The sequence below is a fragment of the Kribbella antibiotica genome (assembly GCF_004349055.1).
In the GTDB taxonomy this organism is placed as follows: domain Bacteria; phylum Actinomycetota; class Actinomycetes; order Propionibacteriales; family Kribbellaceae; genus Kribbella; species Kribbella antibiotica.
In genome coordinates this window covers 1-57,671 of record NZ_SMKX01000013.1, presented here as the reverse complement: position 1 = coordinate 57,671, position 57,671 = coordinate 1, and the positions used below count along the sequence as shown (strand labels likewise).

The following is a 57,671-nucleotide window of genomic DNA, read 5'->3' as shown; positions in this document are numbered from 1 at the left end:
ACGGCGGCAGGCGCGGATCGTGTTCCCGTGGCAGATGGGGATCTTTGCGAAGCTGGCGCCGCTGGTGCCGGATCGCTTGTGGGCAAGGCTGTTCAAGCCGAAGCCCTAACTCGATTGTGCAGTGGCATCCTGCGGTGCCGAGGGCTGCCCTCCCCGGCACCGCAGGAGATCAGGGGCGTCCGGGGAGCCGGTAGTTGTCGCCGAGTACCTGACCACGGTTGGGCTTGTAGAGGTCGAAGCCGCGCGAGTTGCACTGCAGGCCACCGTTGATGCAGTGGCTCACCAGGGCCGCCAGCGTCGGGACGTCCCACGCGTTGAAGAAGTCGTAGTGCCAGGAGTAACCGCGTCCGCTCGCCAGCCGGATGGCGGACTCGTCACCGTCGGCCGGGAACGCGATCTTGAACTCCAGCATCGGCACCGGGTTGGGGTGCGAGGCCGGGCAGGAACCGTTGACCGGGTAGGCCATGTGGCTCTTGTGGTCGGCGCTGTCCAGGTCGCGGCCGTTCCAGCAGCTCGGGGCCTGGTAGCGGATGTTGAGCTGGGTGCCCGCCGGGCAACTGGCCGGGAAGTCCCAGTTGTGCGCGGTGTCGCCGCACTCCCAGCCCTCGACGGTGCCCGGCGAGTCCCGGAACGAGGCCAGCGTGGCGGTCGGGCTGCCGACGACGTACCGGATGCCCGGCGGGAACGGCCGGACCTTGGTGTAGTCGAGGATGCCGGACTTGTAGTAGATGGTCTGGTGCCAGGTCTGGATGATCGGGTCGTTGCCGCGGAACATCGTCGGCCACCAGTACGCCGACAGGTCGTCGGGGTTCAGGCAGGTCGTCTGGTAGGCCCCGGCCGCGTTCAGGCTGTTAAGCGTGGTCGCGGCATTGGTGGTCTTGTTGCCCACGAAGCTGTGCTCGTGGGAAGCACCCGGCATGTTCGGGAATACGATCGGGTCGTCGGTGGCGCGGTGGTCGACGGTGCAGTTCACCTGGAACTCGTGGTGAGTCACCTCATCGGCTGCTTGCGCTGTCGAGCCGGCGAAAGCAGTCAGTACGGCGGCGATGACGCCGACGGCTGTGCCACCGGCGTACAACCCTCTCCTCTTCGAGTGACTGGCTCTTCGGTGTGTGAACACGGAACTCCTCCTGTGTGGGCCTGCTGTCAGAGGAAATGTCCGCGGGGCGGTGATCGGGGGCCCGCGGTCGGAAGGATCACGGGAGAGCGCTCTCTGGAACACCATGATCCGGGCCTTGGACGCTGTCAACCCTCCGTAGTTCCGGAACCACTTTGAGCGTAAAACCTGTGGTGCGAGGCATTGACAGGGCCTGGAGCCGCGGGCAACCATCGGTCCGCGAGAGAGCGCTCTCTCACCCTCTCCCGCACTAGGAGTCCGCCCGATGAACCCTTTGCCCGCTCTCCGAGCCCGCCGACGCCGACGTATTGCCGCTGCCCTGATCGCAGTGGCGGTGGTGGCGCTCGGCAACCTGGTGGTGTCGGCCGTTCCCGCGCAGGCCGCGACCCTGCTGTCCCAAGGCAAGACCGCAACTGCGTCGACCTCCGAAGGAGCCGGTACGGCGCCCGCCGCCGCCGTCGATGGTGATGCGAACACCCGATGGTCGAGCGAGTGGGCCGACAACCAGTGGCTGCAGGTCGATCTCGGCGCGACCGCCACGGTCGAGCAGGTCGTCCTCCAGTGGGAGGCGGCGTACGCGACCGGCTACCGCATCGAGGTCTCGGCCAACGGCCAGCAGTGGAACCCGATCTACAGCACGACCACCGGCCACGGCGGCACCGAGACGCTGAACGTCAGCGGCAGCGGCCGCTACGTGCGGGTGTTCGCCACGACCCGAGCCAACGGGTACGGCGTTTCCCTGTTCGAGTTCAAGGTCTTCGGTACGCCGGGCGACAGCGGACCGGTGCCGGGCACCGGAACGGTTCGGATCGCCGGCAGCCAAGGTAATTGGCAGCTACTGGTCAACAACACGCCCTGGACCGTGAAGGGCCTGACCTGGGGACCGCCGGTGGGCGAGGCCGCGCAGCGGCTGCCCGAGCTGAAGGCGATCGGCGTCAACACCGTGCGCACCTGGGGCACGGACGGGACCTCGAAGGCGCTGTTCGATGCGGCCGCGGCGAACGGGATGCGAGTCGTCGCCGGCTACTGGCTCCAGCCTGGTGGTGGACCTGGCAGCGGTGGTTGCGCGAACTACGTGACCGACACCAACTACAAGACCACGATGCTCGCCGAGATCCGTCGCTGGACGACCGAGTACAAGGACAATGCGGGCGTACTGATCTGGAGCGTCGGCAACGAATCCGTGCTGGGTCTGCAGAACTGCTACTCCGGCGCCGAGCTCGAGCAGCAGCGGATCGCCTACGCGACCTTCGTCAACGACGCGGCCAAGGCGATCCACGCGATCGACCCGAACCACCCGGTCACCTCGACCGATGCATGGACCGGCGCCTGGCCGTACTACAAGCAGTACTCGCCGGATCTCGACCTGCTCGCGGTGAACTCCTACGGCCACGTCTGCCAGGTCAAGCAGGACTGGATCAACGGTGGCTACAACAAGCCGTACATCCTCACCGAGGGTGGACCGGCCGGTGAATGGGAGGTTCCGAACGACGCGAACGGCGTACCGAACCAGCCGACCGACGTCCAGAAGCGGGACGGCTACACGCAGGCGTGGAACTGCATCCTCGGGCACGCCGGTGTCGCGCTGGGGGCGACGCTGTTCCACTACGGCAACGAGAACGACTTCGGTGCGGTCTGGTTCAACATCACGCCGGGCAACGAAAAGAGCCTGGCCTGGTACGCGATCCGGCAGGCGTTCGGCGGTCCCGCTGGTGGCAACACGCCGCCGGTGATCACCAACATGACGTTGAGCCGGACCACGGATGCCCCGGCCGGCGGGACGATCTCGGTCAACGTCGCGGTCACTGATCCGAACGGGGACGCGCTCTCTCACGAGTTCAAGGTCGGTGGGAAGTACATCGACGGCAGCGGCGCGCTCGTCACCACCCCGTCGAGCGGCAACGGTCCGTTCACGGTCACGGTGCCGCAGCGACTCGGGGTCTGGAAGCTGTACGACTACGTCCGCGACGGCAAGGGGAACGTCAGCATCGAGACCCGGTCGTTCCGGGTGGTTGCGCCGCCCACCGCGGGGACGAACATCGCGCGCGGCAAGACGGCGACAGCTTCGTCGTACCAGCAGGTTGGCAACGGAGCGCCGTACCCGCCGTCGAACGTGACGGACGGGAACAACGCGACCCGCTGGGCCAGCGACTGGGCGGATCCGCAGTGGGTGCAGGTCGATCTCGGTTCGGTGCAGTCGTTCGACCAGATCCAGCTGATCTGGGAGGGAGCGTTTGCTCGCGAGTACCGGATCGAGGTCTCCGACGACGGGAACGCTTGGAGAGCGCTCTACAACACCTCTGCCGGGAACGGTGACGTCGACGACATCACCACCGGCGGAACCGGGCGCTACGTCCGGCTGACCGGAACCGCGCGCGGGACCGGGTTCGGGTATTCGTTGTACGAGTTCGGGATCTACAAGCGCTGATCCTCCACCGACTGGTGCGGCGGCCCACCACCTGGGGCCGCCGCACCCTGTGGATAACTTTTGAGGAGAAATCGCGTGCCCCAGCTACCATCCGGTGCCATGAAGCAGGCAGCGACTCGACGTAGCGTGACCTTGCAGGATGTGGCCGACGTGGCTGGCGTCTCGCGCGCCACCGTCTCCCGTGTGGTGAACGAGAAGGACACCGTCCACGAGGACATCGTGCGGAGCGTCAAGGAGGCGATCGAGACCACGGGGTACGTCCCGAACGCGGCTGCCCGCACGCTCGTCAACCGTCGTACCGGCACGATCGCGCTGGTCATGTCCGGTTCCGACGGCTCAGCGGCCCAGGTGTTCGCGGATCCGTTCTTCGGCCGGATCACCGGCGGTGTCGTCACCTACCTGCGCGAGCGTGCGATGCACCCGACGCTGCTGCTGGCCGACTCCGACAGCGCGCGGCGGGACGCGCTCTCCTTCGTCCGGCGCAGCAACGCGGAGGGAGCGATCCTGGTCTCGACTCACGCCGGAGACCCACTACCGCGGCTGTTCGTCGATGCGGGTGTCCCGGCCGTGCTGTTCGCGCGTCCGTCGGATCCGGTCCCGATCAGTTTCGTCGATCTCGACCACGAGGCCGGCTCCGCGCTGGCGGCTAACCAGCTCGCCGAGCGGGGCTGCCGCCGGATCGCCACGATCGCCGGCCCGGCCGACCTCCCGGCGGCGAACAGCCGGCTCGCCGGATTCCAGCGCGCGATGGAACGCAAGGGCATCCCGTACGTCGAAGTTGCCCGCGGCAACTTCACCGCCGACAGCGGTGAGCAGGCGATGATCGACTTGCTGACGACGATGCCGGACATCGACGGGGTCTTCGCGGCCAACGATCTGATGGCGATCGGTGCTCTGCGCGCCTTGCGCGACGCGGGCCGATCGGTCCCCGACGACGTGGCGCTGATCGGCTTCGACGACAGCGAGCCGAGCCGGATGTCGCGCCCGCGGCTGACCACGATCTCGCAGCCGGTCGAGGAGATGGCCGCGAAGATGACCTCGATGCTGTTCGACCAGATCGCGACCCCCGACCTGTCACCGGCCTCGGTGATCTTCCAGCCCGAGCTGCTCCGCCGCGAGTCTGCCTGACCCGAGCCGGGTAGCCCGGGGTTGTACACCGGCCCGTTGCCGGACGTTGGGGCAGGCGTGCGGCAACGGTGGTGAACTCTGGGCTCCGTTAGGGCCGGGAGGAGTAGGTGTGGCGACTCGATGGATGCCTGATCTGAGCCGCAGTCTGTGGCGCGAACGAGGGTTCCGCGACCTCTGGCTGTCGCAGACGGCGACGTTGGTGGGAACCAATGTCACCTTGCTGGCGCTGCCGCTGGTCGGGCTCTTCTTCCTGGATGCCTCGGCGTTCGAGGTCGGCTTGCTGTGGGCGGTGGAGTACCTGCCGATCATGCTGGTCGGGCTACCGGTGGGCGTCTGGGTCGAGCGGCTGCCGCTGCGGACCGTGATGGTGCTGGCCGACCTCGGTCGGGCGGCCGCGTTGCTGGTGGTTCCGGTCGCACTGTGGCTCGACGTGCTGAGCATGCCGTTGCTGTACGGCGTCACGTTCGTGATCGGCCTCGGGACCCTCTTCTTCGATGTCGCGCAGCTGTCGTTGCTGCCGGCGCTGGTCGAGGAGAGCCGGCTCGTCGACGCGAACGGCAAACTCGAGCTCTCGAGGTCCGTCGCGCAGATCGGCGGTCCCGGGCTCGGCGGTGCGCTGATCCAGTGGCTGACCGCACCGCTGGCGCTCTTCGCCGACATGGTCACGTATCTGGCGTCGGCATACTTCGTGCTGCGCCTTCCGAAGACACCGCGCGCGATCCCGACCGAGGAGAAGCTCGACCTGCGGCGCGAGATCGTCGAAGGGATGCGGTTCGTCTTCGGGCATTCGCTGATCCGCCCGTTGCTGCTCTGCGCGACGCTGGCCGAGCTCGCGTTCGCCGCGGTCCTCGCGCTCCAGGTCGTGTTCGCCTCGGACGAGCTGCACCTGGCACCCGCGATGATCGGTATCGCGCTCGCGGTCGGGAACAGCGGCGGTGTCGTCGGCGCGCTCCTGGCCGAACCGCTGGCCCGCAAGCTCGGTACCGGTACGGCGTTCATGGCCGCGATCGTGCTGTTCGCCGGTGGCTCGGTGATTCTGCCGCTGTCACGTGGAGTGGCGACGTTCGCCCTGGGACTTTTCGTCATCTACCTGGGCGCGTACATCTTCAACGTCCTCCAGGTGAGCCTGTGCCAGGCCGTCACCCCGTCGAACCTGCTCGGCCGGATGAACTCGGTCTTCCGGTTCGCGACCTGGGGCGTGATCCCGATCGGCGCGGCCGTCGGCGGTCTGCTGGTCGACCCGATCGGCCTCCGGAACGTGTTCTGGATCGCGGCCGCGCTGAACGTGCTGTCGTTCCTGCCGCCGCTGTTCTCCGCCATCCCGAAGATGCGCGACTACCTCGAAGAGCCGGTTTAGTGGTGTGTCGCGTCTAAACCTTGGCACTGGCGACGCCCAGGCGGGCACCTCGCTGCGTTGGAGGAAAGGGCACGATGGAAAAACATCGAGCCCTTCCCTCCGCCTTGCGATGCACCCACCTGGACACCGCCAGCACTCAAGTTTTAAACGCGACACACCACTAGGCCTGCGCGACGATCACGTGGGCGTTGGTGCCGCCGATGCCGGTCGCGTTCACCCCGGCGATCCGGTGGCCCGGCCACGGCGTCGTCGTGGTGTTCACGACGAACGGCGACGCGGCGAAGTCGATCTCCGGGTTCGGTTCGGTGAAGTGCAGGCTGGCCGGGAGGACGCCGTGCTCCACCGACAGCACGGTCTTGATCAGGCCGGTGATCCCGGCGGCCGCGTCGGCGTGCCCGATATTCGACTTCACCGAGCCGACCCGGCAGAACCCGGTGCGATCCGTGGTCTCGCGGAACGCCTTGGTCAGTGCGGCCAGCTCGATCGGATCGCCGATCGGAGTCGCCGTACCGTGTGTCTCGACGTAGCCGATCTCAGCTGCGGTCACACCCGCCACGAGTTGCGCGGCCCGGGCCGCGGTCGCCTGGCCGACCACGCTCGGCGCCGTGAAGCCGATCTTGGCCCGCCCGTCGTTGTTCATCGCCGTCCCGCGAATCACCGCGTGCACGTGGTCCCCGTCGGCGATCGCGTCGGCCAGCGGGCGCAACGCGACCAGAGCGACCGCGCTCGCCGGCACTGTCCCGTCGCCGGTCGCATCGAAGGGTCGGCACCGGCCGGTGGGCGAGAAGATGCCTTCCGGGTCGTACGGCGTGCGGAACGGTCCGGCCTGCACACTCGCGCCACCGGCGAGGGCGAGATCGCAGTCTCCGGCGAGCAGCGACTGCACCGCGAGGTGGACGGCGACCAGCGACGACGAGCAGGCGGTCAGCACGGTGAGCGCCGGGCCGGAAAGCCCTAGTTTGTAAGCAATTCTGCTGCTCAGGTAGTCGAGATCGGTACCGAGCCGGATCAGCGACTCGGGCACGCCTCGGGTGCGGAGCCGGGCCGCGTGATCGGTCGTGGAGCCACCGGCGAACACCCCGGTCACGGGGCGGCCGGAGGCGCCGTACCCGGCGTTGCCGAGGGTCTCGCGCGCGCAGGTGAGCAGGAGCCGTTGCTGCGGATCGATGATCGCGGCTTCGTCGGCGGAGTACCCGAAGCGGTCCGCGTCGAACTCGTCGGCATCGGCCAGGACGCCGTACGCGGGAAGGAATCCGGAGTCCTCGTCCGTGGTCCGGGTGATGCCCTCGCGCCCGTCGAGCAGGTTCTGCCAGAACTCCGGGACACTCGACGCTCCGGGGAACCGCCCGCTCATCCCGATCACCGCAACGTACCCGCTGGTGTCCATCGCGCGACCATAGCCAGGCCAGACGGACGTTCGGTGAACAGCAGACGGATATCCTTGACAGGATTGACGATTGTCGGCTGAGCTGCCCGCTCATGGACAACTCCGCAGTTCTCCGGGGTGGCCCGGCGCCCGAACCCCGGACGCTTCTCGACATCTTCGCAGCCACCGTCGAGGCCCATCCCGCCGCGTCGGCGCTGGACGACGGCTCGGTCGTTCTTTCGTACGCCGGGGTGGCGGCGCGCGTCGCCAGCCTCAGCAATCAGCTCCGGTCGGCCGGGATCGGTCGTGGTGACCGGGTGGGGATCCGGATGCCTGCCGGGTCGGTCGATATCTACCTGGCGATCCTTGCTGTGTTGCACGCCGGCGCGGCGTACGTCCCGATCGACATCGACGACCCGCAGAGCCGTGCGGACGAGGTGTGGCAGCTGGCGGGAGTCCGTGGGGTGCTGGAGACCGGCCTCGTACTGCGCCTGCTCGACTCCGTTGGCGCGGCTGGGCCGCGCGACGACGCGTGGATCATCTTCACGTCGGGGACGACCGGGCGCCCGAAAGGGGTTGCTGTGTCGCAGCGGTCCGCGGCGGCGTTTGCCGATTCGGAGGCTCGGCTGTTCGCGCCGCTGGGGCCGGGGGATCGGGTGCTGGCTGGGTTCTCCGTTGCCTTTGACGCATCGTGTGAGGAGATGTGGCTGGCCTGGCGGAGTGGGGCTTGTCTGGTGCCGGCGCCGCGGCTGCTGGTGCGGTCGGGGGCCGAGTTGTGCCCATGGCTGGTGGAGCGCGGGATCACGGTGGTTTCGACGGTGCCGACGCTGGCCGGGCTCTGGCCGGCTGACGGGCTGAGCGGCGTCCGGCTGCTGATCTTCGGCGGTGAGGCCTGCCCACCTGAGCTTGCGGAGCGGTTCGTCCGGCCCGGCCGCGAGGTGTGGAACACCTATGGGCCCACGGAGACCACCGTCGTCGCCTGCGCCTGGCGGATGTCGGTCGGTACGACAGTGCGGATCGGTCACCCGTTGGACGGCTGGGAGTTGGCAGTCGTCGATCACGCCGGTACGCCGGTTGCGTGGGGCGAGGTCGGCGAGTTGACGATCGGTGGCGCGGGGGTCGCTCGCTACCTGGACCCTCTCGACGAGGCCGGTCGCTTCACCGGGGACCCGAGGGTCTACCGTACCGGCGATCTGGTGCGTGCCGAGCAGGCCGGGCTGGTATTTGCCGGGCGCAACGACCAGCAGGTGAAGATCCGCGGTCACCGCGTCGAACCGGCCGCGATCAGTGCGGCCCTCGTGACGCACCCGCAGATCGCGCAGGCCCACGTCGCGGTGGCCGACGGCAGGCTGGTCGGCTACGTCGTTCTGGCGGGAGGAGAGCTGATGGCCGCGGAGGTCCGGCGTTTTCTGGGAGAGCGCGTCTCCGCGGCGATGGTGCCGGCGGCCTTCGTGGTGCTGGATCGGTTGCCGGTGACAACGAGTGGGAAGATCGACACCCGCGCGCTCCCGGTTCCGGAACCAGGAGCTGCCGGGCCTTCGGTCGATGCCGCGGCGACCACCGAGGAGCTGGTGGTCGCGGTGTGGGGCGAGGTGCTGGGGTTCGGGGTGAGCGACCTGGACGAGAGCTTCTTCGACCTCGGCGGCAACTCGCTGGCCGTCAACCGGGTGCGGGACCGGTTGAGCGCCGTCCTGGGACGCGAGGTCGCGACCGTCGACCTTTTCACCTACGTGACGGCGCGGGAGCTCGCCGCGCGGTTGCGTGATCCGCAGCGGGAAACCGGACTGGTGGCGCGCGATCCGGCCCGGAACAGATTGCGCAACCGGCGGGACCGATTGACCGGATGCTGAGATTTCCTTTACATACAAAGGATTCCTTGGCGCTACCCGGCAGTTAGTCGCCTAGTGGACCGGTTCAGTTCATCTGGGATTGCGGCGGCCGACGTCCGGGCTGGATCAAATGCTCGGCAGCCGAGTCGGATCCCCCGCTGCACAGCGATGCCGGACCGACTCCCACCTCGAGGAGCCATCATCGATACCATCGAGTCCGCTCTCCGCTCCATCCTGGTCACCGACCTGTTCGTCGAGACGCCCGCCGACCGGATCGGTCCGGACGACCGCCTGCGCGCCGAGCTCGGACTGGACTCGCTCGGCTTCGTGGAGCTGCGCGTCCAGGCCGAGAACACGTTCGGTGTCACGATCTCGGACGCCGACTTCACCCCCGCGAACTTCACCAGCATCCGGAGCGTTGCGGAGCTGGTCCGCGATCTGCAGGCGCGTTCACAAGCCACCACATGACCGGCGGCACGCCACCTTCTGGGGAGGAACGCAGATGACGGTGACCTGGTTCGACCGGGACACGCAGTTCGACCACTACGGCGGCTCCCGGCTGCCGTTCGGGTGCACGGGCGCCAGTGGGCTGGTCCAGCAGTTCGTGGAGATCGACACCGGCCGCGCGTTCGACGTACTGGATGCCAGCGGTGGTTACGGATCCGCGTGTCTCGGCGCGGGATCGCCCGTTGTCGCGCAGGCGCTTTTCGACGGAGTGCGGACAGCGGGCTATGTGACCGACGAGCTCGCGTCGTCCGAGCGCTCCGAGACCCTGTGGCGACTCTTCGGCACCGACGGTCTGTTCGCCGACCGTTTCCCGCCGGAGGAGTACGCCGTCAGCGGCCGCAACTCGGGGACGGAAGGGGTGGAGCTCGCCCTGCGCATGGCCTTGGAGTCGCGGTTCGACGGCCGGCGGCTGCGCCCGGTCGAGGGCGCCGGGAAGCGCGACCTCGTCCTCGCCTTCGAAGGCGCCTGGCACGGTTGGTCCGGTGGACTGGTGCCGCTGCTGAACCGGCGCCACTACCGAATCGGCCTACCTGCTTACGCTTCTGAGCCCTTCGGTCTCACTGTCGAGCACATTCCGTTCGGTCACGCCGAAGCAGCGCGGGAGTGGTTCGCCCGCAACGGTGACCGGGTCCTGGCTGTCGTCGTCGAGCCCGTCCAGGGCGACGCCGGCATCCTCGTGCCACCGGCGGGCTATCTGCGCGAGCTGGCCGGCCTGGCGAGGGACAGCGGCGCGCTGCTGATCGCGGACGAGGTACTGACCTTTGCGAAGACCGGACAGCTGTTCGCGATGACGGATGAGCAGGGGGCGGTCGCCACTGACATCACGGTGATCGGCAAGAGCCTCGGCATGGGCGCGCTGTCGACTTCGATGGTGATCGCGCGCCGCCGGCTGGGTATCCGTGCCACCGGCGCCGTCGCTACCTCCGACCTGCGGCCACTGACCTGCGCGGTGATCCGGGCCGGGCTCGACCACATCGTGGCCGAGGACCTGCTCGGGCAGTCGGCAGCGAACGGATCCGAGCTGGGCCGGCTGCTCGACAAGCGGCTGGTGGCGGAGTTCCCCGAGACTTTCACCGAGGCGCGCGGAATCGGTTACCTGCAGGGCGTCGAGCTGTCCGAAGCGGCGGCGGGTCGTGCTGGTGAGCTGCGTGCGCACATGATCCGCGCCGGCGTGTACGTCGAACTGATGTCGGGTGCCGGTCGCCGGTCCAACGGGCTGCGCTACCTCTACCCGACGATGCGGGTCGCGCCACCACTGATCGCGACCGGCTCCGATCTGGAGACGATCGTCGACCGGTTGGTCGCGGGCGCGGCGTCGTTCGGATGACCGGGTTCGTTCCCGTGCTCCACAAGGTGGAGCACGTTGATACCGACGCGTCCGGAGTGGTGCATTTCGCCCGCTATGCGTCACTGATCGAGACTGCGCTGCTCGACAACCTCGAGCGGCTCGGTGCCGGTCTCGCCACCTTGGCCGCCGAGGGCGCCGAGCTCGTGGTCAGCGAGCTCCGGCTGCGCTACCTGGCCTCGGCACGCTATCCCGACGAGCTCAGCCTGGAGGCGGCCGTCGACCACGTCGGTGCGGCTCGGGTCCGGATCACCGGCACTGTCCGGCGCCGCGCCGATACCGCCGAGCTGGCGACGGGAATCGTCGTACTGGGTCTTGTCGACCGCGCCGACGGCTCACCTCGCACGCTGACCCCCGCCCTGCACGACATCCTCACAAAGGCCGGAGCCGATGCAGCCAACTGAGACAGCCACCGCCCAGCGCACCATGGGGTTCACCGAGATCAAGAGCTGGCTGCGCCACCGCCACCCGATGCTCTTCCTGGACCGCGTTCTCGACTACGAGCCGGGTGTGAAGATCGTCGCGGGGCTGGCGGTATCGGCGCAGATGGACGCGATCGCCGGTCACTTCCCCGAGCGCGCGATCTTCCCGGCCAGTCACCTCAGCCAGGCGTTCGCCCAGGCCGGCATCGTCCTCTTCCAGCTCAGTACGTCGAAGCTGCGCGATGACGAGCTCACGCTGGTCGGTGCGATGAACTCGCGGTTCCTGAAGATCATCGTCCCGGGCGACCACGTGGTGATCAGCGTGACCGCCGACCGGCTGATGGGCGACACGTTCTTCTTCTCGGGCCGGGCCACGGTCGAGGGCACGACGGTGGCGGCGTTCCGGGCGAACCTGGTGCGGCGGGATGTCGCAGACATGGGTCAGCAGTGGTGGTGACCGATCGGGTCCTGGTCACCGGTATGGCGTGGGATACCGCGCTGGGTGCCGATCTGGACACGGTCTGGGCGGCGCTGCTGGCCGGTGCTTCGGGGATCCGGCCGGTGCCGAGCTCCCACAAGCTCCGCAACTCGTCAGCAGCTGTGGTGGATGACCTCCCGCTGGATGGCGATCACCGGGCGCGGCAGCAGGCCTTGGGGCTCCGCACGTTGCGGGCTGCAATTGCGGACGCTGGTCTGAAGCTGGACGATCCTCGGCTGCAACTGGTGGCTGGAACGAGCTACGGTCCCGATCTGGATGCGCCTGCCGAGTCACTGGCTCAGTGGGGTGAAGACCTGGCCGCTGCGTCAGGCGTGCCGACCGTGACCCTGAGTACGGCGTGCTCGGCCGGCTCCGACGCCGTCCAGGTTGGTGCGGCGCTTGTTGCGGACGGTACGACGGACATCTGCGTTGTCGGTGGGGTCGACATCCTCACTCCGGCCAAGCGGCTTGGCCACAGCGCACTGGGGACTATGTCGCCGACCACGCTGCGCGCCTTCGACTCGGCGCGCGACGGCATGCTGCTGGGCGAAGGTGCGGCGTTTCTGGTGCTGGAATCGACGGCGTCGGCCTCTGCACGGTCGGCGCGGGTCTATGGCGCAGTGACCGGTGCAGGGTCAGCCAATGACGCGCATGGGGCGACTGCACCGGATCCGTCCGGCGACACCGTGGTGCGGGCGATTGAGACAGCGCTGCGGATGGCTGGTCGTGACGCCAGTGAGGTCGCTGTGCTGAACGCGCATGGCTCCGGTACACCGGTCAACGATGACGTCGAAGCTCAGAGCTTCCGGCGGCTGTTTTCATCGGGGCCGGTCGTTTTTGCGACCAAGGGCGCGTTTGGACACACGCTGGGCGCGACGGGGGCGCTGGAGGCCGTTGCGGTCTTGCTGGCGCTGCGGGACCAGCGAGCGCCCGCAGTCGTCGGACTGACCGATCCATTGCCGGACTTCCCGTTGCGGTTGCCGGTCGGCGAGCCGATGGCCTTCAGCGGGTCTGTCGGGCTCAGCGTCACGCTGGGGTTCGGTGGTTTCAACACCTGCCTGGTCCTGGAGAGGCCATGATTCTCCTCGGCGAAGGCCAAGTGGAGCAGGCAGTTCCGGACAGCGCGCGGCGGATTCCGTCCATGTACGTCGACCCCGTCGCCTGGCTGGTGCTGGAGTCCATCGAGCAAGCGATCAGTCACCCGCTGCCGGACGATGTCGGCGTGCTGGTGATCAGCACGTACGCAACGCTGGCGACCATGACGGAGTTGTCCGGTACGGCGGCGTCCGGCCGGGTGTCGCCGTTGCGCTTCGCAGGAGCTAGCCCTGGTGGCGCTGCGAGCCTTGCGTGCCTGGTGCACGGGTTCCGTGGGCCGAGTCTGTTGCTGACCAGCGATCCGGCACGCAGTCGGCCAGTGGCTCTCACCGTCGCACAGTCCTGGTTGAGCTCCGGTGCTGCGAGCTGTGTGGTGCTCAGCGTGCACACCGTCGACAGCGGCCATGCAGTGCACACTGTGGTGCTGGGAGCCGACGAGTGAACGGGTTTCTCGCGCTTCTCTCGCGAACGGTGGATGTCGACGGCTCTGCTCCGGTTGTTGAGCCTGCCGAGGTGTTCGCAGCGGTTGCAGCGCTCGACCTGGACCCCGGTGCGCCGGTACTGATCGCACTGCCCAACGGCAAGGCGATGCTGTCCACATTCTTTGCGGTGCTGCTGTCCGGTGCTGTGCCGGTGCCCATCGCTCCGGCCTCTGCATCGACCCGGATCGCCAGTATCGCGGAGCGCCTTGGTGCGGCGGCTCTGATCGCTACGCGGATTGACCCGGCGCGGTATGGCGCCGTACAGGTTGTTTCGCTGCCAGGTGCCGAAGCAGTGCGCTTTATTAGTCCACACAGTGCTGGGCCGCAGCAGCGGCACAGTCCGGGCGACGTCGTACTGATGACGTCTGGCACTGCGGGGATTGGTAGCGGGTGTCTGCATAGCTTTGAGGCGTTGCTGCGCAATGCGACCTGGCACGCAGATGCGATTGGCCAGCGGTCGACGGACACAGTGCTGCTGTGTCTGCCGTTGCACTACTCCTATGCGTTGGTGGCGCAGGCTTTGGCTGCTTTGGTGCGTGGGTCGCGGTTGGTCATCTCCGGTCCGCCGTTCACACCCCAGGCCTACGCGGCGGAGGTGGCCGAGCACGATGTCACGGTCTCTTCGCTCACGCCGAGTGCGGCGACTCGACTGCTCGACATCCCGGCGACGCTGCGGGTTCTGACAGTCGGGGGCGATGCGCTCGATCCGCAGTGCATCAGGCCGTTGCTGGGTGGCAATCGTGAGCTGTACCTGACCTATGGGCTCACGGAAGCCGGACCGCGGGTCAGCACGCTGGCTGTGCATGCTGAGCCGGAGCACCGCTGGTCGTCGGTCGGTCTGCCGCTACCTGGTGTGTGGACTGCGCTGAGAGAAGGCGAGCTGCTAGTAACGTCCAGCACAGTCCTGCGCCGCCGTCTGCCGGACGGCCTGCCGAGTCCATTGACCGCTACGGGGGCGGTCGCGACTGGGGACCGGTTCGAGATCGATGCCGATGGCTACCACTTCTTCCGCGGCCGGTTGAGCGACTCGGTGGTGGTCGGAGGCGAGAAGGTCTGGTTGCCGTCCGTCCGCCGCATAGCGACACAGGTGCCAGGTGTTCGGCACTGCCGGACCACGGTGTACCGCGATGACCGTGACGAACTCCGCTACGACCTGGAGGTCTCGATGGACGACCCAGGACCGCAACAGGCCGCAGCGATCCAGCGTGCACTCAACCAGGTGTTGCTGCGCAGCGAACGCCCACACCGCATCACTGTGCGGGCTACTACCGAAGAGGGGTGGCACAAGTGACCGTTGTTGCTGAGCTGGAGGCCGTAGCCAACCAGGTCTCCCAGAGGCCGGATGCGGTCGCGGTGACGTTCCAGGGCGAGACCATCAGCTACCGCGAGCTGTGGGAGCGGGCCGGCCGCGTCGCCGACCATGCGCGTTCGCTCGGCGCTACGACCGCCGGAGTCCACTTGGAGCGGTCGATCGACCTGGTTGTCGCCGTGGTTGGACTGCTTCGCGCCGAGTGCGCCGCAGTACCGCTGGACGTTGGTTACCCGGTCGAGCGGTTGCGGTTCATGTGCGCGGATGCCGGGGTGCGCGTGGCGATCGGGCACGAGGCACCCCTCGCCCGGCTGGGCGGTTTCAGCGCCGTTGCGCGCGACGGCTTGATGGTGTGGGCAGTGGATGAGTCGGTGCCTGCCCAGGAGACCGAGGCTGAGCTCGCGTACGTCGTGTACACATCGGGCTCGACGGGTCGGCCGAAGGGCGTTCGGTACGCCCATCACAACCTGGCCAACCTGATCGCCTGGCAGAGCGACACGTCCAGCTGCGGAGCGGGCGATCGCACGCTGCAGTTCGCGCCGTCGTCGTTCGACATCATCTACCAGGAAGTCCTGACGACGCTGGGCGAGGGCGGGACGGTCGTCTGCTGCACCGAGGACGAACGACTCGACCCCCAGGAGCTGTGGGACCTGATCGAGAGCGAGCGGGTCAACCGGATCTTCGTGCCGTTCGTGATGATCCAGTCGCTGGCCCTGTTCGTCGAGGACGTGAGCCCGGCAACGCATCCGTTGCGGGAGATCCTCACCGCTGGTGAGCAGGTCCAGGCCAGCGACCGGATCCGTGCGCTGTTCACCCGGCTGCCTGACTGCCGGCTCGTGAACCAGTGGGGGACTACGGAGTCCCACGTGTCGACGTCGTACGAGCTGCCGGCCGATGTTTCGAGCTGGGACGACCTGCCGTCGATCGGTGCGCCGATCCGGGACACCCGCGTGCTGGTGTGCGACGACGACGGCCGTCCGGTGCCGGATGGTGAGATCGGCGAGCTGTGGGTTGCCGGGGCGGCGGTGGGGCCGGGTTATCTCGGGCTACCCGAGCGGACGGCCCAGAGCTACGTTCCGGATCCGCAGCACCCGGGGGAACCGGCGTACCGGACCGGTGATCTGGGGCGGGTGCGGTCGGACGGGCTGCTGGAGTTCCTCGGCCGTCAGGACACCCAGGTGAAGGTGCGTGGGTTCCGGATCGAGTTGGGGGAGATCGAGACCGTGCTGAACTCGGACCCGGCGGTTGCCCAGGCGGTGGTGTCGGTGGCTGGGGCGACGGCTGAGGAACGGTACCTGCGGGCGTACGTCGTGCCGAAGGCGCTCGCCGATGACGACCTGCCAGCTGCCCTGCTGGCAACGCTGCGCGAACGGCTGCCTGCCTACATGGTGCCGACCGGGATCGAGGTCGTGGCGTCCTTGCCCCGGACCGCCAGCGGCAAGATCGACCGGCTCGCCCTGAGGAGCGTCTGATGTCTCTCTCGCCATTCCAGCGCGCCTTGTACGTCGTCGAGCAGCTGTACCCCTGCACCGGGATGAACAACGTGCCGGTCGCGGCCCGCTTCGAGGGACCGCTGGATGTGGTACGGCTGAAGGCAGCGATCGATCGGATCGTCAGCCGGCATGAAGCGCTGCGCACCACGTTCCCCGGGGCGGAAGAACGTGTCGGCACCGCAGCGGTCGAGCTGCCGATCACGCAGGCCGACGAGACTGCCGCACTGGAGCTGGTACGACGCTGGGCCGGTGAGCCGTTCGATCTGGTCAACGGGCCGCTCCTGCGGACCCGGCTCATCGAACTGACACCGACCTCGCACATCCTGGCCGTGGTGATGCATCAGCTCATTACGGACGGTCCGTCGCTGCAGGTGTTCTTCGACGAGCTCGGCGATGGGTACGCGGGATTGCCTGCCAGTCCACTCCCTGCCGTCGAGCGCACCGAGGCCGACGAGGATGCGAAGTGGTGGGCGTCGCAGCTGGCCGGTGTGCCCACGGTGCTGCGGTTGCCGACCGACTACCCGCGGCCGCGGGTAGCCACATCGCAGGGTGCGAACCATGTCCACGTCATGCCTGCTGCGGTGATGACACCGGTGCTGCAGCGAGCACGAGAGCTTCGCGTCACTCCGCTGGTGGTGGTGCTGTCGGCGTACACCGCACTGCTGTCGCAGCTGTCTGGCCAAGAGCAGGTGCTGGTTGGGGTGCCGGTCAGCAGGCGGGACCGCGCTGAGCTGGAGTCGGCGATCGGGTTCTTCGTGAATGCGCTTCCGGTGCTGGGCGACACGTCGGGGGAGCCCGCCTTCGGTGAGCTGTGCCAGCGGGTTCAGGGGAGTCTGCTGGATCTTCTGGAGCACGCCGACGTGCCGTTCGACCGGATCGTCGCGGAGCTGGCGCCAGAACGCGATCCCGGGCATGCGCCGCTGGTACAGGCGTACTTCTCGTTCGAGGCGGCGCCGATCGTGACTCCGCGGCTGGAAGGGCTGACGGCGACAGCGATCGAGTGTCCGCCGGAAGACGCGAAGGTCGATCTCGACCTGACGATCTTCCGCGCTCAGCCGGGCAGCGACGACTTCCGGCTGACTTTCACCTATCGGACCGACCTCTTCGCCGAGAGCACGATCGCCGCACTGGCCGACCAGTTGCAGCAGTTGCTGGTGGCCGGCGCAGCTGACCCGGAACAGCCACTTCCGGTGCTGGTGACTCAGCGAGAGCCCGTAGCGGTTGCTGCGCAGCCTGCCCCGGCAATGGCGAGTGGGCAGCCGGAGCTGGAGCAGCAGGTGATCCGGATCTGGCAGGAGGTCCTCGAGCGGACCGAGGTGGGTCTGCACGACAACTTCTTCGACCTCGGCGGTACGTCGTTCACGTTACTGGCGACGCAGTCCCGGCTGCGCGAGATCACCGGCACCACGCCGCCTCTGGTGGCTCTGCTCGAGTACCCGACCGTTGCGACGCTGGCTCGGTTCCTGGGCGGCGGCGAGAGCACTGCGGAGCCATCGACCGAGCGATTGCTGGCTGGACGCGACCGGCTGCGGCAGCGTCGGCGTACTGCTCGTCCGGATGCGACATGACCGACGATCTCGATGCAGCGCTGGCGATTGTCGGGATGGCCGGCCGCTTTCCTGGGGCTCACGACATCCAGGAGCTGTGGGCGAACCTGCTGTCCGGAAGCGACCAGATCACCCGCGCACCCGCCGCTGCGGACGGACGGGTGCACGGCTATGGCGTCGTACCGGATGCGGACCGGTTCGATGCGGGGTTCTTCGGGTTCTCTCCGCGCGAGGCGACGATCCTCGACCCGCAGCACCGGGTGTTCCTCGAGTGTGCGTGGACAGCGCTCGAGAACGCGGGCTACGACCCGTCGCGGTTCGACGGCTCGATCGGTGTGTACGGCGGGTGCGGGCTGACTGATCACCCGGCTGCGCTACAGGCCCACCGAGGCCGGTTCCCCGGTAGCTCGACCTGGGAGCTGCGCAACGGCTACGGGTCGGACTTTCTGACCGGTCGGGTTGCCTACAAGCTCGGCCTGCGTGGGCCGGCAGTGTCGATCCAGACCGCATGCTCCACCTCGCTGGTCGCAGTGCATCTGGCCGGCCAGGCATTGCTGTCGGGCGATTGCGATATGGCCCTGGCGGGTGGCGTGACGATCCACATGCCGGCCCCAGACGCTGCCGAGGGCGACGAGGATGTGCTGTCGCTGGACGCACGGTGCCGGTCCTTCGATGCCGCCGCGAACGGCACCGTGGCGGGTGATGCGGCCGGCATCGTGGTCCTGCGCCGACTGGACGACGCACTGGCCGACGGGGACCGGGTGTTGGCGGTGATCCGCGGATCGGCGGTCACCAACGACGGCTCCCGCAAGGTCGGCTTCTTCGCTCCCGGTGTCGCCGGACAGATCGACGCGATCCGTACGGCGCACCTCGTAGCGGGGGTGGATCCCCGCACCATCGAGTACGTCGAGGCGCACGGCACCGGCACCGAAGCCGGCGACCCGATCGAGGTGCGTGCGCTGGCCAAGGCGTTTGCGCTGGGGACAGCCGACAAGGGCTTCTGCAGGCTGAGCTCGGTGAAGGCGTCCGTCGGTCACACCGATGCGGCCGCCGGTGTGACGGGCCTGATCACTGCGGTCCTTGCGCTCCAGAACGGCGTCATTCCAGGCACACACAACTTCCGGGAGCCACATCCCGACCTGATACTCGCTGAGAGCCCTTTCACTATCAGTGCCGAGCCATTGCCCTGGCCAGCTCGCGATACTCCACGCCGAGCCGCAGTGAACTCGCTGGGTCTCGGTGGGACGAACGCACACGTGATCGTCGAAGAGGCGCCCCGGCGCGCTGCGTCAGCCGGCGACAGCCGGCCGCAACTGCTACCGGTGTCAGCGCGGAACGCTGCCGCGCTGGCCACGGCCACCGACCGACTGCGCGAGCACTGCGGTTCCCTTGCCGATGTCGCGTGGACCTTGCAGACCGGCAGGCAGGCGTTCGTGGAACGCACTGCGATCGTTGCGTCCGGGCAGGGCGAGGCGGATGTGGTGAGCGGTCGAGCCATGGAGGGGCGGACAGTCGCGTTCCTCTTCCCCGGGCAGGGTGGGCAGTACCTGGGGATGGGGTCCGACCTGTACCGGGACGAGCCAGCGTTCCGTTCGGCGATCGACGGCGCTTGTGACTGGGCCGGGTTCGACCTGCGGAAGGTGCTCTACCCCGACGACGCGGACTGGGCCCAACGGCAGTTGGACACGATGCAGGTGTGCCAGCCGGTGTTGTTTGCGGTGCAGCATGCGTTGACTGAGCTATGGCGGTCGCGCGGGGTGACTCCCGAGGCAGTCCTCGGACACAGCCTTGGCGCCTATGCTGCGGCCACGGCCGCCGGCGTACTGGCACCAGCGGATGCGATGCGGTTGGTTCTGGCGCGAGGGCGCTTGTTGGACGGACTACCGGCGGGCGCGATGCTCGCCGTACCGCTCACACCGACAGAGCTCGAACCGCTGCTCGTTGGGGACGTCGTGCTGGCGGCAGTGAACAGTCCGGATCAGTGCGTGGTCAGTGGGCCGGCTGATGAAGTGCAGCAGCTTCAGAAGGTGCTGGAAGCCCAGGACGTGGACGTTCGGCCCCTACGAATCTCCGCGGCCGCTCACTCGACATTCGTCGACGCAGTGCTGCCGGAGTACGCCGCTGTGGTGGAGAGTGTGCCGCGACGACCACCGGCCATCCCCTGGGTGTCGGACCGCACCGGACTGGTCACCACAGTCGCAGACGTCCAGGACGTGACGTCGTGGACTGCGCATCTACGCCAGACCGTGCGCTTTGCGGACGCTTTGTCGACAGTGCTTGCCAATGGCAACCATGCGCTGCTGGAGGTCGGCCCCGGTCAGACGCTCAGCACACTGGCGCGACGGCACCCCGACTGCGACCCGCAGCGTCCGATTGCCCAGAGTCTCGCGGCAGGCGGCGTACCGGATCGTGACGGCGGCAACGTCAGCATGCTTCGCGGTGCGGGGCGGCTGTGGGTCTCTGGCGTGGACCTCGACTGGGCTGCACTACATGAGGGTCGTGAACGCCGGAAGGTCGAGCTGCCGAGCTATCCGTTCCAGCGCACGCGGTTCCGCCTCGACGAGGAGAGCGAACAGCCTCCCGCCGAACCAGCCACACCGGATGCGGTGCCGATGACTGCAACGGAACGGGTACTGGCAACAGCGTTTGCCGAAGCGCTGGGGCTGCCTGCGGTCAGCGTCAACGACAACTTCTTCGAGCTGGGCGGCGACTCACTGATCGCGTCCCGGATTCTTGCTGCGGTGCGTGGACAAGTCAGCAGCGAGTTGACGCCGCGGTCGTTCTTTCTGGCTCCAACAGTCGGCCAGTTGGCGGCCGAAGTCGCCGTACCGGTGGTGGCTGCCAAACAGTGGCTGTTGCGACGGCGGACGCGGCCCGAGGCGCCGGTGCGGATGTACTGCTTCCCACACAGTGGTGGTTCGCCGGGGGAGTACCTCGGCTGGGCAGACCGGTTGCAGGACACCGAGCTGTGGGCGGTGCAGTTGCCCGGACGAGGCAGCCGGATGGGCGAGACGCCGTACACGTCGATGGATGCGTTGGTTGTGGACTTCCTGGCTGAGGTAGAGCTGGAGCAGCCGTTTGTGTTCTTCGGGCACAGCCTCGGTGCACTGGTGGCGTACGAGGTCGCACGGGCGTTGCGGGATGCCGCGCGGCCCGGTCCGGCGGCGCTGTACGTCTCGGCGGCGCGGGCACCGCAGGTGGATCGGCTCAGCGACGGTTTCCACGAACTGGAGAACGCCGACCTGATCGAGGCGATCGAAGAACGGTACGGCCGGCTGCCGGGTGAGCTCACCGCCAACCCGGAGATGCTCGACCTGATGCTGCCGGTACTGCGGGCCGACCTGACGCTGGTCGCGAACTACCGGTCCCAGGACGCGGCACCACTGGACTGCCCGGTCACGGTGTTCGGTGGCAGCACGGACGACGACGTGACGCCGTACCTCGACGAGTGGCGCGCGTACACGAGCAGGCCGATGGAAACGCAAGTCTTCGCAGGCGATCACTTCTACTTCCGGGAGCGGACGCATGAATTCCTCCGAAACCTCGCCGAACGTGTTGCAGGAGCTGTACGCGGGACGGATCAGGTGGGAGCTGCTGACACCGTTCCCTGAGCCGGATGCCTCCGGCGCCGACGCGGTGGCCGTGCTGACGGCACTGCTGGACGACCACCTCGACGCCGAAGAGGTTGAGTCGAGTGGGCGGCTGCCTGACGGGTTGCTGGAGAAGCTGCAGGGCGCCGGATTGCTCCGGCTGATGGTTGATCCTGAGCTCGGCGGGCTGGGGGTGTCCTGGTACGGCGCCTGCCGGGTGGTGGAGGCAGCGGCGCTGCGATCCGTGGCGGTGGCGTTCGTGCTGTCGATCCAGAACGGGTTCGGCTCGTCGGTCTACCTTCCAGCGCTGGCGGACGGGCCGCTGCGGACAGTCATCGCGGCGAAGGTTGCTGCGGGCATCATTTCGGCCGCCGCCGACGCGGAGCCGGCTGGGGCCGCGAACCAGAGCCGGCAGACGCGCGCAGTACCGGCTGATGGTGGCTATCTGCTGACGGGGGAGAAGCTGTTCATCGGCAACGGCGCAGTGGCCGACTTCCTGGATGTGTCCGCGACGCTGGCCGACGGCTCGGTGCGGCTGTTCTTCGTGGACACCAGCAGTCCGGGGTTCGAGGTGGTGGCGCGGCACGAGTTCATGGGACTGCGCGGTGCGCCGTTCGGCATGCTGCGGCTGACCGATGTGTGGGTGCCCGCCGACCAGCTGATGCCGGAGTCGGACGACTGGCGGATGCGGCCCGAGCCCGGCGTACACAGTGATTTGGGACTGCGTGCCGCCTTGGGCCGGCACCTGGTGATCGGGCCGCCGGCGCTGGCGATCGCGCGGCTGGCCCTGGAGTGGGTGCAGGAGTTCGCCGGGCGGCGCACGATCGACGGGCGAGGCCTCGGATCGTACGAGGAGATCCAGCGGACGGCGGGAGAGATCGCGGCCGAGGTGTACACGATCGAAACCGTCCAGTTGTGGTGCGTCCTCGGCACCAACACCGAGCACGACCTCGCCGCGGCCAAGAACATCACCTCGCTGGCTGCCTGGCGCGCCATCGACCGCGCGGTGTCCGTCCTTGGCGGGGAAGGCTACGAGACCTCGCGCAGCAAGGCAGCCCGGGGCGTTCCGGCGCACCCGGCCGAGCGCTACCTCCGCGACGCACGGGCCCTCCGCATCGCCGGTGGTGTGGACACGATGATGGACCGCTGGTCGCAGCAGTCCAACCAGCCCACAGCCGTGCCTGCTGAACCGGTTGGCGACTCGTACCTCGCTGTCCAGGTCCATCGGTTTGCTGTGACGTGTCACGCACACCCCACGCCGACGCAGCGGCAGTCCGCCGTACTGGGGCGGTTGGGCGGTGAGCTGTTGACGCTGACGTTGCTGACGGCTCGGCAGGGCACCTTGGTGGCCGAAGCGGCGCAGCAGCAGTCCAGGCATCGCATTGAGCAGCTGTGGACGACGCTGACGGCTGAGCTGGACGACGCCACCAATCCGACGACGGAGCTTGGCCGGGAGCTGCTGGTGGAGCGGATCGTCGCCCAACTGTGGGCGGAGGCCTTCGGGCAGGTGGAGGGGGACTTTTTCTCGCTGGGTGGGCATTCCATGGTGGCGGTGCGGTTGGCCGCGGCCTTGCGGGAACGGTTGGGGGTCCGGGTGCCGGTGCGGGTGGTTCTGGAGCGCCCGACGGTGGCGGAGTTGGTGCAGTACCTGGTCCATGAGCGAGCGTGAGGAGACTGCAGTGAGCTTCGATGTTGTTGTGGTGGGCAATGGGTCGTTGGGCCTGTCGCTCGGCGTGGTACTGGCCAGGCGCGGGGTGCGGGTCGCCGTCCTCGGACAGCCGCATCGGCCGGGAGCTGCGTCGTCGGCGGCCGGAGCGATGATCGGAACGTTCGGTGAGGTCACCGAGACGTTGCTGGCGAGCGAGTATGGACGGACGAAGCTCAACTGGGCCTACCAGGCTTCGAAGCTCTGGCCGGAGTGGCTGGATTCGCTCAGCCCGGACACCGACGGCGGTGAGCTGCTGACTGCCGACGGCACTGTCGTGATGCTGAACAGCGTCGGACTCCCTGAGATCGACACCGCCAACTACCGCGCGATCCGGCGAGCTCTCGGCGAGTACGGCGAACACTTCGAGGATGTGGATCCGGAGGAGATCGACTGGCTCGATCCGGAGCCCACGGCGCGGCCGCTGCAGGCGATGTTCCTGCCGAACGAGCACGCCGTGAACGCCACCGAACTGTTGATCCGCCTCGACCAGGCTTTCACCGCAGCAGGCGGTACCTACCTCCCGCACGAGGCCGCCACCGTCACCCGCGACGGCGACCGCGTCACCGGCGTCACCCTGTCCGACGGCACTGCACTGGTCGCCGACCAGGTCGTGCTGGCCGCCGGTGCAGCCACCCAGACCGTCCTCGACACGCTCCCAGACCAGGCCGCCGTCATCCCGCGCCTGATCAGCGGGTACGGCGTCTCCGCCCTGGTCGACACCGTCGACGGGACGACCGCGAAGAGCGTGATCCGTACTCCGAACCGTGCGTTCGCCTGCGGCCTGCACGTCGTACCGCGGGGCGCCGGCCAGGTGTACGTCGGCGCAACCAACGTGATCTCGCCGGACCCCCGCAGTACGGCGCTCGTCTCGGACGTGCTGTTCCTCATGGACTGTGGAGTCCGGCAGGTCCGGCGCAACCTCGGCCGCAGCCCGTTCCGCAAGCTCCAGGTCGGCAACCGCCCGGTCGCGCTCGACGGGATGCCGCTGCTGGGTGAGACCGGCGTCGTGGGCCTGTGGATGATGACCGGGACCTATCGCGACGGTCTGACCCTCTCGCCGTTGCTGGCCCGGGAGATGGCCACTCAGCTGCTCGGCGGTACGCCGGGGATCGATCTGAACCTGTTCGCGCCGGTCCGCCGGCCGATCCAGCCGTTCAGCCGCGCCGACATCGTGAACACCACGGTGACGCACATGATGGCGACCGGGTACGAGACCAACTGGATGCTTCCGGCCGAGCTGCCGCTGACGATCGAGCACTACCTCCGGCTCGCGTACACGCGGATCGCCGACGAGTTCGACCCGGAGTTCACCCCGCCGCCGGAGCTGCTGGCCGCGTCCCGTATCCACCTGTCCATCGCCCAGTCGCTGCGCGACTATTACGCGGCCGGCCGGGCCGTCGCGGCCGTCTGATGGCTGAGAAGGAGATCACCATGGCATACGACGTGGTTGTTGTCGGCAACGGCCCATTCGGACTCTCGCTAGGTGTCGCGCTGGCGCGGCGTGGCTCCCGGGTTGCTGTTGTCGGCACGCCCTGGACACCGCCTGCTGCAGCGCTGCTCGAGACCTTCGGTGATGTCACTCCGCGACTCCTGGACAGTGAGCACGGACGCATCCGGCTGGACTGGACGGTGCAGGCTGCCAAGCTCTGGCCGGACTGGCTCGCGGGGCTGGAGGCCGACGTACTGACTGCTGACGGCACTCTGGTCGTGCTGAACACGATGGGCCTGCCGGAGGTCGACACCGCGAACTTCGGCGCGATCCGGACTGCACTCGAGCAGTACGACGAGCCCTTCGAGGCTGTCGATCCGGACGAGTTCGAGTGGCTCGACCCCGAGCCGGTGGCGCGGCCGCTCCGGGCCTTGTACCTGCCGACGGAGCATGCAGTGGACGCCACCGGGCTGCAGGCCGGGCTCGTGCGTGCGTTTCAGGCTGCGGGTGGTGAGCTGGTGGCTGAGGGCGTGGTTCGGCTGGTCCGGGCGGGTCGGGTCGACGGGGTCGTGCTGGAGTCGGGCACCGTGCTGAACGCGGCGGCCGTCGTGCTGGCCGATGACGTGCATGCTGCCGCTCTGCTGCCCGGCGAAGCCGAGACGCCGCGGATCGTCAGCAGCAGCGTCGTGTCCGCACTGGTCGATACCGACGACGGCACGATCCCGCCATACGTCGTGCGTACCCCGCAGCGCGCCTTCGCGGCGGCGACGTACGCCGTACCGCATCGGTCTGGTCAGGTACAGCTCGGCGCGACTGAGGTGGTGGCCGGATCGGCACCGGATGCACCGCCGGTGGCCGACGTCATGCATGTTCTCAATGCGGCGGCGCGGCAGATCCGTCGCGACCTGGGTGAGGGCAGCATCAGTACGCTCCAGTTGGCCGGCCAACCGGTCGCGGTCGACGGTATGCCGCTCGTCGGCGAGACCGCGGTCGAGGGGCTGTGGCTGCTGACCGGACCGAACCTCACACTCGCTCCGCTGCTGGCCGAAGAGCTCGCCACTGCAGTTCTCGGTGGCGAACCAGCTCTCGACCTGACGCCGTTCCAGCCGACGCGGTCACCGATCGACGCCCTCACCCGATCCGGCATAGTTGCTGCCACCGTCACGCACCTCCTGGCCGGGGGCTACGAGACCAACTGGATCGCACCGGTCGAGTGGCCGGCGTTGCTCGAAGCCACCGTTGTCACCGAACTACACCGGCGCCCGCCCGCGATCACTGGCGAGCTGGAGGTTCGGCTGCGGTGATTCAGCCGCGCGTACGACGCTGCAAGGTGACCGGCGGCGCGGGTGTCGTCGTGGCGCCGGGAACCAAGGCAGTGGCGAGCACGTAGCAGCGGCGTGGACTGGGTGAAGATCGAGCAGTAGAAGTTCCGGAACCGCGCTCGGGGAACGTTCCCTTGACAGGCTCGCGGGAGCCAGCCACTCTCTGAGAGAGCGCTCTCTCGGATTCCTCCGTCCGCCCTTCTGATTGGTGTCGCCCATGGCTGTTTCGTCGCGCCTGCGTGCGCGTTTCCTGATGGTTGTTCCCCTGATCGCCCTGGTGGCGGCCGGTCTTGGCGCTGGTGACGCCGTGGCCGGAGCTCAACAGCAGGACCAGGTGCTTGCTTGCGGTACGGCGAACGCTGTGCTGAACCGGCCGGCGACCGCGTCGTCCAGTGAGAACGGCGGGGTGCCCGCGTCGGCCGCGGTTGACGGGAACGCGGGGACGCGCTGGGGGAGCGCTTTCTCGGATCCGCAGTGGTTGCAGATCGACCTTGGCTCTTCGGTCAGTGTTTGCCAGGTGGGGTTGACCTGGGAGACGGCGTACGGGAAGGCGTTCCGGATCGAGGTCTCCGACAACGCTGCCGCGTGGACCGAGATCTACTCGACGACGACCGGGACCGGAGGTGCGCAGACGCTCGATGTCGCAGGCACCGGCCGCTATCTGCGGATCACCGGCACGCAGCGTGCGACCGGTTACGGATATTCGCTCTGGGAGGTCGCAGTGCGCACGAGCGACGGCACCGGCCCGGTGATCCCGCCGACCGATCCGCGCAATCCGGACTTCGGGCCCAACGTGTTCGTCTACGGGCCGGGCAGTTCGCAGACCGACATGCAGAACAAGCTGAACCAGATCGCCACCGAGACGCACACCAACCAGTTCGGCACCCAGCGGTACGCCGTGCTCTGGAAGCCCGGCACGTACACGGCCGACGTGAATCTCGGTTTTTACACGCAGGTCGCCGGTCTCGGACTGTCTCCGGACGATGTGAACCTCAATGGCCATGTCCGGGTCGAGGCCGACTGGCTGCAGCAGGGGGACAACCCGAACAACAAGGGCAATGCCACCCAGAATTTCTGGCGCTCGGCCGAGAACCTCTCGGTCACCACGCCGGCCGGTCAGATCGAACGCTGGGCGGTTTCGCAGGCAGCGCCGTACCGGCGGATGCACCTGAAGGGAGCGCCCGAGGTGCAGCTGTGGAACGGCGGCGACGGCTGGGCGAGCGGCGGGTTGTTCGCGGACAGCAAGATCGACGGCCGGGTGGTCTCGGGCTCGCAGCAGCAGTGGTTCTCGCGGAACTCCGAGTTCGGCAGCTGGGCCGGATCGGTCTGGAACATGGTCTTCGTCGGCACGAACGGTGCGCCGGCGCAGAACTTCCCGAACCCGTCGCACACGGTGGTCGGCCAGACCCCGAAGGTCCGGGAGAAGCCGTTCCTGTACTTCGATGCTGCGGGCAACTACAACGTCTTCGTCCCGGCGCTGCGGAACAACTCGACCGGTACCAGTTGGTCGCAGGGGCAGGCCGCCGGATCGTCGATCAGCCTGGCCGACTTCTATGTGGTCAAGCCGGGTGCTTCGGTCGACACGATCAACGCAGCTCTTGCTCAGGGCAAGCACCTGCTGATCACGCCGGGCGTCTACCACCTCAGTGACACGATCCGGGTCACCCGGCCCAACACCGTCGTACTGGGGCTGGGCCTGGCCACGCTGATTCCCGATACGGGTAAGGCGGCGATCAGTGTCGCCGACGTGGATGGCGTCAAGCTGGCCGGCGTGCTGGTCGACGCGGGCCCGGTCAACTCGCCGTCTCTCATCGAGATCGGTGCTGTCGGCTCGACCGCGAGCCACGCGGCGAACCCGACCTCGCTGCACGACGTGTTCGCCCGCGTCGGCGGCGCGCACATCGGAAAGGTGAGCATCAGCGTGCGGGTGAACAGCAACGATGTGATCGGTGATCACCTCTGGCTGTGGCGCGGTGACCACGGCGACGGTGTCGGCTGGAACGTCAACACTGCCGCGAACGGGCTTGTTGTCAACGGCAACAACGTGACCATGTACGGGCTGTTCGTGGAGCACTATCAGGAGTACGAGACGCTGTGGAACGGCAACGGCGGCCGCACGTACTTCTACCAGAACGAGTTCCCGTACGACGTTCCCGACCAGGCGTCGTGGTCGAGTGGCGGCGGTACCCAGGGCTGGGCGGCGTACAAGGTGGCGAACTCGGTGACGACCCACGAGGCGTGGGGTGTTGGGAGCTACTGCTTCTTCAGTCCGAACAACTCGATCGTTGCCTCGCGCTCCTTCGATGTGCCGGACACCCCGGGAGTGCGCTTCCACGATCTGGTCTCGGTCTCGCTCGGCGGGGTCGGCACGATCTCGAACGTCATCAACAACACCGGTGGTGTCGCGAACGCCGCCAACCAGCAGCGCTACGTGGTCAGCTACCCCTGACTTGAAGCTGGCAAGTACGGCGCCACCGCGCGCCGTACTTGCCGCTGTGACGCCGGCGGTCAGAGCGGGGCTCTGACCGCCGGGGATCCGTCGCCGCTTGTTCTGGTCCTGACAGTTCGCATCGTCATGGCGTCAGCGTGCGTGCATCCCACCACAGCGGTCGATTGCGTTGCAGGTTCCTGCAATTTGGTGGCGGTCGAGGGTGTCCGCCTCGGCGTAGCGGACGCCGGCGGCGAAGCGGGTCTTCACCTCGAGCACCTCCATCAGCTTGGCCACCTCGTACCTCACGGTGCGAACGCTGAGTGTCAGACGCTCGGCGATGTCCTCGTCGGTGCAGCCGTCCCCGAGCAGCGCTGCGATGACGTGCTGCCGAGGTGTCAGACCGGCGGTGTAGTGGCGGCGGAGCTCGACGGCGCGGACCGCGCCACGGCGCACCGCGTGCAGGTACTGCTTGGCCGCGTTGACGGCCTCGGTGCCCGAGATCAGCATCAGGCTCCGCTTGTCCTCCAGAACCGGGCCCTCGACGATCACCCGCTCACCGTCGAGCAGTTTGAGCTGGATCGGCCCGAAGGCCACGTGGTACGGCATGTCGTCGGCCGCGACGATGAAGTCGGTGACGGTGGGAGAGCCCTCGCTGATGTCGAAGAAGCTGGTCATCCGCATGCCGGCCGCGACCAGTTCGCTGTTGTACTGATGACTGGGCGCGAAGGACTCGACTGTCTGGTGACGGGTCCAGGTGACCGCCGTCAGCTCTTCGGCCCGCCCGCAGTGCCCCTCCAGCCAGTCGCGAAGTGCGAAGCGGTCCCTGACCACGAACACCTCGGCCTCACACGGACGCCGGGCCAGTAGGTCGTCGCAGACCCTCGCTCGGACGACCTGGAGGCGCAGGGAAGCGTCCAGGACTTCCTGGCGACTCATAGCTGTGACGCCCCGGCTGTGCATCGTGCTGTGCATGCTGATCTGGCGCATCTCTACCACCCCGTGACTGCTGAACGGCTCCCCAGCCGCCCGATATGTTCTCACGTAATGGGTCTGTCATGGCGGGAGTAGCGTGTCCGCAGCAGTCGGCTGGCTAGTGTGGAGGCGTGGAGACACTGGGACTGCCGCAAGGAATCCGGGTCTGTCTGTTCGACTTGGACGGAGTGCTCACCGATACCGCGGCTGTCCATGCCGCAGCCTGGAAAGAGATGTTCGACCAGTTCCTCCAGAGCTATGCGAAGGGCGAAGGCATCCCGTTCCAGCCGTTCGACGCCCGCGCCGAGTACGACGACTATGTCGACGGCAAGCCGCGCATGGACGGCGTCCGCGACTTCCTGACCTCCCGGGGCATCACGCTGCCGGAGGGGACACCGGACGACCCAACGGACGCCGACACGGTCAACGGGCTCGGCGACCGCAAGAACGAGGCGGTCCAGCAGCGCATCCGCACGGACGGCGTGAAGGTGTTCGAGGGTTCCCGGCGCTACCTGCAGGCCGCTACCGACGCCGGACTGCGACGGGCCGTGGTCTCGTCGAGTGCGAACACCCGCGAGGTGCTGGACGTCACCGGCCTCGCCCAGTACGTCGAGGAGATCGTGGATGGCGTGACGATCCGCACCGAGGGTCTGAAGGGGAAGCCGGCCCCCGACACGTTCCTGGCCGCCGCCAAGCGGTTCGGGGCCGAGCCGTCTGAGGCTGTCGTGTTCGAGGATGCACTGGCCGGTGTGGCGGCTGGGCATGCCGGTGGCTTCGGGCGAGTGATCGGCGTCGACCGCGTCGGCCAGGCCGCCGAACTGGCAGCACATGGCGCGGATGTCGTCGTACAGGATCTGGCTGAGCTGCTGGACGGAGGGACCCGATGATCGATCGCGGACACCACCCTGTTGAGCCCTGGCGGTTGCGCGAGACGCGACTGGCACTGGACGACCTCGCGCAGTCGGAGTCGCTGTTCGCGCTCTCCAACGGGCACATCGGCTTGCGCGGCAACCTGGACGAGGGTGAGCCGTACGCGATCCCGGGGACCTACCTGAACTCGTTCTACGAGGCACGGCCGCTCCCGTACGCCGAAGCCGGCTATGGCTACCCGGAGTCCGGGCAGACGCTCGTCGACGTGACCAACGGCAAGCTGATCCGCCTGCTGGTCGACGATTCGCCGTTCGACGTCCGCTATGGCTTCCTGACCCGGCATGAGCGCTCACTGGACTTCCGGACCGGCCTGCTCGAACGGGACGTGGACTGGACCTCGCCGGCAGGCAAGCGCATCCGGGTGACCAGCCGGCGGCTGGTGTCGCTGACCCAGCGTGCGGTCGCAGCGATCGAGTACACGGTGGAGGCGGTCGATCAGCCGGCCCGGTTCGTGGTCCAGTCCGAGCTGGTCGCCAATGAAGCGCAGCCGACGCTGTCCGACGACCCACGGGTCGCAGCGGTGCTCGACAACCCGCTCAAGCCAGTCGGCCATGACGGCGGCGACCATGGCAGCGTGCTGATCCATCGGACCACGCACAGCCGGCAGCTGATGGCAGCTGCGATGACGCACGAGGTGGAGGCGCCGACACGGTTCGAGATGACCCAGGACATCCGTGAGGACTGGGCGCGAACCACAGTGATCTGTCAGCTCCAGCCTGGCGAGAAGCTGCGCGTGGTGAAGTACCTGTCCTACGGCTGGTCGAGTCTGCGCTCTGAAACCGCGATCCGCGACCAGGTGGCGGCCGGGCTGTCCAGTGCACGTTTCTCGGGCTGGGACGGGCTGGTGAAGCAGCAGGCCGAGTTCCTGGACGACTTCTGGGACGGTGCCGACGTAGAGGTGCAGGGGCACCCAGAGCTGCAGCAGGCGGTCCGGTTCGCGCTGTTCCATGTCCTGCAGGCAGGTGCGCGTGCCGAGCGCCGGGCGATCCCGTCCAAGGGACTGACCGGTGCCGGATATGACGGCCACACCTTCTGGGACACCGAAGGCTTCGTCCTGCCAGTACTGACCTACACCATGCCGGATGCGGCAGCAGACGCGCTGCGCTGGCGGCACTCAACACTGAGCATGGCGAAAGAGCGCGCCGCCGTACTGGGGTTGCGTGGCGCGGCCTTCCCTTGGCGGACCATCCGTGGCGAGGAGTGCTCCGGCTACTGGCCGGCCGGTACGGCGGCCTTCCACATCAACGCGGACATTGCCGAAGCCGTGATGAGGTACCACCGGGCGACGGGCGACGACCAGTTCATCGAAGAGGTCGGGCTGGAGTTGTTGGTCGAGACAGCGCGGCTCTGGTCCTCATTGGGACACCACGACACGCAAGGGCGATGGCACCTGCCCGGTGTGACCGGGCCGGACGAGTACAGCGCAGTGGCCGACGACAACGTCTTCACCAACCTCATGGCGGCCCGGAACCTGCGGGCGGCAGCAGAGATGGCCGTGCAGTTCCCAGCGGTCGCTCGGACGCTGGACGTCGACAGCGAGGAAGAGGCGGCCTGGCGGGATGCCGCTGCGGCTGTCTACGTGCCCTACGACAAAGAGCTCGGCGTCCATCCGCAGTCCGAGGGTTTCACCGGTTATGCCGAGTGGGACTTCGAGGGCTACAAGGACAAGTACCCGCTGCTCCTGCACGCGCCGTACTTCCAGCTTTACCGGATGCAGGTAGTCAAGCAGGCCGACCTGATCCTGGCGGCGTACTGGTGTGGTGACGCCTTCACTGCTGAGCAGAAGGCGCGCGACTTCGACTACTACGAACGCCTGACCGTGCGTGACTCGTCACTGTCGGCCTGCGTCCAGGCGGTGATGGCAGCAGAGGTCGGTCAGCTGGATCTGGCGTATGACTACGCCTATGAGGCCGCTCTGATCGACCTGCGGAACCTGCACAACAACACCGGCGACGGACTGCACATGGCGTCGCTGGCCGGTGCCTGGACGGCGCTGGTAGCCGGATTCGGCGGACTGCGCGACCAGAGCGGCTGCCTGTCCTTCGATCCGGCGTTGCCGCAGGGCCTGACGAAGCTGTGCTTCTCGATCAGGTGGCGTGGGGTCCGGCTGACGGTCGACATCGACTCGGGGTCGGTCACCTACACGGTGCGCGACGGCGAGGACGCCAGTATCAGCTTCCAGCACGCGGGGGAGGAGCTCACCGTCACCGCCGGTACGCCGGTCACCCGGCCGCTGGCCAAGCGGGTGCCGCTCCTGGGCCGGCCGACCCAGCCAGTCGGCCGTGAGCCCCGCCCGGCCTATGCGGGCGGGGGCCACTGAGAGTCAGTTCTTGGCCGCGAGCTTTTCGGCGGTTCCGACCAGCAGCACCGAGGCGATCACCGCGGCGATGAAGCCGAAGACGTTGAGCTCGAAGATGCTTCCGGTACCGAGCAGGTTCGCAATCGTCCCGCCGATCACCGAGCCCGCCAGGCCGAGGAGCAGGGTGGCGAGCAGGCCGAGCCGCTGCTTGCCCGGGGTGAACAGCCGCGCCAGCGCCCCGATGATGAGTCCCGCGACGATGAAGCCGATCATGTGTTTTGTCCTCCGAGGTTGATCTGGTCTAAGACCAGTGTGGCGGCCGGAGGGCCACCACACAGTTGGAGATCACCCTGATCGCCCCCGGAGAGCACCCTGGGATCAGCTCGAGGCTTGAGCTTCGAACAGCGGGGTGTTCTCCTGCAGATCCGGCACTCGCTCCAGCCGGCTCAGTGCCTGTGCCATCGCTCGCTGCGCGGCCGCCTCACCGCTCACCAGGGTTTGGAAGGCCAGCTGGCAGGGACTGCCCGTCCGCAGCAGCTCCGCGTAGAACTCGATGTCCTGCAGGTCCACGCGCTCCTTGAGCAGTAGCCGGGTGGCCTTCCCACAGCGCAGCAGCCCGGCGTAGAAGGTCTGCGGCGCAGGCGTCTTCACAGCGGCGGCCTGGTCGGCCAGCGCCTTCAGGACGAAGTACTCCGCACTCGCGGTTTTCTCCCGCAGGTAGCGCACGCCGGCGACCTCAGTCGCGCTGTCGGTCAAGCCGCAGACCGCCCATCCTGGCGGCACGATCACAGCCTGCGCGGCTGGAACATTGCCCGGCAACTGCGTCTGCGGCGACAGGATGCCACTGTTCGCGACTGCCTTCATGGCCGTTGTGGTCGCAGTGTCGGTCGGACTGGCGAACGGAGCGGCCAGCAGGCGCGTGTTCCACTTCGCATCCGGTACGACGATCACTGCGAGGTTGCCGGTGTTCTTGAGCAGCAGCGAGGTCCGGGTAGCGTCAGTTGCCGCCTCTAGCCGGATACCGTCCACCGCCGTGATGGCCTGAAGCCGCCGAGTCGATTTCGTACAGTCAGTAGCGGCCGTCGGCGCAGCCGAGGGCTTCTTGGTGCTGGGTTTGGCTGTCGGCACCGGTACGGTCGGTACATCGTTTCCGACGTACTCCGAACCGACTGCGCTCGAACACCCGGCAGCACCGAGTGCCATCGCGACTACCGCGATCACTGTGGGCACGACTGCCCGTCCGCGTCCCGCCTCCACGTTGTCCCCCCTGGGTAATGCAACCGAGCCCACTAGGTCCCCACCTGCCCGGTTCAAAGCATGTGTAGTCGCAAGTGTCGCACCGCCCCGAGTCCAACGACAACGTCTGTGGGCAGCGTCCCACCCGGTACCCTGCCCTTTGATGGACCTGACGCGATCGCAGCTACTCCGCTCCCTGGTGATCCTGGGCGCGCTGATCGGCCTGTTCGCACTCCACGGACCCGGTGGCCAGCCCGAGCAGCCCGCGGCCAGCCAAATGGCCGTCACGCTGCCGCTCGATGCACATGGCGCAATCGAGCGGCTCGAGCAGGTCGCTATGACGGCGCCGCTGACGCTGGCAGTCGACACCTCCGATCACCAGCACCTGCTGGTGCCCTGCGCCCTGCTGATCGGCTCGGTGCTGTTGCTCGGCCTTGGGCTCTTGCTGACCCGCCAGCGGTTCGGTGACGTGCTCCTGCGGTCAACTGGCCGGCGCCTGCCGCGGCTGCGGGCTGTGGTTCCAGATGCCCCAGATCTGACCAGACTCTGCATCCTCCGGACGTGACGGTCAGCCGCCTTCGCTGCTGATCTCACTCGTTCACGCATCTCTGCGTGCCTTTCCGGAAGGAAGCCGTCATGCGGCTGTCACTTCGCGGCGTAGTCGCCGCTGCACTCTTCGCTCTCGTTCTGAGCGGCTGTGGTTCCGAGGAGGCTCCCAGCGCCGGGAGCCCCAGCGCCCCGGTCTCGTCCCTGCCGACGACCACACCCACCACCACACCCACCACGACACCGAGCAGTACGCCGACTCCCGTCGTACCGGCTGCTGATGTTGTCGTCGACGTGAAGATCGCCGGCGGGAAGATCACGCCAAGCGGTCAGACCGTGAAGGCGAAGACCGGTCAGAAGATCCGGATCACCGCGGTCAGCGATGTTGCTGACTCGCTGCACGTCCATGGCTATGACAAGACGCTGGAGCTCAAGCCGGGCAAGTCGGTTTCCGTGGAGTTCACGGCCGAGACCAAGGGCAGCTTCGAGGTCGAGACACATGAGAGCGGCAAGCTCGTCTTCAAGTTGCAGGTGAGCTAGTGCTTGCACTGCACGGGATCGGCGGGCGTCAGGACCTGCCGATCCCCTTCGGTCTGGCAGTGACCGGTGCGGGGATCGCGATCGCACTGTCGTTCGTGATCCTGGCCGTCGCGTGGCGGTCAGCGAAGTACCGCGGTGCCATGAGCGGTACGCCGCTCCCAGCGGCGGTGCGCACTGCACTGGACTCGTCCTGGCTGCGGTGGGCGGTCCGGCTGTTCGGTCTGGCCCTCTTCGCGTACGCCGGCATGGCTCTGCTGGCCGGAGTGGACCGGCTGACAAACCCGATCTTCGGATTCGTCTACATCCTGGTCTGGGTCGGACTCGTGCCGCTGTCACTGGTGCTCGGACCGGTGTGGCGCACCCTCAACCCACTCCGCACCCTGCACCTGCTGGTCTGCCGCGCTCTCCGCCATGACCCGCGCCGGGGCCTACTGGAGCTCTCACCACGAGTAGGAGTCTGGCCTGCTGCGTTCGGCATCTTCGCCTTCGCCTGGCTGGAGCTGGTCGCGCCAGACCGGGCAACGCTGCTCGTAGTGCAGGCCTGGCTCGCCCTGTACGTCGTCTATGTCCTCTTCGGTGCTGTGCTGTTCGGCGACCGCTGGTTCGCCGCTGCGGACCCGTTCGAGGTCTATGCGACTCTCATGGCCAAGCTGTCACCCTGGGGCCGCCGCAGCGACGGTGTGATCGTCGTACGACGCCCCCTGGAGAACCTGGACACCCTGGCCGTCCGCCCAGGTCTCGTCGGACTGGTGGCCGCGCTACTGGGCTCCACCGCGTACGACGGGTTCTCCCGCTCGAGCAGGTGGATCGGATGGGCCCAGAACTCGGGCTATTCGCAGACCCTGCTCGGGACACTGGCACTGCTCGGCTTCGTGCTGTTCGTCCTGATCACGTACTCGGCAGCAACTGTGCTGGCAGGGCGGATCTCGGACAGCTCAAGGGCCAAACTGCCCGGTCTGTTCGCGCACTCGGTCGTGCCGATCGTGCTGGGCTATGTGGTCGCGCACTACTTCACCCTGCTCGTTCTGGAGGGGCAGCGCACGATCATCCTGCTCAGCGATCCACTCAGTAACGGCTGGAACGTCTTCGGCACCGGACTGGGTGGAGTGAACGCAGGTATCACCAACCACACCACTGCGGTGGCCACCGTCCAGGTCAGCGCCGTGGTGATCGGTCACCTGCTCGGTGTGATCTCAGCCCACGACAGGGCGGTCGCGCTGTTCCCACGTGGTCGCGCACTGGCCGGGCAGATCCCACTGCTGGTCGTCATGGTCGCGTACACGATGGGAGGGCTGTTGCTGCTCTTCTCTTCGTGAGCCGCACTTGGCCGGCAGTGCTCAGCTGTCCGGCAACGAGGGCGGCGAAGACCAGCGCGAGGCCGAGGACCTGACGTGGTGTCAGGGACTCGGCCGAGAAGAGCAGGCCGAGTAGTACGCCGGTCACCGGGTTCAGTAGTCCGATCAGGCCGACGGTGGCTGCGCTCAGGTGGCGTAGCCCGGTGAACCAAGCGGTGAAGGCAAGAGCGGTCGCCACCAGGCCGACGTAAGCGAATCCGGCAACGGCGGGCAAGTCCAGCGCAGGTGGTCGGCCCTCGAAGACCATGGCGAATGGAATGAGGACCAGCCCGCCCGCGATCAGCTGCCAGGAGGTGGTGGCCAGCGGACCGTCAGCGCGGCCCCACTTCTTCGCGAGGACGTAGCCGCAGGACGACATCGTCAGGGCGGCAACCGAAGCAGCCACTCCACGCAGGTCCACTGACGACGCGCCACCGCCAAGTAAGAGGCAGACTCCGGCAAAGCCGGCCACCGCACCGGTCAGCCCGGCGGCAGTCGGCCGCTCTGACAGCAGGGCCCAAGCGAACAGCGCCATGGTCATCGGTGCGGCGGACATGATCGTGGCGGCCAGGCTGACCGGCAGTAGCTGTGCAGCCAAATAGATGAGTGCGAAGAACGCGCCCATGTTGCACACACCCAGCAGCAGGGACCGCCACCACCACACTCCCTTCGGGAGCCGACGAGCCATCGCGAGCAGGAGGAACCCCGCGGGCAGCGCGCGGAACAGAGCGCCGTACAGGGGGTATCCGGCGGGGAGGTACTCGTGGGTGACGAAGTAGTTGGTGCCCCAGGCCACCGGTGCGATCGCGGTGATGGCGGCCCACCGGTAGGTATTTTCCATGGAAGACACTATATCTTCCCGGGAAGATATACTCGACCGGTGACCAACCAAGATCACGTCGCGCGGATCCAGGCGGAGTGGCGGCTCGAGCGACCGGATGTAGACACCAGCCCACAGGGGGTGATCGGCCGGCTGCACCGGATCGGTGCGCACCTGACCGGTGAGCTGACCCTGCTGTACGCGCAGTTCGGCCTCACCGAAGGCGAGTTCGACGTGCTGGCGGCGCTGCGCCGCGCCGGAGTGCCGTACGAGCGGGCGCCGGGGGAGATCGCCGTGCACACGATGGTGACGACCGGAGCGGTCACCAAGCGCGTCGACAGGCTCGAAGCGGCCGGACTCGTTGTTCGGTACCGCAGTGACGACGACGGACGCGGCCGTGTCGTCCGGCTCACCCCAGCGGGAAAGCGGCTGATCGATCGCGCCTTCACTGCGCACATGGGCAACGAAAAGCGATTGCTGGGCGTCTTAGGTCCTGAAGAGGCAGCGCAACTGGAGGAGATCTTGGCCACTTGGCTGGCCCGGATCGAGGGCACGGCACAATAGGCGTGCCCGCGGTTCGCGAAATCTTGACCGTGGCATGACATTGCGTCACGGCATTCCGGTCCAGCAAGGGCCTCCGCACCCGGTAATCTCCTGGGTGCCGCACGCAGCAACCAGGAAGGTCAGCTTCACACCATGGGTTCCACTGTTAGTCCCGGGCGCAAATCACTGCGCGCCCGTGTGCTCGCCATGCTTCCGGGCCCGGCCCGCAAGATCCTCGGGCGGGGGAAGCGTGCCGTGAGCGAAGGTGGCAAGACGCTGGCCGCGAACGTCGACCGCAAGCGCCGGGAGGCGGCCCTGCCGCCGATCCCGGAAGCCCCGAAGTCCGAGGTCCGGTTGTTCGTCGGACCGGCCAACTTCGCCGGTCAGGGCACCACCTGGGCCCGCGCGGCCGAGCGCCACCTGGACGGCGTCAAGGCGACCAACATGCAGTACGCCGGTGGCGCGTACCGGTTCCCGGCCGACATCGAGGTCGAGCGCGAGCTGCTCGACGACCGGGTCTGGCAGGACCGCCAGGTCGAGTACCTGACCGGAGGCAGCTACACCCACGTGCTGATCGAGGCCGGTCGCCCGGTCTTCGGCACCCGCTTCGCGCGGAACGCCGTCGGCGACGTGAAGACGCTCAAGGAGGCCGGTGTGAACGTCGGCCTGGTCGCCCACGGCTCCGACGTCCGCCTGCCGAGCCGGCACGCCGAGACGCACGAGTGGTCGCCGTTCCACGAGCGGGACGACTTCTTCATCCGGCTGGAGGCGCAGGCCAAGCGTGAGGGCCTGCTGTTCAACACCTTCGACGGACCGACCTTCGTGTCCACGCCGGACCTCCTGGTCGACGTGCCGGGCGCCAAGTGGCTGCCGGTCGTCATCGAGCCGGACCGCTGGGCCAACACCGAGCCGGTGCTGGAGCGGGAGCGTCCGATCGTCCTGCACGCACCGACCAACCCCCGCTTCAAAGGCACCGAGTACGTCGAGGCGGCCATGCAGCCGCTGCACGACCGGGGCCTGATCGAGTACCGCCGGCTCACCGACATCCCGAGCGAGGAGATGCCGGCCGCGATGGCCGGTGCCGACATCGTGCTCGAGCAGTTCGTGCTCGGCCCGTACAGCGTCACCGCCTGTGAGGCGATGGCCGCCGGTCGCGTCGTCGTCGTGAACGTCGACGAGGACGTCCGCAAGCACGTCAGCTCGGTCACCGGGCGCGACCTGCCGATCGTGCACGCCGACCCGACCACCATCGGTGCGGTCGTCGAGCAGATCGTCGCCGACCGGGAGGCGGCGCGGGCAGTGGCCGCGCGCGGCCCGGAATACGTGCGTGCAGTGCACGACGGAACCATGTCCAGCGCAGTTCTCGGGACCTGGCTCACGCCGGGCGCGAGCTGATCAGAGAAAGCCATCATGACTGACCTGCAGGAGTTCGCCGGCGTGGACATCGCTGTGATCGTGCCGTGCTACAACGAAGCCGTTGCCGTCACCAAGGTGGTGACCGAGCTGCGCGCCGCGCTGCCGACGGCCAGCATCTACGTGTACGACAACAACTCCACCGACGACACCGCGGCGCTGGCCCGGGCCGCCGGTGCGATCGTGCGCCACGAGTCCCGCAAGGGCAAGGGCAACGTGGTCCGCCGCGCGTTCTCCGACGTCGATGCCGACGTCTACGTGCTGATCGACGGCGACGACACGTACGACGCCGCCCGCGCGGGCGATCTGGTCCGCGTGCTGCTGCAGGGGCCGTACGACCACGTCGTCGGCGTCCGCAAGCACACCAACGAAGAGGCGTACCGGCCGGGCCACACCCTGGGCAACCGGGTGCTGACCGGGACCGTCGGCGCGCTGTTCGGCCGGCAGATCACCGACATGCTCAGCGGTTACCGGGTCTTCTCCCGGCGCTACGTGAAGTCGTTCCCGGCGCTCGCGCAGGAGTTCGAGATCGAGACCGAGCTGACCATCCACTCGCTGCACCTGCGGGTCCCGGTCGCTGAGCTCGCGATCGGCTACAAGGAGCGTCCGGACGGTGGTGAGAGCAAGCTGCGCACCTACCGCGACGGCATGCGCATCCTGCGCTGGATCCTCAGCGTCACCCGGCTGGAGCGGCCGACGCTGTTCCACGGCATCCTCGCTTCGGTCTTCGGCGTCGTTTCGCTGATCCTCGGCGTACCGGTCATCGTCGAGTACCTGAGCACCGGTCTGGTGCCGCGGTTCCCGACCGCGATCCTGGCCTCGACGATGGGCATCATCGCGATCCTCGTGCTGGCCGTCGGCTACGTGCTGGACGCCATCACTCGTGGGCGGCAGGAAGCGGCGCGGCTGGCCTACCTCCGGTTGCCGGCACCGCAGACCATCGAAGCCGCTGCGGGCGAGCTTCCGGTCCCGGTCGTCCCGGCGGCCGCGGAGTCACCCCAGGTCGTCTGAGCTCAGTAACACTTCGCCCTCTGTCGCGCTTGCGGCAGGGGGCGTTGTGTTTATTGCGGCAAGCTGCTTTCGGAGTGCGTCACGTTCGGCTGTTACCGCTTCGAGTGCGAGCTCCTGAGTACGCCGTACCAGTCCTTCGACGATGTGCTCGTCCACCAGCCGCAGCAGCGTCCGCCCGGTCAGCGGGCCTGGTTTCCGTGAGCGGTCCAGGTAGGAGTGAATCTCCTGCACTGCATCGTCGACGCGGCGGCAGATGACGGCCACACCCCAGTTGGTGTCAGCGAGCGGATGTGCCTCAGTGGCTTGTAGTCCAGCACTCACCAGCGCCTGGATCAGCGGACCGAGCGGCAGTTCATGCGGCGGCCAGGGGAGCAGCAACAGCACGACCTCACCCGGTACGGCGTCCGCTGGCAGATCGCCAACCGCAGTGAGGGCTACTGCCGTCAGTGCGTCGTCGCTGGCCGGCGCTGACTCGGCCACCTTCATCAGTGGCGGCCAGGCGTGCTCGGAGCCGGTCCGGTCGACCACGGTCCCGCCCTCGGGCAGCCAGGAGCGGACTAGTTCGTTGAGCTGCATTCAGAACACCCTTTGCAGGACGAGGAAACCGGTCGGCGCACCACGGAAGCCGTACGGGACGAAACGATCCACCTGCAGCCCCACTGGCTCCAGCAGGCTCTGGTACCGGTGTAGCGCGCGGGTGCGCTGGTAGAACGACCATGTGCGGTCCACATCGGACTCGTGGTCCACGACGAGCAGCAACCCGCCCAGTCGAACCTGCGCGGCCAGGTTGAGCACCGACGCCTCCCACAGGGCGTCATCCATGATGTGGAAGAGCACATCGATGCTGTAGACCACGTCGTACAGGTACGGCGGCTGCCAGTCGGCCAGCGGTGACAGGTGGAAGCTGCTGTGGCCGGTCGCATTGGCACGGCACAGGTCGATCGCATGCTCGCTGACGTCGATGCCGTCGATCGCATGCCCGAATCGCGCCATCGAATGCGCGAACCAGCCCTTGCCGCAGCCTGCGTCGAGGATGCGCAGCGGAGCGGAGTACTCGGTCCGGTCACCGATGATGTCGAGCAGCCGGCCGAGCCGGACCGCGTAGAAGATCTCGTTGCTGAACTCGTCGTAGCCGGCGTCACCGCCCGAGCGCAGAGCACCGAGTTGGCGGTGCCGGCGGTCCCAGTGCTCGATCGTCTCGTTCGCGCCGAGTTGATCCACGATTTTCACCCTACCCACGTACCCATAGAACAACCTGACCCTCTGTTACGCTCCTGCTACTGGCCGCCTGCCCCGAGCCACGAGTACGACTAGTTGTAGTCGCAGGACGGGGGAGCCTTTGCGAACGTGGCGAGCCCAGCGCTTGCTCGGTGGTGAGCTGCGGGCCGTGCCGGCGGCCGCTCTGGCGGCTGCGGCGACCTTCGTCGCCTCCGGCATCATCCGCGGCACCTATCCGTTCGGGGCGCTGCCGCGGAACACCAACGACCTCGGCCAGCAGTTCGTGCCGATGCACGCCTACCTGCGCGACCTGCTCACCGGACACGCGCCGGGTGACTTCATCCTGAACTGGTCCAGCGGGTACGGCGTCCCGTTCATCGGCGACTTCATGGCGTACCTGGGGACGAGCCTGTCGTGGATGGTGCTGCTGTTCCCGCGTGACCGCATCGACCTGGCCATGTACGTGATCGCCACGGCCGCGATCGGTGCCGCAGCGGCCGCTATGACGGCGTACCTGCGATTGCTGCGACCAGCCGGGCCAGTGTGGCTGGCAGCGCTCGCTGGAGTGTCCTACGCGACCTGTGGCTGGGCGATCGACGATGCGGCGTACATGACCGAGTGGCTGAACGGTCTGATCGCCTTCCCGGTGATCTGTCTGCTGTGTGAGTGGATCTGGAGCAAGCGTTCGCTCACTGCGCTCGTGGTGACGCCGTTCGTCGTTGCGCTGCTGTGGATGTCGCACTTCTACACGGTCTACATGGCGACACTGGGCGCAGTGGTCGTCGTGCTGGCGCGGGTGCTGTCTGACACCGAGGGCGGGAGTTTCGGCCGCCGGGTCGAGGGCGGGTTCCGCTGTCTGGTCGGTGTCGCAGTGGGGATCGCACTGGCGGCTCCACTGCTGCTGCCGACGTACTGGCTGGTGCAGACGTCGACGCCGAGTCCGGACGAGGTGTTCACGCCGCTGGGCTGGAGAGAGTTTCTCTCGCGGCTCCTGCCGGGCTCTGAGGGCGTCGGTACGTCGCCTGGGCTGGCTGTCGGCACGATCATGCTCCTGCTGGCGCTGAGCTTTCCTTTCAACCGTGCAGTGGCACGGCGAGAGCGGTTCGTCTGGACGCTGTTCGTGGTGCTGACAACCATCAGTCTGCAGCTGCGGTTCCCGCATGAGGTGTGGCACGGGTTCGACTCTCCGAACGGCAGTCCGTACCGGCAGGCATTCGTCGTGGCCGGGATGCTGGTGGTGCTCGGGTGGATGTCGGTGGCCTCCGGTGTGCGCAACTTCCTGTCGGTAGCTATCCCGCTAGCGCTCGTCGGTGCGCTGTTCACGCAGGTGTCCGACCTGCCGACGATCACACCGACCACGCGGTCCGTCGTACCGGTGGTGGCCGGGGTCGCCGTACTGGCGTTCCTGCTGACGCGGTGGCGGCCAGGAACACTGCTGTGGGTACGGCGGACTGCGGCCGGGCTGCTGATCGGCGCGATGCTCATTGAGACCACGCTTTCGTCCGTTGCGATCGACGAGGCGCGGTCGAAGTTCATGCACGACTACCAACCATGGGGCGCGAAACAGGAGTCAATCCGCGCACTGGTCGAGTCAGCCGAGGACTGGCCGCAGCAGCGGGTGTCGGCGAGCCAGTACACGTCTGTGAACGACCCGATGCTGATTGGTGGGCAGGGCGCCGAGTACTACACCAGTACGATCCAGCGCTCGTTGTCGGAGGCACTGGTCAACCTCGGGTTCGGCTATAGCTCGTACGGCCGGGCTCCGATCGATCCTAAAAACCCGGTGATCGACTCGGTGTTCTCGGTCGGCGCCCGGGTGCAGGAGGGCCCGCGGGGAGCGTTCGCTCTCACCAAACGGCCGGTGGGCCCGCTGGTGACGCTGCGGCCGGCGAAGCCGTGGGTGTCGACGGATCCGGGCGCGTTCGGCGTTCAGGAGACCGCACTGGGCGCTGACGTCTACACAGTCCCGAAGGTCGCCGTGCACGTCACCAAAGGGGCGACTGCGGCACAGCGCGACTGGGGGATCGGCATGCGCCCGCTGCCGGGTGCCGACGATCCGGTGGAGATCGGACTGACCACCTCCTGCAAGCCGGGCTCCGGTATCTACCTGCGCGGACCGGATTTCGTCGGTGACGTGATGATCAGTGGTGACGGCTGGCGGCAGGTGCTGAAGCCGTCGGCGAAACGCCCTGGCACCTACACCGGCGCTCCGATGCTGTGGGTGGGCAGGGCGCGGCCGAACGGCGCAGCGGACGTGCGGATCCGGGTGTCGGCGCCGACGCGGCTTCCGATCGGCTCGATCGGCTGTCTGGACCCGGACAAGCTCAAGGCCGCAGTCACCGACCTACAGAACAGCAAGCCGACCGAGATAGAGGTTGGCGGGCACGACGTGGTTGCGCGGTTCAAGTCCGGGCAGGCGCGCACCATGGTCCTCAGCGTCGTCAGCACGCCGGGATGGGAATGCTCAGTCGACAGCAAGGCCGCCAAGCCACCAGAGTCGCTGTCCGGGCTGATCGCCGTACCGGTGGGGCCGAAGGCTCGGAAGGTGTCATGCAGTTACGTGCCACGCGGTCTGGAGGCCGGGCTGGTGCTGGCAGTCGGCGCACTGGCAGTGCTGTGCGCGCTAGCCGGGATCCTGATGGTCAGCAGCCGGTCAGCGAACCAACGACGTCAGCACTAGCTCTGCAGGTGGATTGCAAGGTGCTCGGTCGACTGTGGTCGCATGACGGTAGTCAGCGTGGAGCAGCAGGTGTCCAGTCGAGTGCTCGGCCCGCTTGAGCTGGAGGTCGACGGCACTCCGGTGCAGCTCAAGGGCGTGCAGGTACGGCGTCTTGTCGCCGGGCTCCTGCTTGCCGGCGACTGCCCGATGGCGGATGAGGAGCTGACCGCTCTGGTGTGGCCCGCTGGGCGACCGGCGAATGCTCAGAAGGGTTTGCGGGCACTGGTGTGGCGGTTACGGACCGCTTTGGGTACTGCCGGGGAGCGCCTGGAGCGGACTCCGTCCGGGTACCGCTTGAGGGTGCCCGCCAATGACACCGACCACCATCGATTCGCCGCCCTGGCTTCAGATGGCCTGTCAAAACAGACGCCGTCAAATCAGGACCCGGCCGGTGCGATGCAGCACCTGGAGACGGCCCTCGGGCTCTGGCGGGGTGAGCCCTGGCAGGACCTGGCCGACTCCGCGGTGGTGGTCGGTGCACGGGCCAGGCTGCTGGAGCTGCACGAGCTCGCCCTCGAGGAGGTCGAAGCCGCCCGCCTGGCAGCCGGTAACCCCCAGGTCGCTGTCAGGTCGCTGACACATCTCGTCGCCGACAGCCCGTACCGAGAGCGCCGCTGGGAGCTACTGGCACGTGCTTGGCTGGAGGTCGGCCAACCAGAGCGCGCTCGTGCTGAGCTACGCCGGTACCGGGTGCTGCTTGCTGATCAGCTCGGACTCGACCCTGGCCCAACGCTGGCGGCGCTCGAACGTCGGCTGGCTGTCCAGCAGTCCGGCCAGCCCGCCTGGCGCTGGAGATAGGCGCCGCTATGGTGACCAGGTGCTGGAGTGCCGGGTTCTGGGGCCCGTCCGAGTGCTGGTTGACGGGACCGTGGTCGAGGTCGGGGGTGCGCTGCCCCGACGGCTGATCGCTGCGCTCGCGCTGGCGGACGGCAAGCCGGTGTCCGACGACCGACTGGCCCAGGCCATGTGGGACGACCAGCCACCGGCCAAAGCAGCCGCCGCGATGCAGGCTTACGTGTCACGGCTGCGCTCCGCGCTTGGGACGACGTACCGCAACCGGCTGGGCCGCACGCCGGCCGGCTACTTCCTGCACGCCGACGAGATCGACGTACGGCGTTGTGCGGAGCTGATCGAGGCCGCCCGGGGCCAACTGGCCGGGGACCGGCCAGAAGAGGCGCGCATCCGGTTGACCGAAGCGCTGGAGCTGTGGCGGGGTGAACCGTACGCCGAGCTGCCGGACGGCCTTGCTGAGGCGGAGCGCGGGCGGCTGGCCGAGCTTCGTGAGGTGGCGCTGGAGGACCTGGCGGCCGCACGGTTGGGGACTGGTGACGCCGCCGAGGCGGTAGTGCAGTTGGAGCAGCTCGTCCGAGAGCAACCACTGCGTGAGCGCCGCTGGGCTTTGCTGGTGCTCGGGCTCTACCGGTGCGATCGGCAAGGCGATGCGTTGGCCACGCTGCGGCGAGTCCGCGAGTTGCTGGCCGACCAACTTGGCGTCGACCCAGGGTCGGAGCTGCAGGAGCTGGAACGCCAGGTGCTCGTTCAGGACCCGCGGCTGCGGTTGGCCGCGCCGATGCGGGTTGCCCGGCCAGTGCCGATCAGACGGCCGCTGACGACGTTCCTGGGCCGCTCTGCCGAGCTCTCCTTGCTGACCGCACGGATGGACCGGCATCGGCTGGTGAACCTGGTCGGGCCAGCCGGTGTGGGGAAGACGCGGCTGCTGGTCGAGTACCTGGCGACTCTGGGACCGGCTGCGGATCCCTGGGCCGCGCGGCTGGCCGACGTACCGGATGGCTCTGGTGTTGCTGCGGCGGTGGCTGATGCGGTGGGTGTGGTCGTCAGCGGTGATCCGGTGGTAGCCATCGTGGACGGGATCGGTACGGCGTCGGCGCTGCTAGTGCTGGACAACTGCGAGCACGTTGTTGCCGCTGCGGCCGAGCTAGTCGACCGGCTGACGCAGAGCTGTCCGGGGCTGCGGATTCTGGCGACAAGTCGGGAGCCGCTTGGTGTGGACGGTGAGATCACGGTGCCGGTCCAGCCGCTGTCACCTGCGCCCGCAGTGGAGCTGCTGGCGGACCGGGTCCGAGCAGTGCGCCCCGGCTGGGAACCGAACCCGAGCGAGCTGATCGCAGCCCAGCGCATCGCGACCGCACTGGACGGTCTGCCGCTAGCGATCGAGCTGGCGGCCGCACGGGCCCGGGTGCTCGGGCTGGGCGAGATCGCGGACCGGCTGGACGATCGGTTCGCAGTACTGGGGCCCGTACCGCGCGGATCGCTCGCGTGGCACGGGACGCTGGAGGCAGCGATCGGCTGGAGTGTCGACCTGCTCGATCCGCCCGACCGTGAGCTGCTGCTGAAGCTCTGGGCGTTCGAGGGCGGCTTCACGCTGGAGGCAGCCGAGACGATCTGGCCGGGCCGGGAGACCGCAGTACTGGAATCGCTGTCTGCTCTGGTGACGCGGTCGGTCGTCGTGGCTGACACCTCCCTTGAGCCGACGCGCTATGTGCTGCTCGAGAGCATCCGTGCCTACTGCCGCACTATCGACCCGGACCCGGCCGAGACTCGGCTCGTGCAGGCACGCTGGGTGCGGCTGCTGGCTTCGCGTTGTGTGGACTCGATCCGCAGCACTCAGGCGGGCGCCTACTTGCGCATGATGAGCCGTGAGCTGCCCAACCTGCGCGCGGGCTTCGCCCATGACCTGACTACCGATGCGGACGCAGCGGTACTCACTGCGGTCTCGCTCGGCGTCTACCTGTACCGCGGCGTTCACCACGGCGAGGTGATCCGGATGCTGCGCTCCGCGCTCGACGCTGCACCGGACGCGCCTGCCCTCGACCGCATCCGGGCCCTCAACGTGCTGACCGCGCTCACCTACTTCTCCGGAGACCTGGCCGGTACGGCGGCGCTGGTCGAGGCGGTGATCGGACTGCTCCCGCAGATCCCGGTTGATGTCCTGCCACGCGACTATGCCGAGGTCCTGTACTTCCTGGCGCTCGGAGCCACCCTCAGTGCGCCGCTAGCGGTGTCGCTGCAGGTCACGGGACAGCTGATCGAGTACTCCGAGCGGTTGAGGCTCCCGACGATGAGCGCGGCCGGTCTGACGGTCCGGACCGTCGGGCTGCTGCGGCACGCCACCGATCCGGCGGAGATGCTGGACTACGCCGATGCACTGCTGGAGCAGAGCCGTGGTTGGAACAAGGGCTGGGCGAACCAGGTCGTCGGTGAGCTGTACCTGCGCCACCCTTCGCTGCGACCGGACTCTGCCGAGCGAGCCTTGGCAGCGCTCCGGACTGGGCTGGCACGGTTCCTGCAGCACGAGGACTACCCGTACGCGCTGAACACGTTGCGGATTGGTGCTCTCGCGCTGGTCCGAGTGGGACGGCCACTGGAAGAGGCGGTGGCGCTGCTGGCCGCCGTACGGGCGCACTCGGAGCGGCTGGGGCTCAAGACACCAGGGCTCTACATCGTCGGGGAGCCGTGGGTGGAGCAGGAGATCGGACCGCTTGGCTCGGGCGAGCCTGTCTCGTGGAGCGCGATGGTCGCCATGCTCTCGGGCTAACACCTGCAAGCGGTTTGCAAGGCAGCCTCGGCAGGCTGTGCCGCATGGAGTTCGTTACTGGGACCGGGGGACGCCGGCTGGACTACGTGCGGCGCGGGCGGGGTGCGCCGCTGTTGCTGCTGCATGGCATGGCAGCGCATCACGAGGTGTGGGGGGACGAACTGCTCAGTGCGTTGGAGGCCAGGTTCGACATCGTCGCGTACGACCATCGGGGGATTGGGCGCGGCGACCGAGCGGACGAACCCTTCACGGTGGCGGACCTGGCCGACGACGCAGCAGCGGTGATCGCATCGGTGGGGTGGACCGATGCGCACATCTTCGGCATCTCGCTCGGCGGCATGGTGGCGCAGGAGCTGGTCCTCCGGCACCCGGAGGTGGTGCGCTCGATCGCACTCGGATGCACCTGGGCCGGCGGACCCCGCGGCGTGATCTCGGAGACCTCACACCGGATGGTCGACGCGATTGCGACCCGTGATGTCGAGCACGGACTGCGCACCAGCTTCGAGGCGAACTTCTCCCGCCGGTACGCCGAGACTCCCGGCGTCCGCGAGATCTATCGCCGCAGAGCGCTCTCGGTCAAGGTCCCGGTGCCGGTCGTGCTGATGCAGTGGGCCGCAGCCCAGGCCCACGACACCACGGCCAGGCTCGGGGAGGTCGCCGTACCGGCTCTGATCCTGCATGGCACGGCGGACGCCGGGATCCCGGTAGAGAACGCTCTCCGGCTCTCTGAGCTGTTGCCCGCGGCCCAGGTGGAGCTCTTCGACGGTGCCGGTCACCTGTTCTGGTGGGAGGACCCACGGCGGACCGCGTCTCTGCTGATCGGCCAATCCACCGACTGATCGGCAACGAACCTAATCCGGCCCGCCCGGCGTCCTTCGGCGTGGGGGTGGTGTGATGCCGAACGATGGGTGGGTAACCTGCCCTGGTCGTTGGCTGATCGGATAGGAGATGATGCCGACCGTGACGGAACCAGGAAGCCAGCCTAAGCACGACCGGCTGCCGCCGTCGGAGGCCGATCCGGCTGTGGCGGAGCTGACCGTCGGGCTCGGTGGACGGTTCGGCCGGTTCGCCCGGCTCGGCTCGTCGTGGTGGACGCCGCTGCGGATCGCGCTGGCCGTGTGCACGATCACCTTCGGCCTCGGAGTACTGCAGAAGGCGCCCTGTATGGACGCCGGCTGGGACCGGCAGAGCTGGCGGCCGTTCAAGGCGCTGTGCTACTCCGACGTCGGGTTCCTCTACCAGGAGCGCGGGTTCGCCGAGGGCAACCGGCCGTTCCTGGACACCGGCAACTACCCGGTGCTCGAGTACCCGGTGCTCACCGGCGGGTTCATGGAGGTCGCGGCCCAGCTCACCTGGCTGGTCACCGGCGACCCGAAGAAGGACCTCACCGACGAGCAGAAACGCGACACGGCCGGCGTGTTCTTCGTCGTCAACATCGTGCTGCTGTTCCTCTGCGCACTGCTGACGGTCGGGCTCACCGTGGCGACAGCACGGGGTGTCTCCCGCCGTCCGGGCGCGGCGCGCGGCCAGCCGATGGACGCCCTGTACGTCGCTGCTGCGCCGGTGCTCGCGGTCACGTCGACCATCAACTGGGACCTGTTCGCGGTCGCGCTCACGGCCGGGGCGATGTTCGCCTGGTCACGCGGTAAACCGATCTGGTTCGGCATTCTGATCGGGCTCGGAACGGCGGCGAAGTTCTACCCGTTCCTGCTGCTCGGACCGCTGCTGATCGTCTGCCTGCGCGGCCGCAAGATGGGGCCGTTCGTCCAGGCGACGGTGGCCGCGGTGGTCTCCTGGGTGCTGGTGAACGCTCCGATCTACCTGCTCGCGAAGCAGGAGTGGATCTCGTTCTGGACGTTCAACGACGAGCGGGAGAGCGATTACGGCTCGATCTGGTACGTGCTGAAACTGGCCAAGCACGAGGTCGCCGACGTCAACCAGCTGAACATCGTGATCTTCGCGGGCCTGTGTCTGTCGATCGCGATCCTCGGGCTGATGGCGCCCAAACCGCCACGCTTCGCCCAACTCGCGTTCCTGGTGGTCGCGGCGTTCCTGCTGATCAACAAGGTCTATTCACCGCAGTACGTGCTGTGGCTGCTGCCGCTGGTCGCGCTGGCTCGCCCGCGGCTGCGTGACTGGCTGATCTGGCAGGCGTGCGAGATGTTCTACTGGATGCTCGTCTGGATGCATCTGGCGCAGTTCCTGCAACCAGGCAATCCGGATGTCCCCGACCGCATCTACTGGCTGTCGGTCATCCTGCGGATGGGCGGCACGCTCTGGCTGATGCTGGTCGTGGCCCGCGACATCCTGCTGCCGGAGAAGGACCCGGTCCGCCAAGGAGATGTCGTCGACGATCCCAGTGACGGTGTGGCCTCCAAGGCCAGGCCTCGAGAGCTCGCGCCGGCCTGACCGTGCCGCTGTGGTCAGAGGTTCAGCTTGGCGACGTCCAGGTTGCCACCGCTGACCACGGCAGCGGTCACGCCGTCCAGCTGAACGCTGCCTTCGAGCAAGGCCGCGAACGGCGCCGCGGCGGCCGGCTCGAGGGCCAGTTTGGTGCGCGACATGACGAGCCGTGTCGCCGCCAGCAACGCATCCTCACTCACCCGTACGACGTCATCGACGTACTGCTGAATGATCGGGAAGTTGCGGGTACCGCAGATCGGCGCGGCCAGCCCGTCCGCGATCGACCGCGCGGTCGGCAGCCGCTGCGGTTCACCTGCCGCGAGACTGCGACTCACCACGTCCGCCTGCTCGGGCTCGATCCCGATCACCCGGATGCCGGGCTTGAGTAGCTTGACCGCCAAGGCGACGCCCGAGATCAACCCGCCACCCCCGACCGGCACCAGCACGGTCTCCAGATCCGGCCGGTCCTCCAGCAGCTCAAGGCCGAGACTCCCGTGCCCCGTGATCACCTGCTCGTCGTCGAACGGATGAACCCCGGTGAGATCGCGCTCTCCCCGGATCCGCTCGTAGGCCGCCAGTAGATCCCCGTCCACCAGCTCGACCGTCGCCCCATACGCCCGGGCAGCCTCGATCTTCGCCGGTACGGCGCTCTTCGCCATCACGACGGTCGCCGCAACCCCCGCATCCCGCGCTGCCCAGGCCAGCGCTCCGGCCGCGTTCCCCGCCGAGACGGTCACCACCCCGCGCGCCCGCTCCTGCGGTGTCAGCGTCAGCAGCTTCGTCAGCAGCCCCCGAACCTTGAAGCTCCCCGTCTTCTGGAACAGCTCGGCCTTCAGCACCACCTCCGCCCCGAACTGTGCGTCCAGCACCGCCGACGCAAGCATCGGCGTCCGATGAATCCGGCCCCGCAGTTGGCCGGCCGCCGCGCGAATCTCTTCCAGGGTGGGCATAGCTCGACCTTACGATGGATGAAAAGTGAAGTAAGTTGATAGACAAACGACCATACTGCGAGACGGGCCGCGGAGAGCGCTCCCGAGGATTTACCGTCGTTGTCATGAGGCCGATGCTGACCGTGATCGTTGATCCGACCGATCGTTGGATGGACCGCGCTGCCTGTAGCGGGCAGGCCGGGATGTACGACGAGACTGCGACCCGTTTCGAGCAGCGCAAGGCACGCGAGCTGTGTCTGACCTCATGCCCGGTGCTGAACGACTGCTACGACTGGGCGCGCCGGACCAAGTTCACCGGGACCGCGGCCGGGATCACGTTCCTGGATGGCCGCCGGCGCGGCCATCCGGAGTCTGCTGCCAGCTGATCAGAGGCGGGCGGCGATGGCGCCGACGAGGTGGCCGGCGGCGGCCGGGTGTTCCGGGATGAAGAGATAGGGCTCGATCAGCTCAAGCTCCATCAGCAGGAACCGGCCGTTGACCACGACGCCGTCGACGCGCGCGTAGGTTGGCTGGATGCTCGCGGCGGAGAGCGCGATCTTCGCGCTCTCCAGGATGGCGGGGGTCGGCTCCTCGAGCGTCGACTCGCCGCCGAACTGCTGCTGCACCCGGTAGTCACCAGCTGCCGGGCGCTTCACCACCGCGTGGCTGAACTCGCCGGCGAAGAACAGTAGCGACCATTCACCGTCGGTCTGGATCTCGGGCAGGAAGGGCTGCACGAGGTAGACGTCGTCAGGCAGGTCCGTCATCGCCTGGTCGAGCTCGGCCGAGCCGGCCACCCCGCGGACGGTGTTGTAGGCCGAGCCGCTGACGGTCGGCTTGATGACGATCTGCTGGCCGTCGAGCCCAGCGACGACCTCGCGCAGACAGGCGCCGGCCGCGACCTGGGACGGCACGATCGCGACACCCCGCTCGCGGAGCTCGAGCAGGTACTTCTTGTCGGCGTTCCAGCGGATCAGGTCGGTCTCGTTCAGGACCAGTACGCCGGACTTGTCGAGCAGCCCGAGCCATTCGGTGAACTCGAGGTGCCGCTTGTAGTAGTCCCACACTGAGCGCAACAGCACCGCGTCGTACGCCGACCAGTCGATCGATGGGTCCGACCAGATCAGGGGTTCGGCGTCGAGGCCGGCCGCCTCGAAGGCGTCCACCAGCGGACGCTCCTCCGGGAGCAGTTCGGGCCAGTCGACCGAGGTTGCGATCGCGATGCGCTTCTTGAGTGTCACGATGCTCAGTGTTGGTGGGCAGTCAGCCTCGCGTCAACCTGCTTATCGGCACTCGAGTGGTGACGCAGCGTAGCGGCGATGACAACGATGCCAGTCGCGGCCAGATAGACCAGGCCCTGCCGGCTGTCCTGCCCTGGGGTGGCATAGGCCAGGTACGCCGCCAGCGGCACAGCGATCCACTGCGGCCGTCGGGAGAGCGCGGCCAATGCGATGAGCGGCAGGCCGTACCACGGGTAGGTCGGAGTGGCGAGCAGCAGCGCAGCGCCGTACAGCCAGCAGCAGGTGACGGCCAGCGGTTCGCGGCCGCGGCGCCGGAAAGCGACGACGGCGAGCGCTCCCGCAAGGATCACGGCGACCAGTTGCCGGGCCTCAGGAGGCAACAGGAGCGAGAGAATCGCGAACCGCGTGCTGCCGTCGGAGAACCCTTCCTGGGTCAGGTAGCCGGGCAGGAAGCCGAGGACCAGGGCGCCGGAGGCGATGATGTAGGGGACGTAGGTCGCGACAAAGGCGCCAAAGGCAACGAATGACTGCCGGACCCGGAATGCGGGGACCAGCAGTAACGGCAAGAGCTTCACACTGGCGGCAGCGCCGAGCAGGATCCCGGCGAGTCTGGGGCGACGGGCTGCGACCATGACGGCGGCCGTGATGAGCAGCGCGCCCAAAACGTCCACATGGGCAGCGCTTCCGGCCTCGAGAACCACGATCGGTGACCAACCCCACAACGCTGCCCAGCGTCGATCGCCCGTTTTCACGGCGAGTAGCCAGGTGAGTGCGACCGCGAGCAGCCCCGCGGCGATCTGCAGTCCGAGTGTTCCGGCCGACCAGGGCGTGACCGCGGCGACCAGGGTGAAATAGACCTGCGCGATCGGCGGGTAGATCGTCGGCACTCGGGGCCGATTGATCAGCGTCCGTGGGTCGTCAGCGGCGACGGCCGCGAGTCCCGCGGGATCCGTGGGAACGCGCGGGGGAGCGCTCTCTCCCGATCTCTGCGTCGGCGACAGCCCCGGGAACAGCAGAGGATCCCGCAGGTCCGCCAGGGCGTCATCCAACGGCACATGCGCGTACGGCGAGTGCCCGGCCAACTGCACGCGGCCGTCCCAGACATAGCGGTAGGCGTCGGTGCTGGTGATCGGCGCGTGCGTCAGTCCGGGCAGCTGACACAACGCGGCGACCGCCACTACGCCAACCACACTGAGCCCACGTCCGAACCGCCAGATCACCCCGGCAACCACTAGACACCCGAGTGCGAGCGTCACATTCGGCCACCAACTGATGGCGTGCGTCCAGATCGTCAGGACAGCAACGCCGATTGCGATTCCGCCGGCAAGTACGGCCCGCTTCATGCGGTACGGCGGAGTGTCAGGAAGGCTCGGTGCGGAGTGCGCCAGTCCTCGGTGGGGTGGAGGGTCGTGGTGCGGGCGTGCCGGAGGAGGGTTCGAGTGCCGACTCTTGCCCAGGGCAACGGGAATGAGCGGCGTCCGGTCGAGCTGCGCAAAACGATCGGGTCGGTGTCGTCGAGATCGTCGTCAGGGTCGACCTCGACCAGAACGAGACCGTTCGGGCGCACGAGTTCGGCACAGCGGCGGAGCAGATCAGCGGGATCGCCGCCGATGCCGATATTGCCGTCCATCAAGACCACGCTGCCCCAGCGTCCCTCGGCCGGCAGCCGATCCTGCACCGGCCGCCGCAGCGCGGCCGCACCGCGCGAGGTCGTCAACGACACGGCCTGTGGTGAGACGTCGACGCCGAGGGCGGGAATCCCTTGTTCAGCAAGGGCTGTGACGATTCGGCCCGGTCCGCAGCCAATGTCCAACACCGGTCCTTCGCAGCGGCTCAGAGCGAGCCGATCGACCTCATCGGCCGGGGACTGCCAGCGGTCCAGCTCGGACAGTGCGGGAACGGTTCGCCCATCGATGCCGGTAGCAACCACTTGCGCCGTACCGCCGAGAGCCTGGTCGAACAGCAAGACCGGATGGGCGCTGTGCTCCAGCCGGCGGAACAACCGGGACATTCGCAGCAACGGGTAGTCCGCGGCGATCGCAGCCGCGTCCCAGGGCGTGTCCATGTCCCGCAAGGTCGGCAACACGAGAACGCGCTTCCCGAGTTTCTCCAGGCGTTCCAGCTGATCGCGGCCGGTGTGGTCGGTCGACATCGGAACGCCGATCAGCGCGGCGGCATCGGGTTCGCGCAGGCCGAGGCACCAGTACCCGCCGTCCTCGGTCAGTCCGAGAACAGCGTCGTACCCGGGCCAGTTGAAGCCGAGCAGCTCGGCCGGCAACTGCGGGGTGTCCATGCCGACCAGCAGCATCGGCGATCCGTCGAAGGAGTCCGCGAACGCAGCCGCGAGCCGTTCGTCCAGCCCGCCGCCAGATTGCGGGATCACCTCGAAGCCGGGCGGAAGCCACGGTCCCGGATTGCCTTCGAGGACCACCACTCGGCGGGATGCCGGCGCTGACCGGACGGTGTTCAGCGTGTCGATGAGCGAGGCGCGAGCAAGAGCGGCCGCTTCCTCCGGGGTGAACTCGGCCTGGAGACGAGTCTTGACCCGGCCGGGAAGCGGTTCCTTCGCGATCACGATGAGGGTGCCTTGCGTCATGCCTTCAGCACCTTCGACATGTCCAGCACGGCTCGGGCGGCACCGAGCGGCGTACCGGTGACCTTTGATCGGCCCGAGCGCGGCAGGTAGTCCACGTCGACCTCGGCGATCCGCCAACCGGCATCGGCGGCGCGGACCACCGTCTCGAGCGGATAGCCCGACCGCCGATCCAGGATCGCCAGATCCAGCAACGCCGTTCGCCGAGCCGCTCGCATCGGGCCGAGATCGTGCAGGAGAACGCCGGTACGGCGCCTGATCCGCCGAGAGAGCTCCGCGTTCGCCAGCCGAAGATGCCACGGCCAGGCGCCCCGAGAGATCGCTCTCCGGCGGCAGAGCATGAGGTCCGCGTTCCCCGCCTGGATCGGCGCGGTCACCCGAACCAGTTGACGCGGATCGAGCGACGCGTCGGCGTCCATGAACGCGACCACGTCGGCCTCGGCCGCCTCCAGCCCGGCGTGACACGCAGCGCCGTACCCACGGACCTTGCAGTGCACGACAGTCGCGCCGAGTTGCTCGGCGATCTCCGGCGAACCGTCGGTCGAACCGTTGTCCACGACAACAGCTCGGACGCCGGCCGGGAGCCGGGTGAGTATCCAGGGGAGCGCCGCCGCCTCGTCGAGGCAGGGCAGTACGAGATCGACAGCCACCCTTCGACCGTAGGGAAGATCCGGCCTTCCAGGTGGCTGTCCGCGGCTACGGGTCGCTTACGGTGAGCGCTCTCTCGGGGCCTTGGTCCAGCGCCGAGGTGCCCGGAAGTCCTAGGCTGCGGCTGTGGCTACTCGTGTGCTCGTGGTGGATGACGACCCGACCGTGTCCAACGTCGTCTCGGCGTACCTGACCAAGGCCGGGTACGACGCTCGCGTTGTCGCGGACGGAATCGCGGCCGTCGAGGTCTGGCAGCAGTGGAAACCGTCGGTCGTCGTACTGGACGTGATGCTGCCGGGGATGTCCGGTCTGGAGGTGCTGCGCCGGATGCGCGCGGCCGATGACGGCGCTGCGGTGATCATGCTCTCGGCCCGCGGCGAGGAGGAAGACCGGCTGGTCGGCCTCGAGTTCGGCGCGGACGACTACGTGGTCAAGCCGTTCAGCCCCCGCGAGCTGACCCTGCGAGTGCAGGCGATGCTGCGGCGCGAGGAGCGGCTGGCCGGGCTCGACCTGACGCCGACCAAGCTGAGCGCCGGCCCGGTCACGATCGACACCGCGGCCCGGATCGCGATGCTGAACGGGAGAGAGCTCTCTCTGACACACCGCGAGTTCGATCTGCTGACGTATCTGGTGTCGCATCCGGGCAAGGCCTACACGAAGGCCGAGCTGCTGCGCCGGGTCTGGGGCTGGGACTTCGGCGACTCGTCGACGGTAACGGTTCACGTCCGGCGGTTGCGGGAGAAGATCGAGGAAGACCCGTCGGATCCGCAGCTGGTGCTGACGGTGCCGCGCACGGGCTACCGATTCGCGGGGGAGTCCGAATGAACCGCGACACGATGACGATCCTCGCGCTGACCACGCTGTGGACGTTGGTGGTGGCGGTGATCGGCGGCGCGATCCTGTGGCAGTTCCGGCGGCGTTCGCTGCGGGTCACGATGATCGTTGCCGCGCTCGCTCCGATGGCGGCGGCATTGGCGGCGGTGCTGCAGAGCGTGCGGGCGATGTTCATCTCCGAGCACGACTCGTGGGTTGTTCTCTGGACACTGGCGTTCGCATCGCTGCTCGGGCTCGGGATGTCGGTGCTGCTGGGGCATTGGATCAGCAAGGGTTCGCGCGACGTCGGCCAGCGGTTACGGCGGTTGGGTACGACGTATGAGCCGTCGGATCGCGTGAGTGGCGCTGTACCGGCTGAGCTTTCAGCGTTGACGGATGAGCTCGAGATGACGCGCGCGAAGCTCGCCGCGTCACACGCCAGAGAGCGCGCTCTCGAGGCGAGCCGGCGGGAGCTGGTGGCGTTCATGTCGCACGACCTGCGGACTCCGCTGGCCGGGTTGCGGGCGGTCGCGGAAGGACTTGAGGACGGCGTGATCGACGACGTACCGGGGTCGCTGCGGCAGATGCGTTCGACCGTCGACCGGATGACCGGGCTCGTTGACGACCTGTTCGAGCTGTCGCGGTTATCGGCCGCTGCGCTACCGCGGAAACGGTCGGCGGTCAGCCTGCGCGAGCTGGCCGAAGACGTGGCGGGCGAGAACGGCGAGCATGCGCGGGCGTCCGGAGTCGAGCTCACGGTGTCGACGCCGTCAGGTGCCGATCGCCTTGCTGTGCAAGGAGATCCGGACGAATTGACCCGCGCGGTGACGAACCTCGTGGGGAACGCGATCCGCCATACGGCGTCTGGTGGGACAGTGACGCTCGTCGTCGATCGCGAGCCGGACGGCCGAGTCCGCCTCGCAGTAACCGACGGCTGCGGCGGCATCCCGGCCGACGACCTGGAGCGCGTCTTCGACATCGGCTGGCGCGGCGACGAACAACGCACTCCGGCCGCAGTCTCAGCCCAGCCAACAGTCTCAGGCGGTGGTGGCCTCGGGCTGGCTATCGCCCGCGGCGTGGTCGAGTCCCACGACGGCCAGATCGGCGTCACCAACATCGACGGCGGCTGCGCCTTCCAAATCGACCTCCCCCCAGTCCCCGCCAACGCCACCTCCAGCCCGAACTAACCCGCTCGCCCACTCGCCCGCTCGCCCACTCGCGACTTTGTGCACGAGCGCGATCTTTGAGCACCCACCAACCATTCCGCGCCCGGGAAAGTGGTTGGTGGCTTCTCAAAGTGCGCGCGTGTGCCCAAAGACACGGCAGCGCACCTTTGGGCGCGGTGGGGGTCTTTGGGTAGCCACCGACCGTTCTGCGGGCGCGAAAGTGGTTGGTGGGTTCTCAAAGTGCTCGTGAGTGCCCAAAGACACGCCGACCCACCTTTGGGTGCGGTGGGCGTCTTTGGGTAGCCACCGATCACTTCGGCGCCGGGGAAGTGGTTGGTGGGTACTCAAAGTGCGGCGG

The 57,671-nt window shown here is 67.9% G+C and carries 48 protein-coding genes (1 of these 48 running past the window's edge); 35 read left to right on the top strand and 13 right to left on the bottom strand.

Features of this window, described 5'->3' with window-relative positions:
• Positions 1 to 109 carry the 3' portion of an SDR family NAD(P)-dependent oxidoreductase gene (locus E1263_RS06860; protein WP_132166322.1) on the top strand. 620 nt of this gene lie to the left of the window's left edge, so only the last 109 of its 729 coding nucleotides appear in the window; its start codon lies off the left edge, out of view; it ends in the stop codon at positions 107 to 109.
• Between the two features lie 60 nt (positions 110 to 169).
• On the opposite strand, the gene E1263_RS06855 is transcribed toward E1263_RS06860, so the two are convergent.
• Positions 170 to 1,120 carry a DUF1996 domain-containing protein gene (locus E1263_RS06855; RefSeq protein WP_238161105.1) on the bottom strand — a complete coding sequence of 317 codons (951 nt, stop codon included), beginning with the start codon at positions 1,118 to 1,120 and terminating at the stop codon, positions 170 to 172.
• Positions 1,121 to 1,382: 262 nt separating this feature from the next.
• On the opposite strand from E1263_RS06855, the gene E1263_RS06850 reads away from it, so the two are divergent.
• The 3 genes from E1263_RS06850 to E1263_RS06840 all read left to right on the top strand — a co-directional run bounded on the left by E1263_RS06850 (position 1,383) and on the right by E1263_RS06840 (position 6,030).
• Positions 1,383 to 3,545, top strand: coding sequence for a discoidin domain-containing protein (locus E1263_RS06850; RefSeq protein ID WP_132166320.1), 2,163 nt, complete (start codon positions 1,383 to 1,385; stop codon positions 3,543 to 3,545).
• 99 nt (positions 3,546 to 3,644) lie between these two features.
• Entirely contained in the window at positions 3,645 to 4,673 is a 1,029-nt protein-coding gene (locus tag E1263_RS06845; protein ID WP_132166319.1) for a LacI family DNA-binding transcriptional regulator, read from the top strand.
• A gap of 109 nt (positions 4,674 to 4,782) precedes the next feature.
• Positions 4,783 to 6,030 (top strand): MFS transporter, encoded by a 1,248-nt coding sequence (locus E1263_RS06840; RefSeq protein WP_132166318.1) that lies wholly within the window; start codon positions 4,783 to 4,785, stop codon positions 6,028 to 6,030.
• Between the two features lie 160 nt (positions 6,031 to 6,190).
• Here the strand turns inward: E1263_RS06840 and E1263_RS06835 are convergent, their stop codons facing one another.
• On the bottom strand, positions 6,191 to 7,417 hold the full coding sequence (locus E1263_RS06835) for a beta-ketoacyl synthase N-terminal-like domain-containing protein (protein ID WP_132166317.1): 1,227 nt from the start codon (positions 7,415 to 7,417) through the stop codon (positions 6,191 to 6,193).
• Between the two features lie 92 nt (positions 7,418 to 7,509).
• On the opposite strand from E1263_RS06835, the gene E1263_RS06830 reads away from it, so the two are divergent.
• From E1263_RS06830 to E1263_RS06765, 15 genes are all read left to right on the top strand, one after another.
• The gene (locus E1263_RS06830; protein WP_132166316.1) at positions 7,510 to 9,246 is read left to right on the top strand and encodes an AMP-binding protein; all 1,737 of its coding nucleotides are present in this window, start codon (positions 7,510 to 7,512) and stop codon (positions 9,244 to 9,246) included.
• 147 nt (positions 9,247 to 9,393) lie between these two features.
• Positions 9,394 to 9,693 (top strand): acyl carrier protein, encoded by a 300-nt coding sequence (locus E1263_RS06825; RefSeq protein ID WP_132166315.1) that lies wholly within the window; start codon positions 9,394 to 9,396, stop codon positions 9,691 to 9,693.
• A gap of 34 nt (positions 9,694 to 9,727) precedes the next feature.
• Positions 9,728 to 11,059 carry an aminotransferase class III-fold pyridoxal phosphate-dependent enzyme gene (locus E1263_RS06820; protein ID WP_132166314.1) on the top strand — a complete coding sequence of 444 codons (1,332 nt, stop codon included), beginning with the start codon at positions 9,728 to 9,730 and terminating at the stop codon, positions 11,057 to 11,059.
• A complete protein-coding gene (locus E1263_RS06815; protein WP_132166313.1) occupies positions 11,056 to 11,481 on the top strand; it encodes an acyl-CoA thioesterase in 426 nt (141 codons plus the stop codon). Before E1263_RS06820 ends, E1263_RS06815 begins: the two co-directional genes overlap by 4 nt.
• Positions 11,468 to 11,956 carry a 3-hydroxyacyl-ACP dehydratase FabZ family protein gene (locus tag E1263_RS06810; RefSeq protein ID WP_202868755.1) on the top strand — a complete coding sequence of 163 codons (489 nt, stop codon included), beginning with the start codon at positions 11,468 to 11,470 and terminating at the stop codon, positions 11,954 to 11,956. The genes E1263_RS06815 and E1263_RS06810 overlap by 14 nt, the downstream gene beginning before the upstream one ends.
• Positions 11,953 to 13,056 carry a beta-ketoacyl synthase N-terminal-like domain-containing protein gene (locus E1263_RS06805; protein WP_132166312.1) on the top strand — a complete coding sequence of 368 codons (1,104 nt, stop codon included), beginning with the start codon at positions 11,953 to 11,955 and terminating at the stop codon, positions 13,054 to 13,056. The genes E1263_RS06810 and E1263_RS06805 overlap by 4 nt, the downstream gene beginning before the upstream one ends.
• Entirely contained in the window at positions 13,053 to 13,514 is a 462-nt protein-coding gene (locus E1263_RS42600) for a beta-ketoacyl synthase N-terminal-like domain-containing protein (RefSeq protein ID WP_165956521.1), read from the top strand. The genes E1263_RS06805 and E1263_RS42600 overlap by 4 nt, the downstream gene beginning before the upstream one ends.
• Positions 13,511 to 14,845, top strand: coding sequence for a class I adenylate-forming enzyme family protein (locus E1263_RS06800; RefSeq protein WP_165956520.1), 1,335 nt, complete (start codon positions 13,511 to 13,513; stop codon positions 14,843 to 14,845). The genes E1263_RS42600 and E1263_RS06800 overlap by 4 nt, the downstream gene beginning before the upstream one ends.
• Positions 14,842 to 16,335 (top strand): amino acid adenylation domain-containing protein, encoded by a 1,494-nt coding sequence (locus tag E1263_RS06795; protein ID WP_165956519.1) that lies wholly within the window; start codon positions 14,842 to 14,844, stop codon positions 16,333 to 16,335. Before E1263_RS06800 ends, E1263_RS06795 begins: the two co-directional genes overlap by 4 nt.
• Entirely contained in the window at positions 16,335 to 17,924 is a 1,590-nt protein-coding gene (locus E1263_RS06790; protein ID WP_132166309.1) for a condensation domain-containing protein, read from the top strand. The genes E1263_RS06795 and E1263_RS06790 overlap by 1 nt, the downstream gene beginning before the upstream one ends.
• The gene (locus tag E1263_RS06785) at positions 17,921 to 21,514 is read left to right on the top strand and encodes a type I polyketide synthase (RefSeq protein WP_132166308.1); all 3,594 of its coding nucleotides are present in this window, start codon (positions 17,921 to 17,923) and stop codon (positions 21,512 to 21,514) included. The genes E1263_RS06790 and E1263_RS06785 overlap by 4 nt, the downstream gene beginning before the upstream one ends.
• Positions 21,429 to 23,162, top strand: coding sequence for an acyl-CoA dehydrogenase family protein (locus tag E1263_RS06780; protein WP_132166307.1), 1,734 nt, complete (start codon positions 21,429 to 21,431; stop codon positions 23,160 to 23,162). Before E1263_RS06785 ends, E1263_RS06780 begins: the two co-directional genes overlap by 86 nt.
• A gap of 10 nt (positions 23,163 to 23,172) precedes the next feature.
• Positions 23,173 to 24,612: an NAD(P)/FAD-dependent oxidoreductase gene (locus E1263_RS06775; RefSeq protein ID WP_202868754.1), complete on the top strand. Its 1,440-nt coding sequence runs from the start codon at positions 23,173 to 23,175 to the stop codon at positions 24,610 to 24,612.
• Between the two features lie 20 nt (positions 24,613 to 24,632).
• Positions 24,633 to 25,934, top strand: coding sequence for an NAD(P)/FAD-dependent oxidoreductase (locus E1263_RS06770; RefSeq protein WP_165956518.1), 1,302 nt, complete (start codon positions 24,633 to 24,635; stop codon positions 25,932 to 25,934).
• A 235-nt stretch (positions 25,935 to 26,169) separates the two neighbouring features.
• Entirely contained in the window at positions 26,170 to 28,401 is a 2,232-nt protein-coding gene (locus E1263_RS06765; RefSeq protein ID WP_202868753.1) for a discoidin domain-containing protein, read from the top strand.
• Between the two features lie 132 nt (positions 28,402 to 28,533).
• Here E1263_RS06765 and E1263_RS06760 read toward each other — a convergent pair whose 3' ends face one another.
• On the bottom strand, positions 28,534 to 29,370 hold the full coding sequence (locus E1263_RS06760; protein WP_132166304.1) for a helix-turn-helix transcriptional regulator: 837 nt from the start codon (positions 29,368 to 29,370) through the stop codon (positions 28,534 to 28,536).
• A gap of 116 nt (positions 29,371 to 29,486) precedes the next feature.
• Between E1263_RS06760 and E1263_RS06755 the strand changes: the two genes are divergently transcribed.
• Positions 29,487 to 30,242: a beta-phosphoglucomutase family hydrolase gene (locus E1263_RS06755; RefSeq protein ID WP_132166303.1), complete on the top strand. Its 756-nt coding sequence runs from the start codon at positions 29,487 to 29,489 to the stop codon at positions 30,240 to 30,242.
• Positions 30,239 to 32,605, top strand: a complete 2,367-nt coding sequence (locus tag E1263_RS06750; protein WP_132166302.1) for a glycoside hydrolase family 65 protein — start codon at positions 30,239 to 30,241, stop codon at positions 32,603 to 32,605. Before E1263_RS06755 ends, E1263_RS06750 begins: the two co-directional genes overlap by 4 nt.
• 3 nt (positions 32,606 to 32,608) lie before the next feature.
• On the opposite strand, the gene E1263_RS06745 is transcribed toward E1263_RS06750, so the two are convergent.
• Entirely contained in the window at positions 32,609 to 32,857 is a 249-nt protein-coding gene (locus E1263_RS06745) for a GlsB/YeaQ/YmgE family stress response membrane protein (protein ID WP_132166301.1), read from the bottom strand.
• Between the two features lie 105 nt (positions 32,858 to 32,962).
• Positions 32,963 to 33,814 carry a hypothetical protein gene (locus tag E1263_RS06740; protein WP_132166300.1) on the bottom strand — a complete coding sequence of 284 codons (852 nt, stop codon included), beginning with the start codon at positions 33,812 to 33,814 and terminating at the stop codon, positions 32,963 to 32,965.
• Positions 33,815 to 33,983: 169 nt separating this feature from the next.
• Here E1263_RS06740 and E1263_RS06735 point away from each other — a divergent pair, with 169 nt between their 5' ends.
• The 3 genes from E1263_RS06735 to E1263_RS06725 all read left to right on the top strand — a co-directional run bounded on the left by E1263_RS06735 (position 33,984) and on the right by E1263_RS06725 (position 36,222).
• Entirely contained in the window at positions 33,984 to 34,385 is a 402-nt protein-coding gene (locus E1263_RS06735; RefSeq protein ID WP_132166299.1) for a hypothetical protein, read from the top strand.
• A gap of 71 nt (positions 34,386 to 34,456) precedes the next feature.
• Positions 34,457 to 34,906 (top strand): cupredoxin domain-containing protein, encoded by a 450-nt coding sequence (locus E1263_RS06730; RefSeq protein WP_132166298.1) that lies wholly within the window; start codon positions 34,457 to 34,459, stop codon positions 34,904 to 34,906.
• A complete protein-coding gene (locus tag E1263_RS06725) occupies positions 34,906 to 36,222 on the top strand; it encodes a hypothetical protein (protein ID WP_132166297.1) in 1,317 nt (438 codons plus the stop codon). The genes E1263_RS06730 and E1263_RS06725 overlap by 1 nt, the downstream gene beginning before the upstream one ends.
• Here the strand turns inward: E1263_RS06725 and E1263_RS06720 are convergent.
• Complete coding sequence (locus tag E1263_RS06720; RefSeq protein ID WP_132166296.1) at positions 36,173 to 37,081, bottom strand: EamA family transporter; 909 nt, start codon at positions 37,079 to 37,081, stop codon at positions 36,173 to 36,175. The genes E1263_RS06725 and E1263_RS06720 overlap by 50 nt on opposite strands.
• A 39-nt stretch (positions 37,082 to 37,120) precedes the next feature.
• On the opposite strand from E1263_RS06720, the gene E1263_RS06715 reads away from it, so the two are divergent.
• From E1263_RS06715 to E1263_RS06705, 3 genes are all read left to right on the top strand, one after another.
• Positions 37,121 to 37,624 (top strand): MarR family winged helix-turn-helix transcriptional regulator, encoded by a 504-nt coding sequence (locus E1263_RS06715; protein ID WP_132166295.1) that lies wholly within the window; start codon positions 37,121 to 37,123, stop codon positions 37,622 to 37,624.
• 132 nt (positions 37,625 to 37,756) lie between these two features.
• The gene (locus tag E1263_RS06710; protein WP_132166294.1) at positions 37,757 to 38,998 is read left to right on the top strand and encodes a hypothetical protein; all 1,242 of its coding nucleotides are present in this window, start codon (positions 37,757 to 37,759) and stop codon (positions 38,996 to 38,998) included.
• Between the two features lie 15 nt (positions 38,999 to 39,013).
• Positions 39,014 to 40,027 (top strand): glycosyltransferase, encoded by a 1,014-nt coding sequence (locus E1263_RS06705; protein ID WP_132166293.1) that lies wholly within the window; start codon positions 39,014 to 39,016, stop codon positions 40,025 to 40,027.
• Here E1263_RS06705 and E1263_RS06700 read toward each other — a convergent pair.
• Both E1263_RS06700 and E1263_RS06695 read right to left on the bottom strand, forming a co-directional pair.
• Complete coding sequence (locus E1263_RS06700) at positions 40,010 to 40,603, bottom strand: hypothetical protein (protein WP_132166292.1); 594 nt, start codon at positions 40,601 to 40,603, stop codon at positions 40,010 to 40,012. The two genes, E1263_RS06705 and E1263_RS06700, sit on opposite strands and share 18 nt — an antisense overlap.
• Entirely contained in the window at positions 40,604 to 41,248 is a 645-nt protein-coding gene (locus E1263_RS06695) for a class I SAM-dependent methyltransferase (RefSeq protein ID WP_165956517.1), read from the bottom strand. It lies immediately after the preceding gene.
• Positions 41,249 to 41,366: 118 nt separating this feature from the next.
• On the opposite strand from E1263_RS06695, the gene E1263_RS06690 reads away from it, so the two are divergent.
• The 5 genes from E1263_RS06690 to E1263_RS06670 all read left to right on the top strand — a co-directional run bounded on the left by E1263_RS06690 (position 41,367) and on the right by E1263_RS06670 (position 49,929).
• On the top strand, positions 41,367 to 43,925 hold the full coding sequence (locus E1263_RS06690; RefSeq protein ID WP_132166290.1) for a YfhO family protein: 2,559 nt from the start codon (positions 41,367 to 41,369) through the stop codon (positions 43,923 to 43,925).
• Between the two features lie 42 nt (positions 43,926 to 43,967).
• The gene (locus E1263_RS06685; RefSeq protein WP_132166289.1) at positions 43,968 to 44,762 is read left to right on the top strand and encodes an AfsR/SARP family transcriptional regulator; all 795 of its coding nucleotides are present in this window, start codon (positions 43,968 to 43,970) and stop codon (positions 44,760 to 44,762) included.
• Between the two features lie 19 nt (positions 44,763 to 44,781).
• Positions 44,782 to 47,520, top strand: a complete 2,739-nt coding sequence (locus tag E1263_RS06680) for an ATP-binding protein (RefSeq protein WP_165956516.1) — start codon at positions 44,782 to 44,784, stop codon at positions 47,518 to 47,520.
• A gap of 44 nt (positions 47,521 to 47,564) precedes the next feature.
• Complete coding sequence (locus E1263_RS06675; RefSeq protein WP_132166287.1) at positions 47,565 to 48,359, top strand: alpha/beta fold hydrolase; 795 nt, start codon at positions 47,565 to 47,567, stop codon at positions 48,357 to 48,359.
• Between the two features lie 112 nt (positions 48,360 to 48,471).
• Positions 48,472 to 49,929, top strand: coding sequence for a glycosyltransferase family 87 protein (locus tag E1263_RS06670; RefSeq protein WP_132166286.1), 1,458 nt, complete (start codon positions 48,472 to 48,474; stop codon positions 49,927 to 49,929).
• Between the two features lie 14 nt (positions 49,930 to 49,943).
• On the opposite strand, the gene E1263_RS06665 is transcribed toward E1263_RS06670, so the two are convergent.
• A complete protein-coding gene (locus tag E1263_RS06665; RefSeq protein ID WP_132166285.1) occupies positions 49,944 to 50,873 on the bottom strand; it encodes a threonine ammonia-lyase in 930 nt (309 codons plus the stop codon).
• Positions 50,874 to 50,977: 104 nt separating this feature from the next.
• Between E1263_RS06665 and E1263_RS06660 the strand changes: the two genes are divergently transcribed.
• Complete coding sequence (locus tag E1263_RS06660) at positions 50,978 to 51,238, top strand: WhiB family transcriptional regulator (RefSeq protein WP_132166284.1); 261 nt, start codon at positions 50,978 to 50,980, stop codon at positions 51,236 to 51,238.
• Here the strand turns inward: E1263_RS06660 and E1263_RS06655 are convergent, their stop codons facing one another.
• From E1263_RS06655 to E1263_RS06640, 4 genes are read right to left on the bottom strand one after another with little or no spacing between them, the layout of a single operon-like run.
• A complete protein-coding gene (locus E1263_RS06655) occupies positions 51,239 to 52,093 on the bottom strand; it encodes an ATP-grasp domain-containing protein (protein ID WP_202868752.1) in 855 nt (284 codons plus the stop codon). It lies immediately after the preceding gene.
• A 5-nt stretch (positions 52,094 to 52,098) separates the two neighbouring features.
• Positions 52,099 to 53,436, bottom strand: a complete 1,338-nt coding sequence (locus E1263_RS06650; protein WP_132166282.1) for a glycosyltransferase family 87 protein — start codon at positions 53,434 to 53,436, stop codon at positions 52,099 to 52,101.
• The gene (locus E1263_RS43145) at positions 53,433 to 54,689 is read right to left on the bottom strand and encodes a DUF2064 domain-containing protein (protein ID WP_202868751.1); all 1,257 of its coding nucleotides are present in this window, start codon (positions 54,687 to 54,689) and stop codon (positions 53,433 to 53,435) included. The genes E1263_RS06650 and E1263_RS43145 overlap by 4 nt, the downstream gene beginning before the upstream one ends.
• The gene (locus E1263_RS06640) at positions 54,686 to 55,336 is read right to left on the bottom strand and encodes a glycosyltransferase family 2 protein (protein WP_132166281.1); all 651 of its coding nucleotides are present in this window, start codon (positions 55,334 to 55,336) and stop codon (positions 54,686 to 54,688) included. Before E1263_RS06640 ends, E1263_RS43145 begins: the two co-directional genes overlap by 4 nt.
• A gap of 124 nt (positions 55,337 to 55,460) precedes the next feature.
• Here E1263_RS06640 and E1263_RS06635 point away from each other — a divergent pair, with 124 nt between their 5' ends.
• The gene (locus E1263_RS06635; protein WP_165956515.1) at positions 55,461 to 56,159 is read left to right on the top strand and encodes a response regulator transcription factor; all 699 of its coding nucleotides are present in this window, start codon (positions 55,461 to 55,463) and stop codon (positions 56,157 to 56,159) included.
• Complete coding sequence (locus E1263_RS06630; protein ID WP_132166280.1) at positions 56,156 to 57,334, top strand: sensor histidine kinase; 1,179 nt, start codon at positions 56,156 to 56,158, stop codon at positions 57,332 to 57,334. The genes E1263_RS06635 and E1263_RS06630 overlap by 4 nt, the downstream gene beginning before the upstream one ends.
• Positions 57,335 to 57,671 lie beyond the last annotated feature (337 nt).

Coding starts and splice junctions, on each gene's coding strand:
- E1263_RS06850 (WP_132166320.1), top strand. CDS start 1,383: ATGAACCCTTTGCCCGCTCTCCGAGCCCGCCGACGCCGACGTATTGCC.
- E1263_RS06845 (WP_132166319.1), top strand. CDS start 3,645: ATGAAGCAGGCAGCGACTCGACGTAGCGTGACCTTGCAGGATGTGGCC.
- E1263_RS06835 (WP_132166317.1), bottom strand. CDS start 7,417: ATGGACACCAGCGGGTACGTTGCGGTGATCGGGATGAGCGGGCGGTTC.
- E1263_RS06830 (WP_132166316.1), top strand. CDS start 7,510: ATGGACAACTCCGCAGTTCTCCGGGGTGGCCCGGCGCCCGAACCCCGG.
- E1263_RS06825 (WP_132166315.1), top strand. CDS start 9,394: ATGCCGGACCGACTCCCACCTCGAGGAGCCATCATCGATACCATCGAG.
- E1263_RS06820 (WP_132166314.1), top strand. CDS start 9,728: ATGACGGTGACCTGGTTCGACCGGGACACGCAGTTCGACCACTACGGC.
- E1263_RS06815 (WP_132166313.1), top strand. CDS start 11,056: ATGACCGGGTTCGTTCCCGTGCTCCACAAGGTGGAGCACGTTGATACC.
- E1263_RS06810 (WP_202868755.1), top strand. CDS start 11,468: ATGCAGCCAACTGAGACAGCCACCGCCCAGCGCACCATGGGGTTCACC.
- E1263_RS42600 (WP_165956521.1), top strand. CDS start 13,053: ATGATTCTCCTCGGCGAAGGCCAAGTGGAGCAGGCAGTTCCGGACAGC.
- E1263_RS06790 (WP_132166309.1), top strand. CDS start 16,335: ATGTCTCTCTCGCCATTCCAGCGCGCCTTGTACGTCGTCGAGCAGCTG.
- E1263_RS06785 (WP_132166308.1), top strand. CDS start 17,921: ATGACCGACGATCTCGATGCAGCGCTGGCGATTGTCGGGATGGCCGGC.
- E1263_RS06780 (WP_132166307.1), top strand. CDS start 21,429: ATGAATTCCTCCGAAACCTCGCCGAACGTGTTGCAGGAGCTGTACGCG.
- E1263_RS06770 (WP_165956518.1), top strand. CDS start 24,633: ATGGCATACGACGTGGTTGTTGTCGGCAACGGCCCATTCGGACTCTCG.
- E1263_RS06765 (WP_202868753.1), top strand. CDS start 26,170: ATGGCTGTTTCGTCGCGCCTGCGTGCGCGTTTCCTGATGGTTGTTCCC.
- E1263_RS06760 (WP_132166304.1), bottom strand. CDS start 29,370: ATGCGCCAGATCAGCATGCACAGCACGATGCACAGCCGGGGCGTCACA.
- E1263_RS06750 (WP_132166302.1), top strand. CDS start 30,239: ATGATCGATCGCGGACACCACCCTGTTGAGCCCTGGCGGTTGCGCGAG.
- E1263_RS06745 (WP_132166301.1), bottom strand. CDS start 32,857: ATGATCGGCTTCATCGTCGCGGGACTCATCATCGGGGCGCTGGCGCGG.
- E1263_RS06735 (WP_132166299.1), top strand. CDS start 33,984: ATGGACCTGACGCGATCGCAGCTACTCCGCTCCCTGGTGATCCTGGGC.
- E1263_RS06730 (WP_132166298.1), top strand. CDS start 34,457: ATGCGGCTGTCACTTCGCGGCGTAGTCGCCGCTGCACTCTTCGCTCTC.
- E1263_RS06720 (WP_132166296.1), bottom strand. CDS start 37,081: ATGGAAAATACCTACCGGTGGGCCGCCATCACCGCGATCGCACCGGTG.
- E1263_RS06710 (WP_132166294.1), top strand. CDS start 37,757: ATGGGTTCCACTGTTAGTCCCGGGCGCAAATCACTGCGCGCCCGTGTG.
- E1263_RS06705 (WP_132166293.1), top strand. CDS start 39,014: ATGACTGACCTGCAGGAGTTCGCCGGCGTGGACATCGCTGTGATCGTG.
- E1263_RS06700 (WP_132166292.1), bottom strand. CDS start 40,603: ATGCAGCTCAACGAACTAGTCCGCTCCTGGCTGCCCGAGGGCGGGACC.
- E1263_RS06685 (WP_132166289.1), top strand. CDS start 43,968: ATGACGGTAGTCAGCGTGGAGCAGCAGGTGTCCAGTCGAGTGCTCGGC.
- E1263_RS06675 (WP_132166287.1), top strand. CDS start 47,565: ATGGAGTTCGTTACTGGGACCGGGGGACGCCGGCTGGACTACGTGCGG.
- E1263_RS06670 (WP_132166286.1), top strand. CDS start 48,472: ATGCCGACCGTGACGGAACCAGGAAGCCAGCCTAAGCACGACCGGCTG.
- E1263_RS06665 (WP_132166285.1), bottom strand. CDS start 50,873: ATGCCCACCCTGGAAGAGATTCGCGCGGCGGCCGGCCAACTGCGGGGC.
- E1263_RS06660 (WP_132166284.1), top strand. CDS start 50,978: ATGAGGCCGATGCTGACCGTGATCGTTGATCCGACCGATCGTTGGATG.
- E1263_RS06650 (WP_132166282.1), bottom strand. CDS start 53,436: ATGAAGCGGGCCGTACTTGCCGGCGGAATCGCAATCGGCGTTGCTGTC.
- E1263_RS43145 (WP_202868751.1), bottom strand. CDS start 54,689: ATGACGCAAGGCACCCTCATCGTGATCGCGAAGGAACCGCTTCCCGGC.
- E1263_RS06630 (WP_132166280.1), top strand. CDS start 56,156: ATGAACCGCGACACGATGACGATCCTCGCGCTGACCACGCTGTGGACG.